Origin of the sequence: Microbacterium sp. LBN7 (assembly GCF_045690345.1) — a bacterium.
Classification (GTDB): Bacteria; Actinomycetota; Actinomycetes; order Actinomycetales; family Microbacteriaceae; genus Microbacterium.
In genome coordinates, this window is sequence record NZ_CP147856.1 from 3,944,613 (window position 1) to 3,999,735 (window position 55,123).

At 68.4% G+C, this 55,123-nt stretch carries 60 protein-coding genes, 4 tRNA genes and 1 pseudogene (1 of these 65 running past the window's edge); 50 read left to right on the plus strand and 15 right to left on the minus strand.

The annotated features are described in order from the left end of the window. Window positions 1-527, plus strand: the 3' portion of a protein-coding gene (locus LBN7_RS19120; RefSeq protein ID WP_407360521.1) for a PQQ-dependent sugar dehydrogenase. Its footprint begins 556 nt before the window's first position; 527 of the gene's 1,083 nt are visible here — the last part of the coding sequence; its start codon lies off the left edge, out of view; its stop codon occupies window positions 525-527. Between the two features lie 336 nt (window positions 528-863). On the opposite strand, the gene LBN7_RS19125 is transcribed toward LBN7_RS19120, so the two are convergent. Continuing rightward, window positions 864-936: transfer RNA gene (locus tag LBN7_RS19125), tRNA-Val, on the minus strand. 151 nt (window positions 937-1,087) lie between these two features. Between LBN7_RS19125 and LBN7_RS19130 the strand changes: the two genes are divergently transcribed. The 5 genes from LBN7_RS19130 to LBN7_RS19150 all read left to right on the plus strand — a co-directional run bounded on the left by LBN7_RS19130 (window position 1,088) and on the right by LBN7_RS19150 (window position 4,018). Beyond that, a tRNA-Gly gene (locus LBN7_RS19130) sits at window positions 1,088-1,160 on the plus strand. 54 nt (window positions 1,161-1,214) lie between these two features. Then, window positions 1,215-1,285 (plus strand) — tRNA-Cys (locus LBN7_RS19135). Between the two features lie 29 nt (window positions 1,286-1,314). Continuing rightward, window positions 1,315-1,386, plus strand: a tRNA-Val gene (locus LBN7_RS19140). Between the two features lie 214 nt (window positions 1,387-1,600). Further along, the gene (locus LBN7_RS19145; protein ID WP_407360522.1) at window positions 1,601-2,938 is read left to right on the plus strand and encodes a HEPN domain-containing protein; all 1,338 of its coding nucleotides are present in this window, start codon (window positions 1,601-1,603) and stop codon (window positions 2,936-2,938) included. Window positions 2,939-3,223: 285 nt separating this feature from the next. Then, window positions 3,224-4,018 (plus strand): hypothetical protein, encoded by a 795-nt coding sequence (locus LBN7_RS19150; protein ID WP_407360523.1) that lies wholly within the window; start codon window positions 3,224-3,226, stop codon window positions 4,016-4,018. On the opposite strand, the gene LBN7_RS19155 is transcribed toward LBN7_RS19150, so the two are convergent. From LBN7_RS19155 to LBN7_RS19165, 3 genes are read right to left on the minus strand one after another with little or no spacing between them, the layout of a single operon-like run. Beyond that, the gene (locus tag LBN7_RS19155) at window positions 3,930-4,277 is read right to left on the minus strand and encodes a hypothetical protein (RefSeq protein ID WP_407360524.1); all 348 of its coding nucleotides are present in this window, start codon (window positions 4,275-4,277) and stop codon (window positions 3,930-3,932) included. The genes LBN7_RS19150 and LBN7_RS19155 overlap by 89 nt on opposite strands. Next, entirely contained in the window at window positions 4,277-4,723 is a 447-nt protein-coding gene (locus tag LBN7_RS19160) for a hypothetical protein (protein ID WP_407360525.1), read from the minus strand. Before LBN7_RS19160 ends, LBN7_RS19155 begins: the two co-directional genes overlap by 1 nt. Before the next feature lie 16 nt (window positions 4,724-4,739). Continuing rightward, entirely contained in the window at window positions 4,740-5,135 is a 396-nt protein-coding gene (locus tag LBN7_RS19165; RefSeq protein ID WP_407360526.1) for a hypothetical protein, read from the minus strand. Between the two features lie 32 nt (window positions 5,136-5,167). On the opposite strand from LBN7_RS19165, the gene LBN7_RS19170 reads away from it, so the two are divergent. Further along, window positions 5,168-5,854, plus strand: coding sequence for a hypothetical protein (locus LBN7_RS19170; protein ID WP_407360527.1), 687 nt, complete (start codon window positions 5,168-5,170; stop codon window positions 5,852-5,854). 23 nt (window positions 5,855-5,877) lie between these two features. Here LBN7_RS19170 and LBN7_RS19175 read toward each other — a convergent pair whose 3' ends face one another. Then, window positions 5,878-6,207 (minus strand): HNH endonuclease signature motif containing protein, encoded by a 330-nt coding sequence (locus tag LBN7_RS19175; RefSeq protein ID WP_407360528.1) that lies wholly within the window; start codon window positions 6,205-6,207, stop codon window positions 5,878-5,880. 93 nt (window positions 6,208-6,300) lie between these two features. Between LBN7_RS19175 and LBN7_RS19180 the strand changes: the two genes are divergently transcribed. From LBN7_RS19180 to LBN7_RS19230, 11 genes and pseudogenes are all read left to right on the plus strand, one after another. Beyond that, window positions 6,301-7,116 (plus strand): hypothetical protein, encoded by an 816-nt coding sequence (locus LBN7_RS19180; RefSeq protein WP_407360529.1) that lies wholly within the window; start codon window positions 6,301-6,303, stop codon window positions 7,114-7,116. 11 nt (window positions 7,117-7,127) lie between these two features. Continuing rightward, entirely contained in the window at window positions 7,128-7,313 is a 186-nt protein-coding gene (locus LBN7_RS19185) for a hypothetical protein (RefSeq protein ID WP_407360530.1), read from the plus strand. 218 nt (window positions 7,314-7,531) lie between these two features. Beyond that, window positions 7,532-7,684: a hypothetical protein gene (locus tag LBN7_RS19190; RefSeq protein WP_407360531.1), complete on the plus strand. Its 153-nt coding sequence runs from the start codon at window positions 7,532-7,534 to the stop codon at window positions 7,682-7,684. Window positions 7,685-7,981: 297 nt separating this feature from the next. Next, window positions 7,982-8,251 (plus strand): hypothetical protein, encoded by a 270-nt coding sequence (locus LBN7_RS19195; protein ID WP_407360532.1) that lies wholly within the window; start codon window positions 7,982-7,984, stop codon window positions 8,249-8,251. Between the two features lie 221 nt (window positions 8,252-8,472). After that, window positions 8,473-9,456 carry a DNA adenine methylase gene (locus LBN7_RS19200; RefSeq protein WP_407360533.1) on the plus strand — a complete coding sequence of 328 codons (984 nt, stop codon included), beginning with the start codon at window positions 8,473-8,475 and terminating at the stop codon, window positions 9,454-9,456. 197 nt (window positions 9,457-9,653) lie between these two features. Then, on the plus strand, window positions 9,654-10,304 hold the full coding sequence (locus tag LBN7_RS19205; RefSeq protein WP_407360534.1) for a hypothetical protein: 651 nt from the start codon (window positions 9,654-9,656) through the stop codon (window positions 10,302-10,304). Continuing rightward, a complete protein-coding gene (locus tag LBN7_RS19210; RefSeq protein ID WP_407360535.1) occupies window positions 10,261-11,019 on the plus strand; it encodes a hypothetical protein in 759 nt (252 codons plus the stop codon). Before LBN7_RS19205 ends, LBN7_RS19210 begins: the two co-directional genes overlap by 44 nt. A 149-nt stretch (window positions 11,020-11,168) precedes the next feature. Further along, a pseudogene (locus LBN7_RS19215) lies at window positions 11,169-11,697 on the plus strand (recombinase family protein); the annotation flags it as partial. 406 nt (window positions 11,698-12,103) lie between these two features. Then, window positions 12,104-12,376, plus strand: coding sequence for a hypothetical protein (locus LBN7_RS19220; RefSeq protein ID WP_116634888.1), 273 nt, complete (start codon window positions 12,104-12,106; stop codon window positions 12,374-12,376). A gap of 80 nt (window positions 12,377-12,456) precedes the next feature. Further along, window positions 12,457-12,720, plus strand: coding sequence for a hypothetical protein (locus tag LBN7_RS19225; RefSeq protein WP_116634889.1), 264 nt, complete (start codon window positions 12,457-12,459; stop codon window positions 12,718-12,720). Beyond that, entirely contained in the window at window positions 12,717-13,172 is a 456-nt protein-coding gene (locus LBN7_RS19230) for a BLUF domain-containing protein (RefSeq protein WP_407360536.1), read from the plus strand. Before LBN7_RS19225 ends, LBN7_RS19230 begins: the two co-directional genes overlap by 4 nt. On the opposite strand, the gene LBN7_RS19235 is transcribed toward LBN7_RS19230, so the two are convergent. From LBN7_RS19235 to LBN7_RS19245, 3 genes are read right to left on the minus strand one after another with little or no spacing between them, the layout of a single operon-like run. Further along, window positions 13,154-14,218: an NAD(P)/FAD-dependent oxidoreductase gene (locus tag LBN7_RS19235; RefSeq protein WP_407360537.1), complete on the minus strand. Its 1,065-nt coding sequence runs from the start codon at window positions 14,216-14,218 to the stop codon at window positions 13,154-13,156. The genes LBN7_RS19230 and LBN7_RS19235 overlap by 19 nt on opposite strands. A gap of 5 nt (window positions 14,219-14,223) precedes the next feature. Continuing rightward, window positions 14,224-15,573, minus strand: a complete 1,350-nt coding sequence (locus LBN7_RS19240; RefSeq protein WP_407360538.1) for a cryptochrome/photolyase family protein — start codon at window positions 15,571-15,573, stop codon at window positions 14,224-14,226. Between the two features lie 51 nt (window positions 15,574-15,624). Next, window positions 15,625-16,020: a hypothetical protein gene (locus LBN7_RS19245; protein WP_116634893.1), complete on the minus strand. Its 396-nt coding sequence runs from the start codon at window positions 16,018-16,020 to the stop codon at window positions 15,625-15,627. A 117-nt stretch (window positions 16,021-16,137) separates the two neighbouring features. Between LBN7_RS19245 and LBN7_RS19250 the strand changes: the two genes are divergently transcribed. The 4 genes from LBN7_RS19250 to LBN7_RS19265 all read left to right on the plus strand — a co-directional run bounded on the left by LBN7_RS19250 (window position 16,138) and on the right by LBN7_RS19265 (window position 19,913). Continuing rightward, window positions 16,138-16,911: a GIN domain-containing protein gene (locus LBN7_RS19250; RefSeq protein WP_407360539.1), complete on the plus strand. Its 774-nt coding sequence runs from the start codon at window positions 16,138-16,140 to the stop codon at window positions 16,909-16,911. A gap of 33 nt (window positions 16,912-16,944) precedes the next feature. Then, window positions 16,945-17,304: a YnfA family protein gene (locus LBN7_RS19255; protein WP_341945373.1), complete on the plus strand. Its 360-nt coding sequence runs from the start codon at window positions 16,945-16,947 to the stop codon at window positions 17,302-17,304. A 122-nt stretch (window positions 17,305-17,426) separates the two neighbouring features. Next, entirely contained in the window at window positions 17,427-19,352 is a 1,926-nt protein-coding gene (thrS, locus tag LBN7_RS19260; RefSeq protein WP_407361734.1) for a threonine--tRNA ligase, read from the plus strand. A gap of 27 nt (window positions 19,353-19,379) precedes the next feature. After that, window positions 19,380-19,913: an HIT domain-containing protein gene (locus LBN7_RS19265; protein ID WP_116634897.1), complete on the plus strand. Its 534-nt coding sequence runs from the start codon at window positions 19,380-19,382 to the stop codon at window positions 19,911-19,913. A gap of 134 nt (window positions 19,914-20,047) precedes the next feature. Here LBN7_RS19265 and pdxY read toward each other — a convergent pair whose 3' ends face one another. Together pdxY and LBN7_RS19275 are read right to left on the minus strand one after the other, a co-directional pair. Then, entirely contained in the window at window positions 20,048-20,899 is an 852-nt protein-coding gene (pdxY, locus tag LBN7_RS19270; protein ID WP_341945375.1) for a pyridoxal kinase PdxY, read from the minus strand. Between the two features lie 46 nt (window positions 20,900-20,945). Continuing rightward, the gene (locus LBN7_RS19275) at window positions 20,946-22,250 is read right to left on the minus strand and encodes an aminotransferase class I/II-fold pyridoxal phosphate-dependent enzyme (protein WP_116634899.1); all 1,305 of its coding nucleotides are present in this window, start codon (window positions 22,248-22,250) and stop codon (window positions 20,946-20,948) included. 90 nt (window positions 22,251-22,340) lie between these two features. Between LBN7_RS19275 and pdxS the strand changes: the two genes are divergently transcribed. Then, window positions 22,341-23,234 (plus strand): pyridoxal 5'-phosphate synthase lyase subunit PdxS, encoded by an 894-nt coding sequence (gene pdxS, locus LBN7_RS19280; protein ID WP_341945376.1) that lies wholly within the window; start codon window positions 22,341-22,343, stop codon window positions 23,232-23,234. Then, entirely contained in the window at window positions 23,224-23,832 is a 609-nt protein-coding gene (gene pdxT, locus LBN7_RS19285; RefSeq protein ID WP_407360540.1) for a pyridoxal 5'-phosphate synthase glutaminase subunit PdxT, read from the plus strand. The genes pdxS and pdxT overlap by 11 nt, the downstream gene beginning before the upstream one ends. On the opposite strand, the gene LBN7_RS19290 is transcribed toward pdxT, so the two are convergent. Together LBN7_RS19290 and LBN7_RS19295 are read right to left on the minus strand one after the other, a co-directional pair. After that, a complete protein-coding gene (locus LBN7_RS19290; protein ID WP_407360541.1) occupies window positions 23,829-25,208 on the minus strand; it encodes a pyridoxal phosphate-dependent decarboxylase family protein in 1,380 nt (459 codons plus the stop codon). The two genes, pdxT and LBN7_RS19290, sit on opposite strands and share 4 nt — an antisense overlap. A 44-nt stretch (window positions 25,209-25,252) precedes the next feature. Then, a complete protein-coding gene (locus tag LBN7_RS19295) occupies window positions 25,253-25,939 on the minus strand; it encodes a dienelactone hydrolase family protein (RefSeq protein ID WP_407360542.1) in 687 nt (228 codons plus the stop codon). Between the two features lie 88 nt (window positions 25,940-26,027). Between LBN7_RS19295 and LBN7_RS19300 the strand changes: the two genes are divergently transcribed. From LBN7_RS19300 to LBN7_RS19335, 8 genes are all read left to right on the plus strand, one after another. Further along, window positions 26,028-26,789 carry a YebC/PmpR family DNA-binding transcriptional regulator gene (locus LBN7_RS19300; protein ID WP_116634904.1) on the plus strand — a complete coding sequence of 254 codons (762 nt, stop codon included), beginning with the start codon at window positions 26,028-26,030 and terminating at the stop codon, window positions 26,787-26,789. Between the two features lie 46 nt (window positions 26,790-26,835). Next, on the plus strand, window positions 26,836-27,396 hold the full coding sequence (gene ruvC, locus LBN7_RS19305; protein ID WP_341945379.1) for a crossover junction endodeoxyribonuclease RuvC: 561 nt from the start codon (window positions 26,836-26,838) through the stop codon (window positions 27,394-27,396). A 27-nt stretch (window positions 27,397-27,423) separates the two neighbouring features. Further along, entirely contained in the window at window positions 27,424-28,044 is a 621-nt protein-coding gene (gene ruvA / locus LBN7_RS19310; RefSeq protein ID WP_116634906.1) for a Holliday junction branch migration protein RuvA, read from the plus strand. Beyond that, window positions 28,037-29,062 carry a Holliday junction branch migration DNA helicase RuvB gene (gene ruvB / locus LBN7_RS19315; protein ID WP_341945380.1) on the plus strand — a complete coding sequence of 342 codons (1,026 nt, stop codon included), beginning with the start codon at window positions 28,037-28,039 and terminating at the stop codon, window positions 29,060-29,062. The genes ruvA and ruvB overlap by 8 nt, the downstream gene beginning before the upstream one ends. Window positions 29,063-29,137: 75 nt before the next feature. Next, on the plus strand, window positions 29,138-29,536 hold the full coding sequence (gene yajC, locus LBN7_RS19320) for a preprotein translocase subunit YajC (protein WP_341945381.1): 399 nt from the start codon (window positions 29,138-29,140) through the stop codon (window positions 29,534-29,536). Between the two features lie 55 nt (window positions 29,537-29,591). After that, window positions 29,592-31,358: a protein translocase subunit SecD gene (secD, locus tag LBN7_RS19325; protein ID WP_116634909.1), complete on the plus strand. Its 1,767-nt coding sequence runs from the start codon at window positions 29,592-29,594 to the stop codon at window positions 31,356-31,358. Continuing rightward, a complete protein-coding gene (secF, locus tag LBN7_RS19330; RefSeq protein WP_116634910.1) occupies window positions 31,358-32,347 on the plus strand; it encodes a protein translocase subunit SecF in 990 nt (329 codons plus the stop codon). Before secD ends, secF begins: the two co-directional genes overlap by 1 nt. A gap of 69 nt (window positions 32,348-32,416) precedes the next feature. After that, the gene (locus tag LBN7_RS19335) at window positions 32,417-34,669 is read left to right on the plus strand and encodes a bifunctional (p)ppGpp synthetase/guanosine-3',5'-bis(diphosphate) 3'-pyrophosphohydrolase (protein ID WP_116634911.1); all 2,253 of its coding nucleotides are present in this window, start codon (window positions 32,417-32,419) and stop codon (window positions 34,667-34,669) included. On the opposite strand, the gene LBN7_RS19340 is transcribed toward LBN7_RS19335, so the two are convergent. Then, window positions 34,656-35,207 (minus strand): type IV toxin-antitoxin system AbiEi family antitoxin, encoded by a 552-nt coding sequence (locus tag LBN7_RS19340; RefSeq protein ID WP_165808038.1) that lies wholly within the window; start codon window positions 35,205-35,207, stop codon window positions 34,656-34,658. The two genes, LBN7_RS19335 and LBN7_RS19340, sit on opposite strands and share 14 nt — an antisense overlap. 64 nt (window positions 35,208-35,271) lie before the next feature. Continuing rightward, a complete protein-coding gene (locus LBN7_RS19345) occupies window positions 35,272-36,624 on the minus strand; it encodes a DUF349 domain-containing protein (RefSeq protein ID WP_207769938.1) in 1,353 nt (450 codons plus the stop codon). A 216-nt stretch (window positions 36,625-36,840) separates the two neighbouring features. On the opposite strand from LBN7_RS19345, the gene nirB reads away from it, so the two are divergent. The 4 genes from nirB to LBN7_RS19365 are packed head-to-tail and all read left to right on the plus strand — an operon-like array spanning window position 36,841 to window position 41,733. Beyond that, window positions 36,841-39,420 (plus strand): nitrite reductase large subunit NirB, encoded by a 2,580-nt coding sequence (nirB, locus tag LBN7_RS19350; protein ID WP_207769939.1) that lies wholly within the window; start codon window positions 36,841-36,843, stop codon window positions 39,418-39,420. Then, window positions 39,417-39,797 (plus strand): nitrite reductase small subunit NirD, encoded by a 381-nt coding sequence (gene nirD / locus LBN7_RS19355; protein WP_116634913.1) that lies wholly within the window; start codon window positions 39,417-39,419, stop codon window positions 39,795-39,797. The genes nirB and nirD overlap by 4 nt, the downstream gene beginning before the upstream one ends. Then, window positions 39,794-40,609: a uroporphyrinogen-III C-methyltransferase gene (cobA, locus tag LBN7_RS19360; protein WP_116634914.1), complete on the plus strand. Its 816-nt coding sequence runs from the start codon at window positions 39,794-39,796 to the stop codon at window positions 40,607-40,609. Before nirD ends, cobA begins: the two co-directional genes overlap by 4 nt. After that, on the plus strand, window positions 40,606-41,733 hold the full coding sequence (locus tag LBN7_RS19365; protein WP_116634915.1) for a uroporphyrinogen-III synthase: 1,128 nt from the start codon (window positions 40,606-40,608) through the stop codon (window positions 41,731-41,733). The genes cobA and LBN7_RS19365 overlap by 4 nt, the downstream gene beginning before the upstream one ends. 22 nt (window positions 41,734-41,755) lie before the next feature. On the opposite strand, the gene LBN7_RS19370 is transcribed toward LBN7_RS19365, so the two are convergent. Then, entirely contained in the window at window positions 41,756-42,058 is a 303-nt protein-coding gene (locus tag LBN7_RS19370; RefSeq protein WP_243408872.1) for a hypothetical protein, read from the minus strand. 113 nt (window positions 42,059-42,171) lie between these two features. On the opposite strand from LBN7_RS19370, the gene LBN7_RS19375 reads away from it, so the two are divergent. The 14 genes from LBN7_RS19375 to nusB all read left to right on the plus strand — a co-directional run bounded on the left by LBN7_RS19375 (window position 42,172) and on the right by nusB (window position 55,081). Continuing rightward, window positions 42,172-43,542, plus strand: coding sequence for a replication-associated recombination protein A (locus LBN7_RS19375; protein ID WP_407360543.1), 1,371 nt, complete (start codon window positions 42,172-42,174; stop codon window positions 43,540-43,542). A 180-nt stretch (window positions 43,543-43,722) separates the two neighbouring features. After that, window positions 43,723-44,352, plus strand: a complete 630-nt coding sequence (gene rpsD / locus LBN7_RS19380; protein ID WP_116634918.1) for a 30S ribosomal protein S4 — start codon at window positions 43,723-43,725, stop codon at window positions 44,350-44,352. 110 nt (window positions 44,353-44,462) lie between these two features. Continuing rightward, window positions 44,463-44,651, plus strand: a complete 189-nt coding sequence (locus tag LBN7_RS19385) for a hypothetical protein (protein WP_116634919.1) — start codon at window positions 44,463-44,465, stop codon at window positions 44,649-44,651. A gap of 51 nt (window positions 44,652-44,702) precedes the next feature. Next, window positions 44,703-47,363 (plus strand): alanine--tRNA ligase, encoded by a 2,661-nt coding sequence (gene alaS, locus LBN7_RS19390; protein WP_116634920.1) that lies wholly within the window; start codon window positions 44,703-44,705, stop codon window positions 47,361-47,363. Continuing rightward, window positions 47,360-47,833, plus strand: a complete 474-nt coding sequence (gene ruvX / locus LBN7_RS19395; protein ID WP_407360544.1) for a Holliday junction resolvase RuvX — start codon at window positions 47,360-47,362, stop codon at window positions 47,831-47,833. The genes alaS and ruvX overlap by 4 nt, the downstream gene beginning before the upstream one ends. A gap of 2 nt (window positions 47,834-47,835) precedes the next feature. Beyond that, on the plus strand, window positions 47,836-49,314 hold the full coding sequence (gene mltG, locus LBN7_RS19400; protein WP_407360545.1) for an endolytic transglycosylase MltG: 1,479 nt from the start codon (window positions 47,836-47,838) through the stop codon (window positions 49,312-49,314). A gap of 4 nt (window positions 49,315-49,318) precedes the next feature. After that, window positions 49,319-50,131 carry a shikimate dehydrogenase gene (locus LBN7_RS19405; protein ID WP_407360546.1) on the plus strand — a complete coding sequence of 271 codons (813 nt, stop codon included), beginning with the start codon at window positions 49,319-49,321 and terminating at the stop codon, window positions 50,129-50,131. Window positions 50,132-50,193: 62 nt separating this feature from the next. Next, complete coding sequence (gene aroC / locus LBN7_RS19410) at window positions 50,194-51,423, plus strand: chorismate synthase (RefSeq protein WP_116634924.1); 1,230 nt, start codon at window positions 50,194-50,196, stop codon at window positions 51,421-51,423. After that, entirely contained in the window at window positions 51,407-51,925 is a 519-nt protein-coding gene (locus tag LBN7_RS19415) for a shikimate kinase (RefSeq protein ID WP_407360547.1), read from the plus strand. Before aroC ends, LBN7_RS19415 begins: the two co-directional genes overlap by 17 nt. Then, the gene (aroB, locus tag LBN7_RS19420) at window positions 51,922-53,010 is read left to right on the plus strand and encodes a 3-dehydroquinate synthase (protein WP_116634926.1); all 1,089 of its coding nucleotides are present in this window, start codon (window positions 51,922-51,924) and stop codon (window positions 53,008-53,010) included. Before LBN7_RS19415 ends, aroB begins: the two co-directional genes overlap by 4 nt. 2 nt (window positions 53,011-53,012) lie before the next feature. Then, window positions 53,013-53,558: a GNAT family N-acetyltransferase gene (locus LBN7_RS19425; RefSeq protein WP_407361735.1), complete on the plus strand. Its 546-nt coding sequence runs from the start codon at window positions 53,013-53,015 to the stop codon at window positions 53,556-53,558. Beyond that, window positions 53,555-53,995, plus strand: a complete 441-nt coding sequence (gene aroQ, locus LBN7_RS19430) for a type II 3-dehydroquinate dehydratase (RefSeq protein ID WP_116634928.1) — start codon at window positions 53,555-53,557, stop codon at window positions 53,993-53,995. Before LBN7_RS19425 ends, aroQ begins: the two co-directional genes overlap by 4 nt. A 111-nt stretch (window positions 53,996-54,106) precedes the next feature. After that, window positions 54,107-54,667, plus strand: coding sequence for an elongation factor P (efp, locus tag LBN7_RS19435; RefSeq protein ID WP_116634929.1), 561 nt, complete (start codon window positions 54,107-54,109; stop codon window positions 54,665-54,667). A 3-nt stretch (window positions 54,668-54,670) separates the two neighbouring features. Continuing rightward, on the plus strand, window positions 54,671-55,081 hold the full coding sequence (nusB, locus tag LBN7_RS19440) for a transcription antitermination factor NusB (RefSeq protein WP_116634930.1): 411 nt from the start codon (window positions 54,671-54,673) through the stop codon (window positions 55,079-55,081). Window positions 55,082-55,123: the final 42 nt, after the last annotated feature.

Sequence of the window (55,123 nt, forward strand, 5' to 3'; positions counted from 1 at the left end):
ACTCCCTCTCGGGAAAGATCCTGCGCCTCACGCCGGAGGGGGAGATACCCGCGGACAACCCCTTCGACGGCTCACCTGTCTACAGCTACGGGCATCGGAATCCGCAGGGTCTCGCGTGGGACGACGACGGCGTGCTGTACGCGAGCGAGTTCGGTCAGGACACCTGGGACGAGCTGAACGTCATCGAGGCGGGCGGCAACTACGGCTGGCCCGAGGTCGAGGGCTTCGCCGACCGCGGGGGGTTCATCGACCCGGTGCAGCAGTGGAGCCCCGATGTCGCCAGCCCTAGTGGGATCGCCGTCGCGAACGGTGCCGTCGTGGTCGCGAACCTGCGCGGCGAGAGGCTCCGCGAGATTCCCTTGGAGGCTCTCGGAACCGCGAGCGAGCACTTCGTCGGCGAGTACGGGCGTCTGCGCGACGTCGTGCTCGCGCCGGACGGCACGCTGTGGGTGCTGACGAACAACACCGACGGGCGCGGGCAGCCGGCTGCGGGAGACGACCGCGTGATCAGCGTTCCGATCGGCTGACGGCTACCCCGCCTTCCCGAATCCGCGGCCGGTGGGTTCCGGCGCTGTCAGAGCGCGGCCTTCTCTGCACGATGCCGCAGATTGCCCAACCAGCGCACCAGGACGGCGAGCACGAAGAACGCGATCACGAGCACCACGCACCACAGCGCGACGCCGCCAAAGCCGCCCGACGTTGCCGGGGCGAGGAACGGACACGGATGGAACCCGTCGATCGCGCCGCGCTCTCCGAGGTCGGTGACGCGCGAATTCCTGACACCAAGCTGTTGGTGGACCGCCGCCGTCTCGGGCCGGACACGAAGAAACCTCGGGAGATCTGGGATCTGCCGAGGTTTTCTGTGGGCGATACCGGACTCGAACCGATGACCTCTTCCGTGTGAAGGAAGCGCGCTACCAACTGCGCCAATCGCCCATACCTGTGGGGTACGTCAACAGATACTACCCGACGCTCGGAGGCCGCGAGGACCAGTCGGGGAGACACGCGCGAGATTCGTTTCCGGTTTGGACACTTGCCGATCATCGGCTAATGTTTCATGAGTGCCCGGGACAACCGGGAACGAAATGCGGATGTAGCGCAGTTGGTAGCGCACAACCTTGCCAAGGTTGGGGTCGCGAGTTCGAGTCTCGTCATCCGCTCGAGTGCAGAGGGTCTTCTCCGGAAGGCTCACGGCACGTGGGGTCAATCCACACGGTGGCGTGGCCGAGCGGCTAGGCACCGGCCTGCAAAGCCGTTTACACGGGTTCGAATCCCGTCGCCACCTCGTCGCATACAACTGAACAGCCTGTATAGGCGCGATTGGCGCAGCGGTAGCGCGCTTCCCTGACACGGAAGAGGTCACTGGTTCGATCCCAGTATCGCGCACAGACAAACCCCCGGTTCTCCGGGGGTTTTTCGTTCTCTGGCCATGCGTTGAATCTCTCGTTGAAGATCACCCGCGCCCGCCTGCGCCGCACGTGTCGATGGGCACAGGCCCGCGCGCGTAGCCCAGGCGGGTCCCCCGCGTCGATAGCGAGATAGATCGCCTGCGCCGAACATCCTGCTAGGTTGAGCACCACATCTGGGGCAGGGGGCGTTCGTGGCGAACGAGCTAGAGGTCGGGACGAGACGCGTAGGGGACTTCTACGACTTCGACGACGACACACCACGGGTCCAGGTCATCCTCGAGCGCATCGAGCGCGGAATCTGCATCACACTTCCGTGGTCTGAGCCCGCTAGCCCATACGCCGCCTGGTTCATGGGCGACGAGATACGGCAGTTCTCCATTGATGGCGAGCCGGTTGGGGAGCCGAAACCAGTGCCCAGGCGCGTCGTGTTCAATGATTCGCACGGACCGGTGCTGCTCACGCGCTGCTGGGCGAAAGGATTCCACGCCGGAATGTGGGGTCCTGGCAGCGGCGTCCTCTGGTCGCGCGCTGCCATCCTCGGAGTTGACGAGGACATCGAGTACGACCGTCCGCACGGGCTCAAGACTGAGATTTCAGGACTCCGCGAATGGCTCGGGATCAGCTCTTGGAAAGAGAGCTACATCTGGGAGCCAAAGCCGCTGACCGCTTCGCTGGTGTCGCAGGACGTCGACCCAATCGACCTCGGGGAGTTCAACGGTCTGTCGATGACGCTGGTTCCCTCTTGGAAGGTGACCCCCGGCGTCGGCCGTGACAATCGCGTCCTGCTTGACATGCTGCGTTGCACCACGAGAAGCAACGACGCTCGCGACTGGTCGGAGCATCGCGCTCACCACTTCGCGCTTCGCGACCTCCTCGTAGTCTCCCGGTGGTGGAACGAGACGTGCGTCGAGGTTTTTGCGACGCGCGACGATGACCCGTTTCGCGCCTTGGACGGCAAGGTCCACGGCGAGCTGTGGCGAGATGTAGTCGTGCCGAACGACGAACGGCAAGCTCCTCCCACGGGCCAGCGCGCCCATCTCATTCGCTTTGGGGAGCTGGGCGTTGCCGGAATCCAGAGCTGGTTCGTGCTGCGCGAAAAATTCGCTAGGGCGCTAGATCCCGTGATCACAAGTCGAGGCCTAAAAGACGCGGGCGGACACACCCTGCTCGCGCACACCGGTCCGGGTCTTGAAGCTCTCGGATACCTCTTGCTAGTGCAGGACGGGAAGACCGAATCAGCTGCCAATTCGGCCAACTTGAAGACTCGATTCACGCGAATTCTCGCCGACCTCGGAGATTGCTTGCCCTTCGACGGTCCGACATGGGTCGAAGAGACGGCCGACGCTTACAACGGGATCAAGCACGCCAATCGTGCGGAACCCGACGAGCTCGATGTGCTCAATGCATGGGCTCGATGCGTTCTAGTCGTGCGCGCATGGGTCGCTGCTGAGCTCGGCGTTCCCATGGAGGAGCTCAAGAAGCGGCTAGCAGAAGATCCACAGTCACACGGCTACGTGAAGGTCGGCTAGCTCGAGCACCATCAATGTCGGCGGCGGATGTTTACCTGTCCGCAGCAGGGCGCGAGCCGCCCGTGGCCAACGAGGAGGAACCCCGCGAGGGGGTGAACTCGGAGGAGCCGCCAGTGATCGACCTGCGAGCAGTGCAGCCAGCCTCCCGACCGGGAGTGCTGCGGAGGAGGGCATAGCCCCAACGCGGCACACCGTCCGGTTCGGTTCGAGGACCGTTGCATGCGATCCGCACGTCTGGCGCGACCTTCGCGCCCGTGCTCATTACGCATGGAAGGACACACTCTCATGGACCCCAGGAAAGAACTGGCAACGCTCAAGTCCGTTATGGCGCAGATCGTCGCCAACGCGAAGACCGCGAACCGCGCCCCGTCGGTGCAGGAGATCACCGAGCTCGAGCGAATGGCGGCGAAGGACGCGCACCTGCAAGAAATGATCGACCGCACAGAGAAGGGCGTCGCGATCCTCGACCGATTCCGGCAGGGGAGCGACGACGACGCGGTAGACACCGGCGCGAAGGCGTCGTTCCTCAACGTCAAGGCCACCGCCCGTTCGGTCGCTCAGAAGGCCATCGGCACGTCCGCCGATCTGGTGGGCGTCGAGTTCATTCGCGGCCTCGTGCCCCTCGACCGGCCCCGCACTTCGCTGCTGCAGGCGATCCCTGCGATCACCCGCAGCAGCCCCGTCTACGAGTACCTGCGGCAGACGGTCCGCACGATGAACGCGGGCCCGGTCGCGGAGGGGGCGCTCAAGCCCACCTCGATCGTGAGCATGGAGTCCGTCGAGGCGAAGCTCAAGGTGTTCGCTCACATCAGCGAGCCCATCCCGCCGTACATGCTCTCGGTTCCCGCCGGCAGGACGATGCCGAGGGTGACGAACCAGCTGACGAGTGCGCCGACTCCGAGGGGGACGGAGGTGCGGATGAGGCCGACGATGTTGTCGGAGAGGTTCATGCTGCCCGCGGCGATGTCCTGCGCCTTGCGGTGCAGCAGCTCTAGCGTGGAGCCTTCCCGGCCTGGTACATCGTGGAGATGTACAGCGCCCATGGCTGAGCCTGCTTGCGCGTGGTCAGATTGTTCTTGACGCGGGTCACCATGCGTCGGTGCTCGGCGGTGATGTACAGGTGAGGCTCGTCCAGGACGACGATGGTTTCCAGGCCGCCGTACTTCGAGTCGGCGCCGGAGGACATCGGGATGATGCGGCCGCCGTCGGCGAGTCGAGCGAACTTGTCGAATCCGACGATGTCGCCGGAGCGGGTCAGCTCGTTGCCGTGGTCGGGGTCGAAGTTGTACTCGAGGGTGGCGCGGTAGGAGCTGGCGACCTGGTCTTCGGAGACGGCCATCATGCGGCCCTCAGGGCCTGGGATACGGCGGCCATCGGCTCGCCGGGCACGTACTCGTGCTCGAAGGTTCCTTGTCGGCAGACTTCGCCACCTTCCACCCACCCGTAGAAGCGGGACGGACCGGCGACGTCGAATGCGACGACGAAGCTGGCGACGTCGGTCTTCGCGCTGCCCTTCGGGAGGACGGCAGCGCACTCGCTGTACAGCCGACGGCCGCTCTGGTCGAGCGCGTACATGTCCACGATGAGGTCGTAGACGACGTCATCCAGTCGGACAGGCTCGCCCTGCTTGTCGCCGCGGCCGTGTCGCATGAAGTGTTCGATCCAGGCCGCGCCCAGGTGACCCAGGCTTCGATCCCGGTCGTGGTTGGGCATCCGGATGGTGAGCCGCTCGAACGCGGGGAGCTCATGCTCATCGACTATCTCGTGTTCGGGGGCGTCGGTCATGGCGCCTCTTCGGACGTTAGGCCCGGGCAGCGCTCCGGGCTCGGCGGTCACTCCGTTTGGAGGGCAGGATTCGCAGCTTCCGGCGAGCCTCAGCAGTGAGCCCCAGTGCGTCGGAGCCTCGGCGCCATTCGGCGTGATCGTCGGCCTGCCCGGTGGAATAGACGGTGTCGGCGATGTAGGCGAGGCCGACGAGGGCGTGCCATTCGTCGGTGCCCCGCTCCGTGGTGTGCGGAAGAGCTCTCATGGTGTCCCACCACTTGCGGGTGAGGGGATGCCAGGCGATGCTGCTGCCCTCATCGTCGAAGCCGCGGGCGGCGGGGAGATCGACGAGCGGTTTGCGGCGGTAGGGCGTGTCGAGGATGTACTCCCAGTCGTTGGTGTCCTCGGCGGGCTGTGGTCCGCGTCGCGCCATTGAACGATCTCCCTGGGCTGTAGCTTTTCGCTATGACTACTGTGATGACGCAAGAGGGGCAGCGGCTCCTCGTTGCCCGCGCGGACCTGCCTTCAGACCTCACGCTGACAGAGCTCTTGACCGTCAGTAACGCCGTCCAGGCCATCTACGGCGGCAGTCGAGGGCTGGTGCGGAGGAACGAGGCCGACCTTCTCTTCAACGAGGTTCCTCGATCTCCCAGAGTTGAACGGCTTCACTTCGGTAGCCCCATGGAGATCCTGGTCGCCGTTCCTCCTGCAATCGCTGGCACGTTGTTCATCATCACGAAGGCCGTAAAGGCGCTTGTAGAGGCGGTACGAATCAACGTAGAGGTCGACAAGGTTGGGGCGGAAGCGGACAAGTTACGGGCCGAGGCGGACAAGCTGAGGGCTGAAGCCGACTACATCCGTTCCCAGGATGAGTATCTCCGTAACGAAATCGAAGCGAGGCGAGAGTTTCTGAGGTCTGCGCAAGGCAGGCAACTCGTGGCTCATGAGTTGACAAGTGGGCTGCGAGATGCCGGCTCTCCGAGAGCGGCAGAGGCGGTCGAGCAGGAGATCGACCTCAAAGCGCGTTGGGTAGACGAGGGGGAGCCGAAGCCGATTCCGCGAACCAGCGCACAGGTTCAAGCCCGTGCCTTGGTGGAGGCGGCCGAGGCGGTGGCGACGTACGGCGTCGACTTGAGTACGTTGCGCAGATGAGCCGCGAGGTGTGACGTCGCGGCTCAACGATACGAATAGTGGTTCCGCTCCCCGGGGTGGCGGCCGAAGGACCGTCGATACTCTCGCGCGGCTTTGGCTTCGGCCTGCGTCTTCTCGCGATGGTGCTCCTTGCAGAGCCACTGCAGGTTCCAGCGACCATGCACGGCGTCGCCCATCGCCTGGCCTTCGGCGGAGCGAGTGTTGATGATGTGGTCGCAGTCCATTCCTGCTTCGGGGCATCGCGCACCCATATCGAGTGGGGCTTCGCAGCGCCAGCCGGCGCGGGTTGCAGTCTGGCGGCGACGGGCGTTGCAGTCAGAGGGCAGCGGATCGTGGCGCTGAGTCCATGCCATGGTTCCTCCTGGAATTAGGGGCGCGCAGAGTCGATAGCCTGCGAAGTATGAGCCGAGTGTTGGGTTCCCACGACCGGGTCGAGACCGTCGAGGATGGAGGTCGCGACGGGGTTGTTGTTGCGAGCTCGCGCACGGTTCGAAGCACTTGAGGAGCCGGACGAACCGTTAGAAGGGTCGATGCTCGCGGCGGAGAATGCGGCCACCGCTTTCGACCCGGTCGGCTACCAGGTGGCGCGACATCGGGTCCGAGCAGTGGATGCGCTCGAGATGCTGATGGGCTCGATGCACGATCCGGTGAGCGGACGAATGGAAGCTCGCCCGATGGCGATGTACGCGCTGGTCAGAATGAGCGTTGAGGCGTCGGCGGTGGCGCTGTGGACGATTCAGTCCGCGAAGAAGCACGACCGCATCTATCGCGCGTTGCAGGTCGCTTACCCACACCTCACGGAGTACGCGGACTTCGCCTCTGTCGTCGCGAAGGAGGAAGATGCCGCGCCGTATATCGAGTTCCGTGATGACAAGGCGAGGCGACTCATCGGCCTGAAGAACGACGTCGGAACGCTGAGGCAGAGAGAGTTGACGAAGCCGCCCAAACTGTGGCGGATCCTCACTGCTGTCTCGCCGACGGTGCCGCCTGGGCGACCGCACGGCGTCGACAGCCCCTACGTGATCTGGAAGATGACGTCGGCGTTCCTACATGGAAGTGACCACCTCACCCGTGACCTCGGCGACCTTGAGCAAGTGACGGAGAGCGACGGTGTCGGGGCGACGTTTGTCGTGAAGCCATCGTGGAGTTTGCTGTGTTCGTGCGTAGCGGCGTGCGTCGTGGAAGTCGAGAAGCTCGACGCGCGTGTCCGCTTTCTCGCCACGACGGCCTATGGTGAGCGCAGTCTTCTGCCCGCCAGCTAGGAGTAGAAATCATGGCAAAAGCAGCATCAGCAGCAGTCCTCGATACCGTCGAGCTCCGCTTCTCCCTCGCACCGGACGAATGTTCCGACGACGAGAACACGTCTCAGTGGGGTTACCCCGGGGCCGGCGAGGTCGAGTCGAGCGAGGTAGTCGGTGTCGAGCTCGTCGCCTCGACCGAGACAACCGCGACCATCTGAGTGACGCTCGCATCTGCGGACGCGGATTTCATGCTTGGGTATGGGCGGTACGCGCACAGGGAGGGGGATGACTTCAGCGACGCCCTGGACGTATGGATGCGTGCCGGAGCTCGCATCGAGCCCACCGTGGAGGACCTTGTCGCCGCTATGCGCGAGCTGGCCTCTGACATCCCGCTCCAGCGGGCATCAGCTGACCTCGACACCATGGAGGTGGCAGCATGACCACTCACACCTATCTCAACGGAGCCATCGATCTCCGACCTCTCGTCATCAGAGACCGCGGTCCCAGACACGCCGTCGCCTGGCTCGCAGCCGAGTACGACGTCCCCGAGCATCAAGTCATCGCGACACACGCCGCCATCGAGCTGTAGACGCTCGCAGAGCTCGGCGGCGATGTGCAGTATGACGAGGACTTCGCTGACTGGGCTTCACAGCAGCGGGACCTGCGAGTGGTGCTGGCGGCGGCCCCGGAGCGACTCGGGATCTCTATGGACGATGCCGTACAACTGCTGATGCTCATCATCGAGTATCGGCAGGGCGTATGCCGTCGCGCTGAGGGGTTTCAGTGGCACCACGAGCATGACCCGGCCCGACGCCGCCCCGTGCGACGAGGTCGGGTTCGTCCTCGCTGACTGCGGCGGCCTCAGGTCACCGCGCATGACAGTCCAATGACTTCCGGGCCGCTCACCTCCACCTCGACCATCGCGGTCTGGTGCGAGGTGTGCGGGCGCGAAGAGGGGCTATCCGCGGGAGAGGCATTCGACGCCGGCTGGGACTTCGCGGGTCTGATGCCCCGGGGTATCGTCTCGCCGCGGACCTGCCCTGACCACGGCATCGAGGACACGGTCTGGGCGAAGATCGCTGTCGCCAAGATCGACCCCGCGGACTTCACTGAGCACGACCGTCAAGTCATCGCTCGTGTCGTCGCAGAACGCTGACCGCACCGCGTATGCGGATGGCAAGCTCACCTTAAACCTCGCTAGACGCGACCTGCCCGCGCGCCACTCGCCACGATGTGGGTGGGCGCTGGCAGACTGCTCATGTGATTGCTCGAACCACTCCGCGCCCTATCGCCGCGCCACTCAAGGGACAGCCGAAGCGTACCGCCACAAGCGTGGACGTCCTTGCGCGAGCGCAGTCGTATCCTCGCATGCGATACATGGGTTCGAAGTACGCTCTCCTTCCGCACCTAGAGCGAGCTTTCGCGCAGGTTGGCGGAGCCACGGCGGTGGACGCATTCTCAGGCTCGGGCGTGGTCTCCTACCTGTTGAAGGCTCAGGGTTTCAACGTCACCAGTAACGACTTCATGGCCTTTAGCTCCACTGTCGCGCGCGCGACAGTGGAGAACTCGCACACGCGCCTGAGTCTCGAGCTCGTCGAGAAGATCTGCGGCCCGTCCGCCGATGGCCGCGACTTTATCCAGAAGACCTTCACCGGGATCTTCTTCAACGCCGAAGACCTCGCGTTCCTCGACTCCGCTTGGTCGCACATCGACCAGCTCATCGGGTATGAGCGCGACATCGCACTCTCCGCGCTCATCCTGTCTGCAGCCCGCAAGCAGCCCCGTGGAGTCTTTTCCTTCGTCGGCACCCGCTACGTGGACGGTCGCCGGGACCTGCAACTGTCGATGGAGGAGCACTTCCGAGAGCGGGTCGCGGAGTACAACGCCACAGTGTTCGATATGGGCACAACGAACGTCGCGGTCACCGGAGACGTCTTCGACCTCAACGTCACCGCGCCGGACATCGCCTACCTGGACCCGCCGTACGCTCCGCCGAGTGACGACACGGACTACATGAAGAGGTACCACTTCCTCGAAGGGCTGAGTGTCTACTGGCGAGGCGTTGAGATCATGACTCAGACGAAGACACAGAAGATCGCGAAGCGGTTCACGCCCTTCGCTTACAAGCGAACCATCGAGGACGCGCTCACCCGAACGTTCGAGCAGTTCGCTGGCGCCGGGGCCATCGTCATGAGCTACGGGTCGAACGCACTGCCCGGACCGGAGCGCGTCGGCGAGCTCCTCCGAGCCGTCAAACCGAACGTCGAAGTTCAGGCAATCGACCACCGCTACTCGTTCGGCACTCACGCAGCAGCAACGCGGCGCGCGGCGTCCGAGTACATCTTCATCGGGCGCGACTGATGCCGACGCCAGTCCCAACGTTCCGGGCGTACATGGCGTCACTCGGGCAGTTGACGCCTCATGCGGACCCGACTGCTGAGACCCCGGAGTCTCGCACGATCAAACAGGCGTTTTGCTCGCTAGGCACAATCGCGACCGATGACCTCAGCATCGAGACGCTAACGACTTGGGTGGAAGCGAACCCGGGGTCTGTCCCTGTGCTGGGGCTGACGGTTGGCCTCAGCCGGGAGCGACTGAAGAACGTCCTTCGCAACCACTTCGGCACGAGCGGTTGGACTACCCTCGCCCGCACCCGCGGGCGCGATCTCATCGAATGGTTCGATGAAGAGTTCAACCTCGTGACGGTTCTCGCGCTGCAGCAGCTCCAGACGTACGACTTCGGTGACATCCTGGTTGCGCGGGCTGGCACCCGGGCGACGGCAGCCCGTGCCGGTGTGTCCGGCCGGAAGGTAGAGGACGAGATCGAGGCCATCGCCAGCGGGCTCGGCCTTCCCTACACGACGCGCACGCGGTTCACGGGGCGCAACGGTCGCACCGCACCGTGCGACCTCGTCGTTCCGGACACCGGGGACGCGCACATCGTCGTGGCCGCGAAGGGCTTCGATAGCACCGGCTCCAAGTTGACCGACGCCGTGCGCGAGATTCAAGAGATGGCCGAGATTCGCCGACCGACCCAGTTCGTGATGGCTGTCATCGACGGCATCGGCTGGAAGTCACGCGTGGCAGATCTGCGCCGTATCCATCAGCTCTGGGTTGATGGCGGGATTGACGGCATGTACACGGTCGCGACGTTGGACATGTTCCATGATGACCTCGAAGAGGCAGCTCGCCTCCGACACCTCATCTGACGTGAGCAACTTTGCCCAGGCCGCAGCTACCGAGGCCGGTGGAATCGACTCCGCAACCGTTGCCATAGTTGTCGCGGTCATCGCTCTGGTCGGGGTGATCGCCGCGCAGATCGTGAACGTCATCAGCGAAAGCCGACGCCGGAGAGACGAGCAGGCGAAGCTCGTTCGCGAGCAGGTGCAGGCAGTCATGATGATCTTCTACGACTACTCGGAGTTCGCCCGAACGGTTACGCCGGGGAAGCCGTACCAGCACCGCTGTGACCCATACGAGGAGCAGTGGGATCGGGTCTCTGGTCCACTCGCGGCGGGACTCGCGCACATGGCTGGCCACGGCAAACACCGCGATGTCGCTCTGACCCTCGTGGATGGCATCGGCCTCCAGCACATCGGTTTTCGAGAGGGTGAGAACGTCGGGGACGATCCGCGCGCCGGGTACATCCAGATGGCGTGGCACGGATTTGAGACAGTCGCTGCATGGCTGCGCCACGACCGCGTCCCTCGCCAGGCACGTCGCCTAGCTCGACAGGCTGCGAAGATGCGCGCCACCCTCGACGCGGAGTTCAGGTGGCGCGACCGTCAGGAGAGCGGAAGCAGTCGTAAGAGCGGTGTCATCCGTTCCGCGGCTCGCACGTCGAAGTTCTGGCTTCGCCGTCACTGGCGGGACTGGATCAAGGAACCCGCGAAGAAGCTCTGGGCGTTCCTCTTCGCGGAGTAGGTCAGCGCACATAAGCCGATCCCTCAACGTGCAGCAGCGGCGCAAGTGGGCGTCCGTGTCGAATCGGCCCGGGGGAGTGCACGCAAGACCCGCACACAGAAGTGCACGCTGATGGTCCCCTAAGCGTGTACACCGCGCATGTATCGACTATGAAGCGCCTTATCGGGTACGCCCGCGTCTCGACCGCCGACCAGGACCTCACCGCGCAGCGGGTCTCGCTCGCATCGCTAGGCGTCCAGCCCGATGACATCTACGTCGACCACGGCCTAACCGGCACCAACCGAGATCGCCCGGGGCTCGCACAGGCCCTCGGCGCAGTGCGCACCGGAGACCAGTTCGTCGTGGCGAAGCTCGACCGGCTTGCCCGCTCGATCCCCGACGCTCGCGACATCGTCGACGAGCTCACGGCGAAGGGGGTCGTCTTGAACATCGGTGGTAGTTACTACGACCCGACCGATCCCATCGGCAGGGTCATGTTCAATGTGCTCAGCATGGTCGGCCGAGTTCGAGGCCGATCTGATTCTCGCCCGCACACGAGAGGGTATGGTCATCGCCAAGGCAAAGGGGCGGCTGAAGGGGAAGGCGCCCAAGCTCAGCGCGGCTCAGCGGAAGCAGTTACTCCGTCTCGCGGAGGAGGGCGAGTACACTCAGGCCGAGCTCGCCGCGGTCGGTACGGTGCTCATCCTCACGGGTTGCACTGCCACCCACGCCTCAACTCTTCGGATAAATTCCGATGGTTCTGTGGACTACGTCACTTGCGTCTCCGACGCGAACGATTGGTACGCCGTCTCGTACGAGTCAGAAGACCGGCAACAGGGTGTCGAACTGCACCCCGCCGAAGCTCTGTCCGCCTCGTCTGAGGGCTCCGTGGTTCACTTCTCGCCGCCCGACGACGAGTGGTATTCGATCACCGTCGGTGCGTCCGTCTACTCCTCGGTGAGTGTCCGCTCGGCGAGCTTCACACCGGACGAGTGGCGTTGGAACAACGGCGGATGGTTCGACACGAGCGATTGCTGCTCGATCGAGGAGTGAGCAGGCGCTGAGTACGCGCCGAGCGCTTCGACGCCTCGCCTAGGCTGGGTGGATGCTCGCTGCCCTGATCCGCCCCGCTGAGAAGAAGACCGCGACCGTCGAGGGTACGGACATCCCGGAGCTCCGGGCGCAGCTTCTCGCCCAGGCTCCGGCGGGCTGGGACATGGCGACTGCTCACGTGGAGATGAAGCCCGGCGGCATCCGCATCGTCGAAGGGCGCTTCCAGCGGCGCGACGAGCCTCAGGAGATCGAGGCGGACGACATGGCGGCCCTCGAGGCCAAGGTCCCCGAGGGCTGGCAGATGCTGTCGGTGCGCCGCGTCTGAGCGCGTCGGCGCTTGCCACAGCGGACGTCGGCTGCGCAAGGGGGAAGCGGAATATCGCTCCCTCCTCATAGTGTTCACGGGTGAACGATCCTCACTCTGCTTCCTCCGACGTCCTCTGGGCGTGCGTCGAGGAAGGATTCCATGTCGGCAGCCGCAGCGGAGACTTCCTGGGCTACGTCGATCGGCAGCCTGATGGCGCCTACGCCGCCTTCGACGCGCGCTCGCGGGCGCTCGGCAGCTTCGCGACCCTCGACGGCGCCACTGCCGCGGTGTCCTCGTCGCGCGCCGTGGTCTCGCCGGACGACGGCACCGACGAGCAGCTGAGGGGAGTGGTGCAGCTGTGAGCACGGACGACACCACGCTTCTCTCGCTCGTCTATACGAGCAAGGCCGCTGCGCCCTTCCGGGAGACGGCTCTCACGCACCTGCTCGAGCAGGCCAGGAGCCTCAACGGTGCACGCGACATCACCGGGATGCTGCTGTACCGAGGCGAGCGATTCATCCAGGTGCTCGAGGGTCCTGCCCATGTCGTGCGCCGACTGGCTCGCACGATCGGCCAGGATGTGCGTCATCGCGATATGCGGATCCTGATGGAGGAGCCGATCGAGGAACGGCAGTTCGAGGACTGGACGATGGGCTACCGCACCCTCCAGGGTGATCGCGATCATGCCCCGGCGGGGTTCCGCGATTCCTTCGCCGACCTCGAGGATGCCGATGAGCGATCGACCACGCTTCGCGCGCTGGCGGAGCTCAGCCTGTGGTTCCGGGTGCGTGCGGGTCAGACCGTCGACGCCTGAGGCGCCCGCAGCCGTCCGTCGAACCGCGTCGGACGGAAGCGCGCCAACTCGGGCGCAGCAACGGAGGTCGTGAGTTCGTCTGCGACGAGCCTTCCGATCGTGGCCGCGAGGCAGACACCGGGGTGTGCGACGGCGACGTGAAGCCCCGGGATGCGGGTGGCGCCGACGGCGGGCTCTCCGTCGCTCGTCATCGGGCGCCAGCCGACCTCTGCACTGAGCAGACGGACGTCGTCTGCGCCCTCGAACGAATCGATCAGCAGTCGTCGGGCCGTCTCGCCCGTGGCCAGCAGCGATTCGGCCGAGTCCTCGCCGGCGTAGCCGTGCGGCATCAGGATCGTGCCGTCCGGGCTCTGCCTGGCCTCGAACTCGTCGTTCGCGACGATGTGCCCGATGAGTCCCGGCTCTGCCCAGAGGCGAACCATGACCGCGGGAGCCGCCGGCAGGGGAAGGCTGACGCCGACCGAGCTGCAGAGCGCGGCAGATCCGGTCCCGGCAGCCACGATGACGTTCGTCGCTCCCAGCACGACGTGGCCGAGGTCGACGCCGATCACGCCCGCGACCTCGCCACGGATCAGTCGCAGCACGGGCGCTCCGAGCCGGATCTGCGCCCCGCGATGTCGGGCGGCCTCGATCAGCTGCTCCGTGACGCGAACGGGATCGATCCACCCCTCCTCGGGGCTGAACCGAGCGGACGAGGGAAGATCAGCGAGCCGTGGTTCGACGTCGATCGGCGGCTCGATCGCCTCTGCGCGGCCGAACTCCTCACCCCAGGTGAGCGCTCCGGACCAGACCAGCCCGAGTCCCGGGATCTCCTCGCCGAGGCGTCTCCAGTCCTGCACCGAGAGATCCCTGAGCCCGAAGGCCGGCCCGTCGGGGCCGCCGTTGCCGCTGATCCAGGCGAACGAGTGCCGGGTCGCGCCGGACGCGGGAAGACCCGCATCGACAACGGTCACCGCCGCTCCGCGTGCAGCGAGGTGGTAGCCGATCGAAGCCCCGATCACGCCGGCACCGATCACGATGGTGCCGTGCATCTCCCAAGGTCGCACGGCCGTCACCTCTCGCTTCGCGACCCGCGCTTGACCTCGTCGTAGGCGGCGAGCGCTGCCTTCCGCGTCTCGCCGAGGTCGACGATCGGCTCCGTCGGGGCATCCGATGCCCACTGTGCGACGTAGAGGCCCTGGGGGTCGAACTTCCTCGCCTGCAGCTCGGGGTTGAACACGCGGAAGTACGGCGCAGCATCTGCCCCGGACCCTGCGACCCACTGCCAGTTGAACGGGTTGCTCGCGTCGTCGGCGTCGACGAGCGTGTCCCAGAACCATTCCTCGCCGAGCCGCCAGTCGATCAGCAGGTTCTTCACGAGGAACGACGCGGTCACCATTCGGACCCGGTTGTGCATGTAGCCCGTGTGCCAGAGCTCGCGCATCCCGGCATCCACCAGTGGGATCCCCGTCTCGCCGTGCTGCCAGGCGTCGAGCTGCGACGGATCGAGCGGCGGCCAGGGGAACGCGTCGAATTCGCGCCGCAGATTCTTCGTCGCGAGATCCGGCGAGTGGTACAGCGTGTGCCAGGCGAACTCCCGCCAGCCGAGCTCCGAGAGGAAGCGGCCAGCTCTGTCGACGCCGACCGCCTCATGCCAGACCGTGAAAGGGCTCAGCTCGCCCCAGCGCAGACGCGGCGACAGAAGCGACGTGGCGCCGGCCGACGGCTGGTCGCGGGCGCTGTCGTAATCGGGAAGGTCGCTCTCGAGGAACTCCCTCAATCGCCGGCGCGCGGCCGGTTCACCCGGCTCCCACGTCTCGCGAAGGCCCGCCGCCCAGTCCGGCGCCGTGGGGAGGAGCTCCCAGTCATCGAGAGCGTCGGATGCCGGGACCGGCGTCGCGCCGGGAACCTCCCGCGGTTCCGGAAGCGGGGCACGGGGCGCGGGGAGCGCGAGGCACGCACGCCAGAACGGCGTGAACACCGAGTAGTGCGTGCCACCGCCCGTCGTGACGGTCCATGGCTCATGCAGCAGCGACGCGGCGAAGGAGGCGACCGTCACGCCCTCTTCGCGCAGGGCCGACTTGATGCCGGCATCGACATCCCGTTCCGGACCGCCGTACCTGCGGTTCCAGAACACGGCACCCGCCCCGGAATCCGCGACCAGGTCGCGGACGATGCGGTCGGCCGCGCCCCGCCGCAGGATCAGTTCTGCTCCACGCTCCTGCAGACGCTCCGCGAGCGAGGCGAGCGAATGATGCAGCCACCAGCGCGAGGCGCCGCCGAGGGCACGGATGCCGTCGGACTCCTCGTCGAGGACGAACAGCGCGATGATCGGCTCACCGAGATCGAGCGCGGCGCGCAGGGCAGGATTGTCTGCCAGTCGAAGGTCGTCGCGGAACCAGACGATCGAGGGAGAGGACATGGCCCCATTGTCTCTGACCCCGGCGACGATGCGTGCCCGCCGCGGTGGCTTTCAGCGACGGCGAGCCGGTTCGTCGTTCGTCGCCCAGAGGGCCCAGAGCACGAGCACCGGCTGCAGGAAGAGCCGCCCGAGCCGTCGAGCATCCGTGTCGAGCCCCGGCGTCGAGCGGCGCGTCTGCCACTGATGGATGTTGCCGGGGAGGACGGCGACGAAGAACGCGGCGGTCGCCCAGCCGATCCGGCGTCGTTCGCGGGGGAGCGCGATCAGGCCGGCGGACAGAGCGATCTCGGCGGCACCGGAGGCGAGGACGATGTCGTTCTTGTCGAGCTTCGTCAGCTCCACGGCCCAGTCCGGGACGACGACGCGGAACCCGCGGGTCGACGTGAAGTGCATGACGCCGATCGCGCCGAGCGCGATCGCGAGGATCCATCGGGCGACTGCTCTCATTCCCTCACGGTACGTGATCGGGCGGCATCCTGCCGTCGCCCGCCCCTACCGAGGTGTGAGGCGACATCGATACTCCCGTAGCTGTCGGCGGCGCGCGCCGGAATCTACGCTGAGGCCATGCGCTCACGTCTCGTCCGCCCTTCCGCCATCGCCCTGCTCGTCGTCTCCGCTTCCGCGCTGACGGGGTGCGCGGCGTTCGATCCGGGCCCGGTCGTCACTCAGAACCGAGAGATGACCGACGTCGCCGCGGTGGAACTCGACACCTCCGGCGATCTCACCGTCACTCTGGGCACGACGCCCTCGTTGACCGTGACCGCCGGCGAACGCGTGATCGACAGCCTCACAGCCGATGTCGTCGACGGAGTGCTGCAGCTCGGGATGGAGGGTGAGCCGATGCTGCGGAACGGACAGATCCGGTACGAGCTCACGGTGTCATCGCTCGAGTCCCTCATCGTGCTCGGGTCGGGCGACGCCTCGATCGATCTCTCTGCAGCGACCGCTCCCGCGGTCACCGTGCGGGGCTCGGGTGACGTCGACGTCACGGGCATCGACGCCGCGACGGCTGTGTTCCGGATCGACGGCGCCGGCGAGATCGTCGTCCACGACGTCACGATCGACGAGCTCACCGTACGTATCGACGGTTCCGGCGGGGTCGAGATCGATGGCACGGCGCACAGGCAGGACATCGCGATCAACGGCGCCGGCTCCTACGCGGCCGAGGCTCTGCGCAGCGTGGACGCACTCGTCTCGATCCGCGGCTCGGGGAGCGCGGACGTGAGCGCCGACGGGGATCTCGCGATCATCATCGACGGCAGCGGCGACGTCACGTACGCGGGGGATGCCCGCGTCGCCCAGGACATCTCCGGCTCCGGAGACATCACACGACGCTGACGATCCGACGCGTGAGGCTGACACACTGGCGTGATGACCGTCTTCCGCATCGTCGTTCTGTTCGTCCTCGCGGCCCTCGCCGAGATCGGCGGCGCCTGGCTGATCTGGCAGGCGGTGAAGGAGGATCGCGGCTGGATCTTCGCGGTCCTCGGCGTGATGGCGCTCGGCGCCTACGGATTCATCGCGGCCCTGCAGCCGGACGCGAACTTCGGTCGAGTGCTCGCCTCGTACGGCGGGATCTTCATCGCGGGTTCGCTTGCCTGGGGGATCATCGTCGACGGCTTCCGGCCGACCGTGTGGGACTGGGTCGGCTCATCAGTCGCCCTCGTCGGTGCGGCGATCGTCATCCTCGCCCCGACCGCCTCGAACAGCGCATCCGATGCCGTCGTCTGACGGTCCGCAGCGCCTGGGCGTACCGGTAACCTGGGTAGTGACCCAGATGGAGAGTTTCTGTGCCTGAAAACGCCCGGCCGCACGATGGCTTCGCCCTGTTCACCGATCGAAACGTCGTCGCCATGCGCGTCAACGGCGACCTCAAGGATCTCGCCACGACCGTGACGGATGCCGACGAGGTCGAGCCGGTCACGATCGACAGCGCCGACGGGCTGAACATCCTCCGCCACTCGGCCGCGCACGTGCTCGCGCAGGCCGTGCAGCGGATCAACCCGCAGGCGAACCTCGGCATCGGCCCGCCCATCACCGACGGCTTCTACTACGACTTCGGTGTGGAGACCCCGTTCACCCCCGAGGACATCAAGGCCATCACGAAGGAGATGCAGCGCATCGTCCGCGAGGGACAGCGTTTCGTCCGCCGCGTCGTGACGGACGACGAGGCTCGCGCCGAGTTGGCCGATGAGCCGTTCAAGCTCGAGCTGATCGGACTCAAGGGCGGGAAGGAAGCTGCCGAGGGCGCCTCCGTCGAGGTCGGCGAGGGCGAGCTCACGATCTACGACAACACCACGCGCGACGGCGAGGTCGTCTGGAAGGACCTCTGCCGCGGACCGCACCTGCCGAACACCCGCATGATCGGCAACGGCTGGGACCTCACCCGCATCGCCGCCGCCTACTGGCGCGGCAGCGAGAAGAACCCGCAGCTGCAGCGCATCTACGGCACGGCGTGGCCCACCAAGGACGAGCTGCGCGCGTACCAGCATCGCCTCGAGGAGGCGGCCAAGCGCGACCACCGCCGCCTCGGCAAGGAACTCGATCTGTTCTCGTTCCCGGAGGAGATCGGCTCCGGCCTCTCGGTCTGGCACCCCCGCGGCGGCATGATCCGCGGCGAGATGGAGCAGCACGCCCGCAAGCGCCACATCGAGGGCGGCTACACCTACGTGTACACGCCGCACATCTCGAAGGAAGACCTCTTCCTCACCTCGAACCACCTCGTCACGTACAAGGAGGGCATGTTCCCGCCGATCGTGATGGACGAGGAGCGCGACGACGAGGGCAACATCACCAAGCAGGGCCAGGACTACTACCTGAAGCCCATGAACTGCCCGATGCACATCCTCATCTACAAGGAGCGCGCGCGCAGCTACCGCGACCTGCCCCTGCGGTTCGCCGAGAACGGCACGGTCTACCGCAACGAGCTCTCCGGCGCGCTGCACGGCCTGACCCGCGTGCGCGGCTTCACCCAGGACGACTCCCACCTGTTCGTCACCCCCGATCAGCTCGAGGACGAGGTCGCGAAGGTCCTCGATTTCATCCTGTCGATGCTGCGCGATTTCGGTCTGACCGACTTCGAGCTGGAGCTGTCGATGAAGGACGACGAGAAGTCCAAGTGGATCGGCTCGGACGAGTTCTGGGAGTCGTCGACCGACGCGCTGCGCCGTGTCGCGGTGGCATCCGGTCTCAAGCTCACCGAGGTCCCCGGCGAGGCGGCCTTCTACGGCCCCAAGATCGACCTCAAGACGCGAGACGCGATCGGCCGTACCTGGCAGCTCTCGACCGTCCAGGTCGACCCGAACCTGCCCGAGCGCTTCGACCTGGAGTTCATGGACAAGGACGGCCAGAAGAAGCGTCCGATCATGATCCACCGAGCGCTGTTCGGCTCGATCGAGCGGTTCTTCGCGATCCTGCTCGAGCACTACGCCGGAGACTTCCCGGTGTGGCTCTCGCCCGTGCAGGTCGTGGGCATCCCGGTCGCCGAAGAGTACGCCGACTACCTCGGCGAGGTCATCACCACGCTCCGGAACTCGGGTGTGCGCGCCGAGCTCGACACCTCGGACGACCGGATGCAGAAGAAGATCCGCAACCACACCACCGGCAAGGTGCCCCTGTTGCTGATCGCGGGGGAGCAGGACCGCGCCGCCGGCACCGTCTCGTTCCGCTACCGCGACGGCACGCAGGAGAACGGCGTCCCGATCGCGGATGCCGTCGACCGCATCCGCGCGGCGATCGACTCGCACGCACTCGTGCAGACAGCAGGGGACCTGGCGTGACCCTTCGACAGGTGCAGGGATCCAGCGGTGGCTGAGCTGGAGGATGCCGGGCGCCTCGTCGGCGTGCCGGACGAGTTCCAACGGCTGTGGACCCCGCACCGGATGGCGTACATCCAGGCGGGGCCGGAGCCGCTGCGCGACGAGTGCCCGTTCTGCGAGGCGCCGAAGCATGCGGATGCCGATCGATTGATCGTCGCGCGCGGGGAGACGGCCTACGTGCTGCTGAACCTGTTCCCGTACAACTCCGGTCACCTGCTGGTGTGTCCGTATCGCCACATAGCGACGTACGACCAGGCCACGCCCGAAGAGGTCGCCGAGATCGGTGCGCTCACGCAGACCGCGATGCGCGTGCTGCGGGACGTGTCGCGCTGCGACGGGTTCAACCTCGGCATGAATCAGGGCGCCGTGGCGGGCGCCGGCGTCGACGGCCACCTGCACCAGCACGTCGTGCCGCGGTGGACGTCGGACGCCAACTTCTTCCCGATCATCGCCAAGACCAAGGCGCTGCCGCAGCTGCTCGGCGAGGTGCGCGAGGCCGTCGCGGACGCCTGGCCGCGCTGACCGCGTTTCGTCTCGTCGCTTCGCCCCTCGCTCGACGACCGGCGGATGCGGGGTCGCTGAGCCTGTCGAAGCGTCTGCCCTTCGACAGGCTCAGGGACCCGAGGTCCTCAGGGACCCGACGTCGGGTCTGACGCTCAGCGCACCTGGCGCGCGGTGAACTGCATCCGAGGGTTCGCGTAGAACTCCTGGGCCTCGACGAGCTGCAGCTCGCGCTCTCCGGAGTCGAGCGTCGCCTTGAGCAGGTCGTAGACGCTGGATGCCGTGCGCTCGAGCGCGACCTGCGCGCTGCCTGTCTCGACATAGTGCGCGGTGAACAGCGCAGCCGTGACGTCGCCGGAGCCGTTCGCCTTCATCGGCAGATGCGGCGTCTGCACGATCCAGGCGCCCTGGTCGTCGACGGCGAGCATCTCGATGGTTCCCTCTTCGCGGTCGGGCCGCTCGACGCTCGTGACGAGCACCGTCCGGGGGCCCATCGCGCGGGCGAGGTCGACCGAGGCGAGAGTCGACTCGAGCGTGTCCGGCTCGGTGTCGGTGAGGAACCCGAGCTCGAACTGGTTCGGCGTGATGATGTCGGCCACCGGCACCACGCGCTCGCGCAGCAGCACCGGGATCGCCGGCGCGACGAAGCACCCGGACTTCGCGTTGCCCATGACGGGGTCGCACGCGTAGACGGCGTTCGGGTTGGCGGCCTTCACGCGCGCGACGGCGTCGATGATCACGTCGCCGATGCCCTCTCCGCCCTGGTAGCCGCTGAGCACCGCATCGACCTGCCCGAAGACGCCGCGCTCCTCGATGCCGGTGATGACCTCGCGCACGTCGTCGGGCGCGATCAGCGGTCCTCGCCACGCGCCGTATCCGGTGTGGTTGGAGAAATTCACCGTGTAGACGGGCAGCACCTCCACGCCGATGCGCTGCAGCGGGAACACTGCTGCGGAGTTTCCGACGTGACCGTAGGCGACGGCCGACTGGATGGAGAGGATCTTCATTCTCCGATCCTTTCATTCAAGGCGGCCCGGTGTCCGCGGCGGGTGGTCAACGCACGGCGGCGACGAGGTCGGCGACGAGCGTCGCGGCATCCTGGTCGTCGAGGTCGTGCACGGTGAGGCGCAGGTGGTGGGAGGGCTCGGCGCGATCATCGAGGGCGAACTCGTCGCCGGTGCGGGCGAGCCAGCCGCGCCGCATCAGGCGCTCGGCGACGATCCTCGCGGGCTGCGGCAACTCGACCCAGAGGCTCAGCCCATCGGATGCCGGCGCCTCGATGCCCTGTTCCCGCAGACGCGCGGAGAACGCGGCGTTCCGCTCCGCGTAGTGGGCGGCTGCGGCGGCGACCTCGGCGGTCACCGCCTCGTCCGTGAGCTGCGTCAGCGCGAGGCGCTGCAGCAGATGGCTGACCCAGGTGGTGCCGGGGCTCAGACGCATCGCCAGCCGCTCGGCGGTCTCGGCGTCGGTCGCGGCGATCGCGAGGCACATGTCGGGCCCCAGGAACTTCGACACCGAGCGCACGAGGGCGAACCGGCGGTGCTCCGGACCGATGAGCGACTCGTAAGGCCGCTGCGAGAGCATCGAGAAGTGATCGTCCTCGATGATCAGCACGTAGGGGTGATCGGCCAGCACGGTCCGGAGCTCGGCTGCGCGCGCGGCGGAGAGACTCGCGCCGGTCGGATTCTGCGCGCGCGGTGTGCAGATGACGGCACGGACACCCGCGTCCAGCGCCGCGCGCAGCCCGTCGACCGTCATGCCCTGCTCGTCCACCGGCACAGCGACGGCACGGTAGCCGCCGAGCCGCACGGTATGGATGCTGGCGAGGAAGCACGGATCCTCGAGGGCGACGGCGTCGTCGCGCATCAGCGCCTGCGCCAGAAGTCGCTCGACCGCATCGACGGCGCCGCTCGTGATCGTCACGCGGAATGCGGCGTCGAGATCGGCTGCCACCCACTTCCGCGCCCAGTCGTCGAGATCGCGGTCGATGACGGGCTCGCCGTAGAGCACGGGGCGGCTGGCGATGTTCATCAGTGCGGGGGAGGGATCGGGGATCAGCCGCGGATCCGGATTGCCGGTGCCGACGTCGCGCAGCACGGTGTCGGCGGCGTAGCCCTCCTGCGGGACGGATTCATGGCCGGTGACGACGGTTCCTGCACGACCGCGCGAGATCACCAGGCCCGCCTGGGCCAGCTGCCGGTAGGCGGCGACCGCGGTGTTCCTGTTGACGCCGAGTCGTGCGGCGAGCTCGCGCACGGGAGGCAGCGGGCTGCCGGGACGCAGGATGCCACGGTCGCGGAGTCCGCGCACGCTGTCGGCGATGTCGGCCGCCGTGGTTCCTGTGATCTCGTCGCTCATGTGCCCTCCGGACCGATTCTAGGTCGTTTCGGACAGTGCTATGTTTGGCCTAGATCAATCCAGACTTTGGTGCACCCGACAGGAGTCCTCATGACCGACCAGACCACCACCGGATCCTCGCGCGTCAAGCGCGGCCTCGCAGAGATGCTCAAGGGCGGCGTCATCATGGACGTCGTCACCGCGGACCAGGCGAAGATCGCCGAGGATGCCGGCGCCGTCGCCGTCATGGCGCTCGAGCGCGTTCCGGCCGACATCCGTGCGCAGGGCGGCGTCTCGCGGATGAGCGATCCCGACATGATCGACAGCATCATCGACGCCGTCTCCATCCCGGTGATGGCGAAGGCGCGCATCGGGCACTTCGTCGAGGCGCAGGTCCTGCAGGAGCTCGGTGTCGACTACATCGACGAGTCGGAGGTGCTCTCGCCGGCCGACTACGTAAACCACATCGACAAGTTCGGCTTCACGGTCCCCTTCGTCTGCGGCGCCACCAACCTCGGTGAGGCTCTCCGCCGCATCAACGAGGGTGCCGCGATGATCCGCTCGAAGGGCGAGGCCGGAACCGGCGACGTCTCCGAGGCGATGAAGCACATCCGCAAGATCCGAGGCGAGATCGCCGCTCTGACGGCCCTCCCGAAGGACGAGCTGTTCGTGGCGGCGAAGGAGCTGCAGGCGCCGTACGACCTCGTCGCCGAGATCGCCGAGACCGGCAAGCTCCCCGTGGTGCTCTTCGTCGCGGGTGGCGTCGCGACGCCGGCGGATGCCGCGATGATGATGCAGCTCGGGGCCGACGGCGTGTTCGTGGGCTCGGGCATCTTCAAGTCCGGAAACCCTGCCGAGCGCGCGAAGGCGATCGTGAAGGCCACCACGTTCTTCGACGACGCGAAGGTCATCGCGGAGGTCTCGCGCGGCCTCGGCGAGGCGATGGTGGGCATCAACGTGACCGATCTGCCCGCTCCGCACCGCCTCGCCGAGCGTGGCTGGTAGTCCCAGGGTCGGCGTCCTCGCGCTGCAGGGCGACGTGCGCGAGCACGCCGCCCTGCTCGCGGAGCTGGGCGCCGACGTCACGCTCGTCCGCCGCCCCGAGGAGCTGGCGGCCGTCGACGGCCTCGTGATCCCGGGTGGCGAATCCAGCGTGATCGACAAGCTGTCCCGGATCTTCGGGATGCAGGAGCCGATCCGAGCCGCGATCGCCGCGGGGATGCCGATGCTCGGCACCTGTGCCGGACTCATCATGCTCGCCGACACGGTCGTCGACGCGATCGACGGGCAGGAGTCGTTCGGCGGCATCGACGCCGTGGTGCGGCGCAACGCCTTCGGCAGGCAGGTCGAGTCCTTCGAGGCCGAGCTCGCCGTCGCGGAGCTCGGACCGGATCCGGTCAAGGCCGCCTTCATCCGCGGTCCCGTCGTCGAATCCGTCGGACCCGCCGCGGAGATCCTCGCGGCGCTGCCGGACGGACGCGTCGTCGCCGTCGAGCAGGGCGGCCTGCTCGGGCTGAGCTTCCACCCGGAGATCACGGGGGAGACCCGCTTCCATCGGCGGTTCCTCGACCGGGTACGCGCCGTCACCGCGGCAGCCGCCTAGATCGCGACCAGTCTGCGGATCGCCGCGACCGTGAGCTCGATGTCGCCGGGGGTCGTCGCCCACGACGACATCGAGCAGCGCAGCGACGCCCTCCCGCGCCACTCCGCGCCCGTGACGGCTGCCGTCCCGTCGTGCAGGATCGCCTCGCCCAGCGCCCGGGTCGCGGCATCCGATCCGGCCCGGAACATGACCTGCGTGTAGTCGACCTCGTTGAGGACCTCGATCTCCTCGATCGAGGCGAGACCCGCCGCCATCGCGACCGCGTTCTCGTGCAGGCGGTCGATGAGGCCCGCGACCCCGGAGCGTCCGAGGCTCCGCAGTGCCGCCCAGGCCGGCACACCGCGGGCGCGACGCGAGAGCTCGGGCGTGACATCCCAGGGATCGAGGCCGGAGTAGATGAGGTAGTCGCCGCCGGTCCGGAACGCCGCGATCGAGTCGGCAGGGTCGCGCACGATCGCCATTCCGCAGTCGTAGGGCACGTTCAGCGTCTTGTGCGCATCGGTCGCCCACGAATCCGCCTGCTCCATCCCGGTGGTGAGCCGACGCAGGTCTTCGGATGCCGCGGCCCAGAGCCCGAATGCGCCGTCGACGTGCACCCAGGCTCCGTGCTGCTTCGCGAGGGGGATCAGCGCCTGGAAGTCGTCGAACGCCCCCGTGTGCACCTCACCGGCCTGCAGGCAGACGATCAGCGGTCGCTCGCCGTCACCGAGCGCGCGCTCGAGGGCATCCGGCCGCATCCTGCCCTGATCGTCGGAGTCCACGACCGTCAGCTCCGCGCGCCCGATGCCGAGGAAGCGCGCGGCGCGGTCGATCGAGCCGTGCCGATCCGCGCCGACGACGAAACGCAGCGGGGGAGCGTCTCGCACGCCCCTCTCTGCGATGTCCCATCCCGCGCGCGCCATGACCGCGTGACGCGCGGTGGCGAGGCAGGTGAAGTTCGCCAGCTGACCTCCCGTGACGAAGCCGACACTCGCGGATGAGGGGAGCCCGAACAGTTCCAGCATCCATCCACCGGCCACACGTTCCATCGCGACGGTCGCGGGTGTGAGCGTGGACGAGCCGGAGTTCTGGTCCCACGCGGAGACGAGCCAGTCCGCGGCCAGGGCGGCCGGATGCGTGGCACCGATCACGAAGCCGAAGAAGCGGCCGCCGGGGATGGCAACGAGACCGGGCTCCGCGTGCTCCGCCATCTCGTCGATCACCTGTGCCGGGTCGGTGCCGGCCGCCGGCAACGGTCCGCCGAAGGCAGTCAGCATCTCGTCGAGGGCCGCCCGCGGCCAGACCGGTCGGTCGTCGAGCGTCCCCAGGAATTCCGTCGCACGGCGGTGTGCGGCGTTGAGCGCACGGGTTCTGTCGTCGAGGCCACTCTGGTCCATGGGGTCAGGACTACACCCGCGAGCCGTCGCGCACCAGACGATGATCAGTCGACGCGTCGGTGGGAGAGCAGCCACTCGTAGAACCGGGGATCCTCGTACGTCTCCGTCCAGGAATCGTGGCCGACGCCCGCGTAGCTCGTGAACCGCACGTCGGCGCCGAGTGACCGGAGTTCGCCCACGATCTGCTCCGTGGCGGAGATCGGCACGACATCGTCGGCGTCGCCGTGGAACGCCCAGACCGGCAGGTTTCGGATCGGCGCAGCACTCTGCAGCCACAGCCCGCCGCAGATGGGGGCGATGGCGGCGAACCGATCGGGGTAGCGCACCGCCAGGCTCCAGGTTCCGTAACCGCCCATGCTGAGTCCGGTGACCGCGATGCGCGCCGGATCCACGCGGTGCGCCGCCACGGCCTCGTCGAGCAGCCCGGCCAGCGTCGAGAGCTCTGCGACCCACTGACTCGACTCGGGGCACTGGGGGGTGACGAGGATGAAGGGGAAGTCTCGGCCGGCATCCGCCAGCTTCGCCGGGCCGTGCAGCGCGGCGAGGTCGAGGTCGGAACCCCGTTCGCCCGAGCCATGCAGGAACAGCACGAGCGGCCAGCGCCTGTCCGGGTCGGCGTCGTAGTCGTCCGGCAGATGGACCAGATATCGCAAGGTGTCGGCTGGTGTCGGTTCGTCGTCGCGCACCTCGGATGAGCGGAGGACCGGGGTGATGTGTCGGGATCTGCGCATATCTCCATCCTGTGCCACTCGCGCGGTTCGTTAGACTTGACGATGCCCTGGGTGCGAACTCCGGGGCGGATACGACGAGCGGAGACTAATGTCCGGGCATTCCAAGTGGGCGACCACGAAGCACAAGAAGGCCATCATCGACTCCCGCCGGGCGAAGTCGTGGGCCAAGCTCATCAAGAACATCGAGGTCGCGGCCAAGCTCGGCGGCGCTGACCTGGCCGGAAACCCGACACTGTTCGACGCGGTGCAGAAGGCGAAGAAGACCTCTGTCCCCAAGGACAACATCGACCGCGCGGTGAAGCGCGGTGCGGGCATCGGCGGCGAAGCCGTCGAGTACCTGTCGATCATGTACGAGGGGTACGGCCCCAACGGCGTCGCCCTGATGATCGAGTGTCTGACCGACAACAAGAACCGCGCGGCCGCTGAGGTGCGCACGGCTCTGAGCCGCAACGGCGGCACCCTCGCCGACCCCGGCAGCGTCGCGTACAACTTCAGTCGCAAGGGCGTCATCGTCGTCGGCTCCGAGGGCACGACCGAGGACGACGTGATGATGGCGGCGCTCGAGGCGGGTGCGGAGGAGATCGAGCCGCACGCCGAGGGGTTCGAGGTCATCACCGAGGCACATGATCTGGTCGCGGTCCGCAGCGCGCTGCAGGAGGCCGGGATCGACTACGAGTCCGCCGACGTCGAGTTCGTCCCGAACCTCAAGGTCGAGATCGACGCCGACACCGCTCGCAAGATCTTCCGTCTCATCGATGCGCTGGAGGACAGTGAGGACGTGCAGAACGTGTTCACGAACTTCGACCTCTCGTCCGAGGTGCAGGCGGAGCTGGAGAACGACGACGCCTGAGGCGAGCCTGACGCTCCTCGTCCGGCGTCCGGCTTAGCCTGGGGGAGTGACCTCCTCCCTGCGCGTCCTCGGCATCGATCCCGGCCTCACCCGGTGCGGGATCGGGGTCGTCGACGTCGACCGCTCCCGCCGCGGGACGCTTGTGCACGTGGGGGTCATCCGCTCGTCTCCGGATGCCGAGATCGGCGACCGTCTCGCGATCGTCGCAGCCGGCATCCGCGAGGTGATCGCCGAGCATCGACCGGATGCCGTGGCTGTCGAGCGCGTGTTCGCGCAGCAGAACACCCACACCGTGATGGGCACGGCGCAGGCGAGCGGCGTCGCGCTGCTGATCGCGGCGGAATCCGGGCTTCCCGCCGCCACGCACACGCCGAGCGAGGTCAAGGCGGCGGTCACGGGGTACGGCTCCGCCGACAAGCGCCAGGTGCAGGCCATGATCGCCCGCATCCTCCGCCTGGACGCCCCGCCGCAGCCGGCGGATGCGGCGGATGCTCTCGCGATCGCGCTGTGCCACGCCTGGCGCCGGGGAGGTGCGGTCGCCACGCAGGGGGCGCTCACACCGGCGCAGCGCGCCTGGGCTGCCGCAGAGCGTGTCGCTCGAACATAGCTACGAGTGACGCCGTAGGCTGAGGGGATGATCTCCTCTCTGCACGGCGTCGTCCTGCACACGACGCCCGACCAGGTCGTCGTCGAGGTCGGCGGCGTCGGCTTCTCCGTGGCCGTCCCGACCGATGTGGCTCACACGGCGACGGTGGGAGAGCGGCTCCAGCTGCACACCAGCCTCATCGTCCGCGAGGACTCGCTCGCGCTGTACGGGTTCGCCGAGCGCGACGAGCTGGAGATCTTCGGGTTGCTGATCAGCGTCACGGGCGTCGGTCCGAAGTCGGCGCTGGGCGTCCTGTCGCATCTGACGGTCGATCAGATCGCCGAGGCCGTGACGTCCGAAGACGATGCACCTTTCCGGCGCGTGTCCGGCATCGGACCCAAGACGGCCAAGCTCATCGTGCTGCAGCTGGCCGGCAAGGTCCATCCGACGTCGACGCCGAAGCGGACCGCGGCATCGGCCGGCACCGATGTCGTGTCCCAGGTCGCTGCCGCGCTCGTGGGCCTCGGCTGGTCCGAGCGCGTCGCCACCGAGGCGGCGACGCAGACCGCTGCCGATGCGACGGATGCCGAGCGCGGCTCTGTCGCGTCGCTCCTGCGGCGCACGCTCGCCGTGCTGGGACCGGCTCAGGGAGGCCAGGCGCGTGTCTGACGCCCGCGATGCCACCGAGCCCGTCGACGACACCGAGCTCGCGATCGAGGGCGCACTGCGCCCCGCGAGCCTCGACGAGTTCGTCGGTCAGCAGAAGGTCCGCGGGCAGCTTCAGCTGCTCCTGGAGGCGGCCCGCATCCAGAGCCGACCCGCCGATCACATCCTCCTCGCCGGCCCTCCGGGTCTCGGCAAGACTACGCTCGCGATGATCGTCGCGCACGAGAGCGACCGACCGCTGCGACTGTCCAGCGGGCCCGCGATCCAGCACGCCGGCGATCTCGCCGCGCTCCTGTCGAGCCTCGTCCCCGGCGAGGTGCTGTTCATCGACGAGATCCACCGGATGGCCCGCTCCGCGGAGGAGATGCTGTACCTCGCGATGGAGGACTATCGCATCGACATCATGGTCGGCAAGGGCGCCGGCGCGACCAGCATCCCGCTCGAGCTCGCGCCGTTCACGCTGGTCGGTGCGACGACCAGGTCGGGTCTGCTGCCCAATCCGCTCCGCGACCGCTTCGGGTTCACCGGACACCTCGAGTTCTACGACGAGCGAGAGCTCGAGCAGGTCATCGAACGGTCGGCGATCGTGCTGGGCGTGGAGATCCCCCGGGACTCGCTCGCCGAGATCGCCCGACGCTCCCGGGGCACACCCCGCATCGCGAACCGCCTGCTCCGGCGGGTGCGCGACTATGCCCTGGTGCACGGCGACGGCTCGGCGACGATCCACGACGTCCGCGCCGCGCTCGAGCTCTACGACGTCGACGCGATCGGTCTCGACCGGCTGGATCGTGCCGTGCTGGAAGCACTCGTCCGGAGGTTCCGCGGCGGCCCTGTGGGACTCAGCACGCTCGCCGTCGCGGTCGGAGAAGAGGGCGAGACCGTCGAGAGCGTCGTGGAGCCCTACCTCGTCCGCATCGGCTTCCTCGGACGGACACCGCGGGGCAGGGTCGCCATGCCGGAGGCGTATGCGCACCTCGGAGTGGCCCACCCCGACGGGGCGCTTCGCCTTGATGACCTATAATCGCTGAAGACTTCCCCCCGGATACCTCTGTGCGCCCAAAGGCTGGTGCGTGCACCTGAGAAAGGCGCTTCCCCCATGCCCATGGAATTCATCCTCTTCGGCCTTCTGGCCGTTCTCCTCGTCTTCATGATCTTCAACACGCGCAAGCGCACGAAGCAGATGAAGGCTGAGCAGGAGGAGAAGGCGACCAAGACCGTCCCCGGCGTCAAGGTGCTGCTGCAGGGCGGGATCTACGGGACGATCGTCGCGTACGACCCCGAGGACCTCGATTCCCCGGCGCTCGTCGAGATCGCTCCCGGCACCATCATCGAGGTGCACAGCCAGGCCATCCTCCGCATCGTGGAGCCCAAGGACGTCGTCGAGGAGCCCGCGGTCGTCGAGGACGACGTGGTGGCCACCGAGACCGATGCTCCCGCGATCGAGACCACCGAGGAGACGCGTGCGCGTCTCGAGCGGGACGCAGACGACAAGTAAGACCGCCGCCAGCGCTGCCTCTCGCATCTCCGGCATCTCAGAAAGCTGAACACACGTGGCTTCATCCTCTCCGGTCCGTCACGCCTGGCGGGTCCTCCTCGGCCTGCTCCTCGTGACGGGCGTGCTCTTCGGCATCAACTCGCTGGGCGTCTACCTCATCAAGGACGGCAACGGGGAGGCGGCGAGCTCGTGGACGCCGGAACTCGCCCTCGACCTGCAGGGCGGCACGCAGATCGTCCTGAGCGCCGAGACCGAAGACGGCGCTGCCCCCTCGTCTGAGCAGCTCGACCAGGCCGCGGCGATCATCCGTCAGCGTGTCGACGCATCGGGTGTCGCCGAGGCCGACATCACGACCGAGGGCGGACAGAACATCGTCGTCCAGATCCCCGGTGTCGCCGACGAGCAGACCCGCGAGCGGATCCAGTCGAGTGCTCAGCTCGAGTTCCGCCCGGTGCTGGCCACCAACGCGGCCACCACGGACTTCGTCGGCGAGGACGGCAACTCCACGCCGTTCCCGTCGCCCGATCCGTCGCTCAACGCGACGCCGACCACCGAGCCCACCGACCCCAGCGACCTGGCCTGGGTGACCGAGAAGCTCGCCGCGGAGTTCCAGGCGTACGACTGCGCCAACCCGGACAACGACCCGGCGCGCGCGCCGAAGGACGAGCCGCTCATCGCGTGCTCGCCCGACGGAGCCCAGAAGTACCTGCTCGGCCCGGCCGAGCTCGACGGCACGGCCATCACCGACGCGGCCGCCGGTCGCGACCCCAAGTCGGGAGCCTGGCTCGTCCAGCTCACGATGAGCGGCTCCGGCGGAGACGCCTTCGGCGTCGTCAGCACGCGCCTGAACCAGAACCGCATCGACGGACTGTCGCCGCGGGACCAGTTCGCGTTCGTGCTCGACGGCAGCGTCCTCAGCGCCCCGCGGATGAACGGCGTGATCCTCGACGGTCGCCCGAGCATCTCGGGCAGCTTCACGCAGGAGAGTGCGACGACCCTCGCGGACCAGCTGAAGTTCGGCGCTCTGCCGCTCAGCTTCACCGTGCAGAGCTCGGACACCATCTCCGCGACCCTCGGAACGCAACAGCTGCAGATCGGCCTGATCGCCGGCCTCATCGGACTCGCGCTCGTGGCCATCTACTCGCTCATCGTCTATCGAGCGCTCGGCTCGGTGATCATCGCCTCGATCGCCGTGATGGCCGTGCTGACCTACATCATCATCTGCATCCTGGCCTGGCGACTGGGCTTCCGCCTGTCGCTCGCCGGCGTCGCGGGTCTCATCGTGTCGATCGGATTCACCGCCGACTCGTTCATCGTCTACTTCGAGCGAATACGAGACGAGCTCCGCGACGGCAAGTCGATCACCTCGGCCGTGGAAGACGGCTGGGGTCGCGCCAAGCGCACGATCTACATCTCGAAGTCGATCAACATCCTCGCGGCGGTCGTCCTGTACATCCTCGCGGACTCGACCGTGAAGGGCTTCGCGTTCACGCTCGGCCTCACGACCCTGATCGACGTCTTCATCTTCGTGATCTTCACGCACCCCGTGATGCAGCTCCTCGCGCGAACGAGATTCTTCGGCGGGGGACACAGGCTGTCCGGTCTCGACCCCGAGGCGCTCGGCGCGGTCTACCGCAGTCGGTCGCAGTTCCGTGAGGTGTCGACCGTCACCACCGGCCGCGGGGCGAAGAACGCCCGCGCGAGAGGTGAGGCCGACCGTCGTCAGACGATCGCCGAGCGGAAGCGCGCAGAAGCCCTGGCGGGGGAGAGACCTGCCAACGCCGACAGTTCGACCAAGGGAACCGGGGAGGGAGACGCCTGATGCCTTCCATGAATGAGTTCGGCAACAACCTGTACTCGGGAAAGACCTCCTTCCCGTTCGTCGGCAAGCGCCGGCTCTGGTTCATCATCGCGATCGTGCTCGTCGTCGGCTCGGCGCTCGTGCCGCTGATCCGCCCGATCCAGTTCTCGATCGAGTTCACCGGCGGGTCGCAGTTCACGGTGCAGGCACCGGACAGCCTCGACCAGGAGGCGGCGACTGCCGCCGTGCAGTCGGTCGTGCCTGGCGCGGCCACCAAGGTCGTGGTCGTGAGCGACCGCGACATCCGGGTGCAGACCGATCAGATGAGTGCCGACGAGACGCAGCAGGTCGCTGCGGCCCTCGCTGACGCGTACGAGGTCGATGCCGCCGACGTGACGTCGTCGTTCATCGGTCCGGCCTGGGGTGAGAACGTCACCAAGCAGTCGCTGTGGGGCCTGGCGATCTTCCTGGCGCTGACCTTCCTCATCCTCGCGATCTACTTCCGCACGTGGAAGATGTCCGCCGCGGCGATCATCGGTCTCCTGGACGTGCTCGTGATCACGGTCGGCGTCTACGCGCTGGCCGGCTTCGAGATCTCGCCCGCGGCCGTGATCGGCTTCCTGACGATCCTCGCGTACTCGCTGTACGACACCACGGTCGTGTTCGACAAGATCCGCGAGAACACCACCGAGGACGGGGAGAAGTCCGCCCGGCTGTTCGGAGAATCCGTCAACCTCGCCGTGAACCAGACGCTCGTGCGATCGATCAACACCTCGGTCGTCGCGGCTCTGCCCGTCGGCGCGGTGCTCTTCATCGGCGCCTTCTGGCTCGGCGCCGAGTCGCTCACCGACATCTCGCTCTCGATCTTCGTCGGCATCCTCGTCGCGACGTACTCGACGCTGTTCGTCGCCGCTCCGCTCTACTCGCTGTTCCGCGAGAACGAACCGCAGCTGAAGGAGCGGGACGCCCGCATCCGCGAAGCCCGCAGCAAGGCGTCCGTCGACGCCTGATCGTTCCCTCTCGCGGGAGCTCGTCCCGCACAGCACGCGTAAGATGAGAAGATTCGGGAAGGTGAGTGGATGGCGGAGCCGCAGACGTCGTCGCAGGGATCCAGTCTGCGACGACTGGTGCCCCGCATCTTCTCGCGCGCGTCCAGGATCAACGACCTCGACAACCTGATCCGCACCGTCCGTGCCAACCACCCCCGAGGTGACTTCCCGGTCATCGAGCGCGCCTACGCGGTCGCCAAGGAGAAGCACGAGGGCCAGAAGCGTCAGAGCGGCGAGCCGTACATCACGCATCCGCTCGCGGTCGCGCAGATCCTCGCCGAACTGGGGCTGGGCCCGCGGGCGATCGCCGCAGCCCTGCTGCACGACACGGTCGAGGACACGGGCTACGCGCTGACCGATCTCACGGCCGAGTTCGGCGACGAGGTCGCGATGCTGGTCGACGGCGTCACCAAGCTCGACAAGGTCAAGTACGGCGAGAGCGCTCAGGCCGAGACCGTCCGCAAGATGATCGTCGCGATGTCGAAGGACATCCGCGTGCTCCTGATCAAGCTCGCCGACCGCCTGCACAACGCGCGCACCTGGGGTTTCGTCCCGCCGGAGAAGGCGGCGAAGAAGGCCAAGGAGACGCTCGAGATCTACGCGCCGCTGGCCAACCGACTCGGCATCCAGGCCATCAAGTCCGAGCTCGAGGACCTCTCGTTCGCGGTGCTGCACCCGAAGATCTACAACGAGATCCACAGTCTCATCGCGCAGCGGACGCCGCAGCGGGAGAAGTATCTCGGCCAGGTCGTCGAGGAGATCGACGAGGATCTGCGCGATCTCCGCATCCGCGGCAAGGTCGTCGGACGCCCGAAGCAGCTGTACTCCGTCTACCAGAAGATGGTGATCCGGGGTCGCGAGTTCGACGACATCTACGACCTGATCGGGATCCGGGTGCTCGTCGCCTCGGTCCGTGACTGCTACGCGGTGCTCGGTGCGATCCACGCCCGGTGGACGCCGCTGCCCGGCCGGTTCAAGGACTACATCGCGACGCCGAAGTTCAACCTGTATCAGTCGCTCCACACCACGGTGATCGGGCCAGCGGGTCGCACGGTCGAGATCCAGATCCGCACGCACGAGATGCACCAGCAGGCGGAGTACGGTGTCGCCGCGCACTGGATGTACAAGGAGCGGATGAACGGCGGCGGCAAGACCGAGGTCCGCGCCTCCGACACCGACATGGCCTGGCTCGCCCACATCTCCGACTGGCAGGCCGAGACGGCCGACCCGGGTGAGTTCCTCGACTCTCTGCGCTTCGAGATCGGCGCCAAGGAGGTCTACGTCTTCACGCCGAAGGGGCGTGTGATCGGTCTGCCGTCCGGTGCGACACCCGTGGACTTCGCGTACGCCGTGCACACCGAGATCGGCCATCGCACGATGGGCGCGAAGGTCAACGGACGCCTCGTGCCGCTGGAGTCTGAGCTGAAGAGCGGCGACGTGGTCGAGGTGTTCACCTCGAAGAACCCGGATGCCGGCCCCAGTCAGGACTGGCTCGGATTCGTGGCGAGCACCCGCGCACGGAACAAGATCCGCGGCTGGTTCACGAAGGAGCGTCGCGAAGAGGCGATCGAACAGGGCAAGGAGGCGATCGCTCGGGCGATGCGCCGGCAGAACCTGCCGCTGCAGAAGCTGATGAGCCAGGATTCCTTCGCGGAGGTCGCCCACCAGCTGCACTACGAAGACGTCTCTGCCCTGTACGCCGCCGTCGGTGAGGGACACGTCTCGACGCAGTCCGTCCTGGAGAAGGTCACCGCGCTCGTCGCGGCGAGCGACCCGGCGACCGGCACCATCGACCTTCCCGGGAGCGTCCCCACCCGCGAACCGCGTTCGGGCGACTCGGGCGTCCTGGTCCGCGGAGCCGCCGACATCCTGGTCAAGCTCGCGAAGTGCTGCACCCCGGTTCCGGGCGATGCGATCGTCGGCTTCGTGACGCGCGGCAGCGGCGTCTCGGTGCACCGTGCGGACTGCGTCAACGTCAAGGCGCTGAGCGCCGAGCAGGACCGCTTCGTCGACGTCTCCTGGGCGCCGACGACGAAGAGCGTGTTCCGCGTGCAGATCCAGGTCGAGGCGCTGGATCGCTCCGGTCTGCTCTCCGACGTGACGAGGGTGCTCAGCGAGCACCACGTCAACATCCTGTCGGCGACGGTCACGACCAACGACGAGCGCCTCGCGCTGAGCCGGTTCGTGTTCGAGATGGGCGATGCCGTGCACCTCGATCGCGTGCTGAACGCGGTGCGGAGGATCGACGCGGTCTACGACGTGTACCGCGTCACCTCGTCCTGAGGTCCAGACGCTCCAGCGCCGCGAGACCCACGCGGCTCCCCGGCACGCGTCGGAGGGAGCGGAGCACGGGTGCCGTCTCCGCGGGGAGTCCGGGGCGGAGCAGCGCCAGGCGCTCCATCCACGCCTGCATCCGGGGATCCCTGTGCAGGGCGGTGGCGAGATCGAGCATCGTGCGCGCGGGCGTCGAGACGGCGATCCCGCCGATCAGCTGCATGTCGGGTGCGGGCAGCACCGTGTCGTGGAAGACGAGGCGCGCGCTCGTGCGCGGACGAAGGCGTCGGTCCACCGCGCGCTTGACGTGGTGGACCGACGGGGCCGCATCGCCGGCGCCGTGGATCCACGCCGCCGTCGGTCCCGACGCCGCTGTTCCCGGATGCACGAAGACGGCGACGGATGCCGCGCGGAGATCGGCTGTCTCGACCAGGTCGGCCGGCGCATAGGCCTCGCCGATCTCGAACACGTGCCCGTCGATGCGGGCGGCACTCAGCTCCGCCTGGCTCAGGCGGGCGCCGGGCACATACAGGAACGCGGGGTGCATCACGCCAGTGTGGCGTGATGCACCCCGCGTGCGAGCGATCGCGGTCGACCTGTGGAGAACCGGGTCAGCCGCCCAGTGCGCTGAGCCAGGTGCGTCGAGCCTCGAGCGCATCGGCGGCAGCCTTCGCCGCCTTCTTGTCGCCGGCCTTCTCCGCCGCCGCGAGCTCGGCCTCGAGCTTCTCGATCGCCTCGAGCAGCTGCGAGCTCATGTCATTGGCGCGGGCCTTGGTCTCGGGGTTGTTCTTCTTCCAGTCGACCTCTTCGCGCGCCTTCAGAGCCTGCTCGATGACGCGGAGGCGGTCGTCCAGAGCGCGCTCCTTCTCCCGGGGGAAGACGCGTCCGATCTCGTCCCACTGCTGCTGGATGCGGGTGAGCAGCGCGCGGGCGCGCTTGATGTTCGACTCGTCGGCGACGGCCTTGGCCTCTTCGAGCAGGGCCTGACGGGCCTCGATCTTCGGGCCGGACTCGGCCTCCTCGGCGGCGGCCTGCTCGGCGCGGGCGGCGTAGAGAGCGTCTCCTGCCGCCTTGAACTTCGCCCAGAGCGCGTCATCGGCCTTGCGCCCGGCACGGCCGGCGGCCTTCCACTCGTCGAGCAGGTTGCGGTAGGCGGGGATGCCGTCGGTGCCGCGCGGGGCGAGAGCCTCTGCGCGCTCCACCAGACGGGACTTCGCGTCTCGAGCGACCTTGTGGGTGTCGTCGAGCTCGGAGTAGAAGGCGCGTCGCTGCTTGTCGACGACGGCGCGAGCATCGCGGAATCGCTTCCAGAGCTGCTGCGAGATGCCCTTCGACAGGCGAGGGCCGGTCTGCTGCTGCGCCTGCCAGGCGTCGAACAGCTCGCCGAGCTCGGCCGTGACCTGCTTCCACTGGACCTTGCTGAGGTCGCGCCCGGCGATCGCCTCGGCGCGCTCGACGAGGACGGTCCGCTCGGCGATCGCCTTGTCGACGAGCTCCTTCGCCTGCTGCGCCTCCTGCTCCGTGGCCTCGGAGAGCGATGCGGTGAGGGCGTTCAGACGGTCGCGCAGACCGGCGAGGTCTCCGACGGCGGCGGCATCCGTCGCCTCGTCGATGAGGTGACCGGCCTGCTTGGCGAGATCGCTCGCGGACGCCCCGCCCGACTGCTGACGCTGCTCGAGCGCGTGCACCTTGAAGGCGATGTCGTCGAACTTGCGCACGAAGTAGGCGAGCGCTTCGTCGGGGGTCCCGTCGGGGTACTGGCCCACCACGCGCCAGGCGTCGCCCTCGCGCACCTCGACGGTGCCGTCTTCGGACACGCGGCCCCATTCGGCGGACGACGACGAGGATGCCGGGGCCGGGGCGACCGGCGGCACGACGGCCGGTGTCGGCGCCTTCCGGGGCATCGGCACGGCGGGGGGTGCGGGAACGGGGGGAGTCGGCTTCGACGGCTCGGTGGCAGACACGGTGATTCTCCTTGCGCGGTAAGGCCGCGGGAGGCGGAAAGGACGAGGCTCAGCCTAGTACGCCCGCGGGTTGCCGGTGAGGCCCGCCGTTCTCACATCATCGTTACCGATCTGTGAGGAGATCGTTCGACGGGTGAAACATGCAGCGTCCTCTCCGAGAAACACGGCGCTCCTATCGTCGCCAGCACGACAGTTCCCCCGGTCGACAGGAGCCCCATGAACGACACCGCATCCACGCCGCACGAGATCCTGGTCGTCGGAGCGGGCATGGTGGCGCATCGATTCGTGGAGAGCCTGCTCAGCCGCGCCGACGCGGATGTGCGCGTCACCGTCATCGGCGACGAGGGGCGCGGGCCATACGACCGCGTGGGGCTGACGAGCTTCTTCTCGGGCGCCACCCCGGACGACCTCGAACTCGACCGCTCGGTCTTCCGCGACGCGCGGGTGCGTCTGATCCAGAACGATCGCGTCCTGCGCATCGATCGCTCCGCCCGCTCGGTGCGCACGCGCTCGCGTCGCAACTACGACTACGACACGCTCGTGCTCGCCACCGGCTCCTACGCCGCCAGGGTGGCCGTGGACGGCGCCGATCTCCCCGGCTGCTTCGTCTACCGCACGCTCGACGACGTGCAGGCGCTCCGGGACTTCGTCTCCCGGCGGGCGAGCGCGCTCGGCCGCCCTCTGCGCGGCGCGGTCATCGGCGGCGGCCTGCTGGGCCTGGAGGCGGCGGGTGCGCTCCAGGGGCTGGACGTCGACACCACGGTCGTGCAGTACTCGGACCGCCTGATGTCGGCGCAGCTCGATCAGGCCGGTGGCGGCATGCTGAAGCGTCTGCTCGAGGCCCGCGGCATCACGGTGCGCACGCAGGCACGGACGACGAGGCTCGACCCGGACGAGTCCGGGGCGGTCACGGCACTGGAGTTCCAGGACGGCTCGTTCCAGCGGGCCGATGTCGTCGTGTTCACGGTCGGCGTGCGCCCGCGGGACGAGTTGGCGCGAAACGCCGAGCTGGAGGTGCACCCGCGGGGCGGTGTGCTGATCGACGAGCGGTGCTCGACGTCCGACCCGAACATCCTCGCGATCGGCGAGGTCGCGAACTTCGACGACCGATGCGTCGGCCTCGTGGCTCCGGGATACGCGATGGCGGAGGTCGCGGCCACCCGGTTGCTCGGAGGAGACGCCGGCTTCCCCGGCTACGACGAATCCGCCAAGCTCAAGCTCTCGGGTGTCGACGTGGCGAGCTTCGGCGATGCGCTCGCCCGTACCCCCGACGCGCTCGACGTCGTCTACGCCGATCCCGTGGCGGGCGTCTACAAGAAGCTCGTGCTCTCGGACGACGCGCAGACGCTGCTCGGCGGCATCCTCGTCGGCGACGCGAGCGCCTACGGCTCGCTGCGGCCGCTCGTGGGTGCCAGGCTCGGTGCCGATCCGTCGGCCTACCTGCTGCCGGAAGGGGGCAACGCCGCACCGATGGGGGAGCTCCCGGACGAAGCCGTCGTGTGCTCGTGCTCCAACGTCTCGGCGGGGCGGATCCGCCAGGCCGTGCACGAGGAGGGCTGCCGGGATGCGGCGGCCGTCAAGGGGTGCACGAAGGCGGGCGCGACCTGCGGCTCGTGCGTGCTGATGGTCAAGAAGGTGGTCGGGCAGGAGCTCACCAAGCTCGGCCAGACGGTGTCGAACGCGCTGTGCGAGCACTTCGACATGTCGCGCCGTCAGCTGTTCGACGCCGTGCGGATCGCCGAGCTGTCGACGTTCAGCTCGATCGTCGAGCGCTTCGGACGCGGTCGCGGCTGCGACATCTGCAAGCCCGCGATCGCCAGCATCCTGTCGGGACTCGTCGGCCAGCACGTGCTCGAGGGCGAGAACGCCACGCTCCAGGACACCAACGATCACGTGATGGCGAACATGCAGAAGGACGGCACCTACTCCGTCGTCCCGCGGATGCCGGGCGGCGAGGTGACGCCGGACGGCCTGCTGGCGATCGGGCAGATCGCGAAGGACTTCGCCCTGTACACGAAGATCACGGGCGGTCAGCGCATCGATATGTTCGGCGCGCGTCTGGAGCAGCTGCCGCTGATCTGGGAGCGGCTGGTGGATGCCGGCTTCGAATCCGGTCACGCCTACGGCAAGTCGCTGCGCACGGTGAAGTCGTGCGTGGGGTCGACCTGGTGCCGCTACGGCGTGCTGGACGCGGTGGGCATGGCCGTGAAGCTGGAGCTGCGGTACCGCGGGCTGCGCGCACCGCACAAGCTGAAGCTCGGTGTCTCGGGATGCGCGCGGGAGTGCGCGGAGGCCCGCTCGAAGGACGTCGGGATCATCGCGACGGAGAACGGGTGGAACATGTACGTCGGCGGCAACGGCGGCTTCACGCCGCGGCACGCGCAGCTGCTCGCGTCGGAGCTCGACGACGAGGGTCTGATCCGCGCGATCGACCGGTTCTTCATGTACTACATCCGCACGGCCGATCGGCTGCAGCGCACGGCTCCCTGGTGCGAGGAGGTCGAGGGAGGACTCGACGGCCTCCGGTCCGTGATCTTCGACGACAGCCTCGGGATCTGCGACGATCTCGACGCCGCGATGGCGCTGCACGTGGAACACTACGAGGACGAGTGGGCCGCGACGCTGAAGGATCCCCAGAAGCTCGAGAGGTTCCGCTCCTTCGTCAACGCGGCGGACACCCCTGACCCGTCCCTCGGGTACGTGGCCGAGCGCGGGCAGATCAGGCCGGCGACGGCCGAGGAGCGTCGTTCGGGCGCGGTCCTGATCGCCGGGACGGCACTGGAGGTACGACGATGACCGGTCTGATCGCGGAGGAGACCCTGGTGCGCATCTGCGCGATCTCCGACCTCGAGGTCGAGCGCGGGCGCGCGGCGCTGCTCGGCAGCGAGCAGCTGGCGCTGTTCCTGCTCGCCGACGGCACGGTGCACGCCGTGTCGAACCTCGATCCGTACAGCGGCGCTAACGTGATCTCGCGCGGCATCGTGGGGACCAGGGGAGAGGCGCCGACGGTCGCGTCGCCGTTGCACAAGCAGGTGTTCGACCTGCGCACCGGGGCGTGCCTGGAGACGCAGGGGAAGCCGGATGCGTCGTTGCGGGTGTACCCCGTCCGGGTGACGGCCGACGGGGTGCATGTCGACGTCGCGGGGGCTGCCGCCGGGGAGGACGGCGCATGATGTTCCGGTTCCGTCGGAGGAGGACGGCAGGATCGTGGACGAGCGGCGGATCGACGCGTGTGGGGCGCGTCGATCTCGTCGGCGGCGGACCGGGGCCCGCCGATCTGATGACCCTGAGGGCCCATCGTCTGCTCGCCGAGGCCGACGTGGTGGTCGCCGATCGGCTGGGTCCGGCGGACGAGGTGCGGGCGCAGCTCGGTCCTGAGGTCATCGTCATCGACGTCGGCAAGCGTCCGGGGCATCACCCGGTGCCGCAGGCGCAGATCAACGCACTCCTCGTAGACCATGCGCGGGCGGGAAGGCGCGTCGTGCGTCTGAAGGGGGGCGATCCCTTCGTCCTCGGTCGTGGAGGCGAGGAGGTGCTCGCCTGCGAGGCCGCGGGCATCCCCGTCTCGGTGACACCCGGAGTGAGCAGTGCGATCTCCGTGCCCCAGGCGGCCGGCATCCCGGTGACGCATCGCGGCGTGGCATCCGCCCTGCACGTGGTGAACGGCCAGGGGCCGTTCACCGACAGCACCCTGTCGTCGCTCGCCGACCCGTCCGTGACCACGGTCGTGCTGATGGGCGTGGCCGCGCTCCCTCGGCTGGTCGATGCGGCGCTCCGACACGGCATCCCCGTCGATCGTCCGGTCGCGGTCGTCGAGAACGGGCACACGCCGCGACAGCGCACGGTGCGCAGCACCCTGGGCGCTATCGTGGCCGACGCAGAGGAGGCCGCCGTGGTCAATCCCGCGGTGATCGTGATCGGCGACGTCGCACGCGCCGGACTGCTGCTGCCCACGACGTCGCAGTTCGCGGAGAGCTCGGCGTGACGAACACACCCACACTCGACTCCGCGCTGGCCGGCTGCACGATCATCGTCGCCGCCGACCGCCGCTCGGTCGACCTCGCGACGGCGCTCGAGCGGAGGGGAGCACAGGTGCATCGTGCTCCCGCGCTCAGCATCGTCGCGAACGCGGATGACGCGGAGCTGATGCTCCGGACCGAGCAGCTCATCTCCGCGCCGCCGGACATCGTCGTCGTCACGACCGGCGTCGGGTTCCGCGGGTGGATGGATGCCGCGCACGAGCACGGTCTCGATGAGCGCATCGGCGCGGCGCTGCGCGGTGCGCACTTCGTCGCCCGCGGACCCAAGGCGCACGGCGCGATCCAGCAGGCAGGGTTCACCGCCGACTGGGTCGCGGAGTCGGAGACCTCCGCGGAGGTCGGCGAGTATCTGCTCGCCTCGGGGATCTCGGGCAAGCGGATCGTGGTCCAGCACCACGGCGCCGGATCCGACGGGCTCGACGAGCTGCTGACGGAGGCCGGTGCCGAGGTCGTCAGCGTGACGGTGTATCGCTGGGGACCGCCGCCCGACCCCGAGGTGGTGCGCCGGTCGGCCCGCCAGGCGGGCGCGGGCGAAGCGGATGCCGTGCTCTTCACCTCCGCTCCCGGAGCCGCCTCCTGGCTCGCCGTCGCCGAGGAGGCGGGAGTGCTCGACGACATCCGTCGCCGTGCCGCGACCGGCAGACTGCTCCTCGCCGCGGTCGGCCCCATCACAGCGGGACCGCTGCTGTCGGCCGACCTGGAGACGACGATCGCGGACCGGGGGCGCCTCGGATCACTCGCCCGCTGTGTGATCGCGCATTTCGGCGGCGGCCGTGCGCCGTCGCTGGAGACGGATGCCGGGCGCCTCGAGGTGCGCAGCGGCGGAGTCCTGATCGACGAGCGCTTCGTGCCGCTGTCGCACACGGCCGCGCGCCTCATCGAGGCGCTGTTCGTCGCGGGCGGCCGCGTGCTCTCGCGTGCGGAGATCGGACGCGTCCTCCCCGGCAGCGACCGCAACGGCCACGCGGTCGAGGTCGCGGTGGCCCGGCTGCGCGAGTCGCTGTGCGGCGCCGAGCTCGTGCAGACCGTCGTGAAGCGCGGTTATCGGCTCGCCGTCATCGAGTACTGACCGGACGCGGGGTCGTGGCCGGCTACTCCGCCGGGGTGTCCGAGGGGATCGGAACCGGGGTCTCGACCGGCGCCTCGGTCGGCGCGGTCGTCGGCTCGACGGTCGGCGTCGGCGTGGGCTCAGGAGCGGTGACCTGCGCATGCACGACCTGGCTCGCGATGGCGGCGAGGACGATGACGGACCCGGCGATCGCCGCGATGGCGTTGTCGCGCGTGCGGCGACGGATCTGCCCCTGATGCCAGATCGTGCGCGCGGTGTGCAGACGGGTGCGGCGCTCGGCCTGAACGCGCTCCTGCCGGGTGCTCCTCGAACCGCGTGCGGCCATGCCTCGATCTCCCATCCGTGCGACGGTGCGTCACGTCGCCTCAGAGCCTACCGTCGGCGGCGGGGTGCGTTGAGCGTCACCCGAGTGTCGTGACCCGCCAGTAGCCTGGTGGGATGACGTCCCCTGCCGCGCTGCTCTCCGGGCAGACGCCTCTCGCCGTGCGCATGCGCCCGGTCTCCCTCTCCGAGGTCGCCGGGCAGCGTCATCTTCTGCGATCGGGCTCGCCGATCGTGGCACTCGCCGACCCGGAGGCGACATCGCCGGGTGCGGTGTCGATCATCCTCTGGGGTCCTCCCGGCACGGGCAAGACCACTCTCGCTCAGGCGATCGCCCGTTCCTCGGGGCGCCGCTTTGTCGAGCTCTCGGCGGTCACCGCCGGCGTGAAGGACGTGCGCGAGGTGATGCAGGAGGCGATCACCCAGCGCGACCTCTACGGTCAGACGACGATCCTCTTCCTCGACGAGATCCATCGGTTCACCAAGGCCCAGCAGGATGCGCTGCTCCCCGGGGTCGAGAACGGCTGGGTCATCCTGATCGCGGCCACGACGGAGAATCCGTCCTTCTCGGTGATCTCCCCGCTGCTGTCGCGGTCGCTTCTGCTCACGCTGCAGCCGCTCACCGACGACGACATCGGCCTGCTGGTCGACCGGGCGGTCGGCGACGCGCGCGGTCTGAACGGTGCCGTCGCGCTGAGCGATGAGGCGAGGTCCGCGCTCATCCGACTCGCGTCCGGCGATGCCCGTCGTGCGCTCACCGGTCTCGAAGCCGCCGCCGCGGTGGCGCTCTCGCATGCGGCCGACGCCCCGGCGAAGGGCAGGAAGAAGAAGGACGCCGAGGCGAGTGGCGCGCCGGCGGTCTCCGCCGACGACGTCTCGCAGGCCGTCGACAAGGCGCTGCTGCGCTACGACCGTCAGGGCGACGAGCACTACGACGTCATCAGCGCGTTCATCAAGTCGATCAGGGGTTCCGACCCGGATGCCGCGCTGCACTACCTCGCCCGCATGATCGAGGCGGGGGAGGACCCGCGGTTCATCGCGCGGCGCCTCGTGATCTCGGCATCCGAGGACGTCGGTCTCGCCGATCCGCAGGGCCTCGTCATCGCGGTCGCCGCCGCCGATGCCGTCGCGTTCATCGGAATGCCGGAGGGGCGCATCCCGCTGGCCGAGGCGACGGTGTACCTGGCGACGACGGCGAAGTCGAACGCCGCGTACGTCGGCATCGACGCCGCGATCGCCGACATCCGCAAGGGCGGCTTCGGCCGGGTGCCCGTGCATCTGCGCGACGCGCACTACCCCGGCGCGAAGCGGCTCGGCCACGGCAAGGGCTACGTCTACTCGCACGACAGCGAGTACGGCATCGTGCCGCAGCAGTATCTGCCAGACGAGCTCGACGGCCGGCGGTACTACGAGCCGAAGACCCTCGGAGCCGAGCGCGACGTCGCCGCCCGCCTGGAGCGGATCCGCCGCATCCTCGGCGATCGCTGAGCTGCCCCATCGAGCCGACCGGCGATCTGTTAGACTTGACCGGCTCGAAACCGAGTTTTCGGGCATCTCCTCGTTCACACCCCACCTGGCCGGTGCCCCGGCGTGCGCTCCCAGGCAGAACGCGGACGATACGTCCGTGAGTCGCGAAAGACGCGACCACGTCATCGGAAGGACAGCTTCGTGACCACGAAGTCCCAGGACCGCCGCAAGGTGCGTCTCAGCCGCGCCCTCGGCGTCGCTCTCACCCCGAAGGCCGCCCGCTACCTCGAGAAGCGTCCGTACGCTCCGGGTGAGCACGGCCGCACCAAGCGCAAGGCCGACAGCGACTACGCCGTCCGTCTGCGTGAGAAGCAGCGTCTGCGCGAGCAGTACGGCATCCGCGAGAAGCAGATGCGCAACACGTTCAACGAGGCTCGTCGTCACGACGGCCTGACCGGTGAGAACCTGGTCGAGCTCCTCGAGATGCGTCTCGACGCGCTCGTCGTGCGTTCGGGCTTCGCCCGCACCACCGCGCAGGCTCGCCAGCTCGTCGTGCACCGTCACATCCTCGTCGACGGCCAGCTCGTCGACCGCCCGTCGTTCCGCGTGAAGCCGGGTCAGCTCATCCACGTCAAGCCCAAGAGCGAGGGCACCGAGCCCTTCCAGGTGGCGGCAGCCGGCGGTCACGCCGAGGTGCTTCCCCCCGTTCCCGGCTACCTCGAGGTCGAGCTCGACAAGCTCCAGGCTCGTCTGCTCCGTCGTCCGAAGCGCGCCGAGGTCCCCGTGACCTGTGAAGTGCAGCTCGTCGTCGAGTACTACGCAGCTCGCTGATCCAGCGATCGAGTAATTCGCAGAAGGCGTCGGGGCAACCCGACGCCTTCTGTCGTTTCCGCCTACGATGGAGAAACCGCGCCTTCGCGGATAGAGGCAAGGATGGTGACATGAAGAGCTTGCGATGGTTCGTGTTCGGTCTGATCGGCGGCTTCGTCGTCGCTCATTTCATGGACAAGGACCCGCGGGGTCACGACATCCTCGCCGAGGTCGATGCCCGGATCAACGGATTCACGGCTGCCCTCGGCGATGCCTATCGCGAGCAGGAGGCACGGCTCACGGAGCCGGGCAAGAACTGACCCTCGCTGCGCCTCGGCGCGGCATTCTCACGCAAGGACACCCGGCACTCTATGAAAACTGCGGAGATCGCGCAGCGCTACCTCGATTTCTTCGAGAAGAACGACCACGTCATCGTCCCGTCGGCCTCTCTGGTCAGCGACGATCCCTCCCTGCTGTTCACGGTGGCCGGCATGGTGCCGATGATCCCGTACCTGACCGGCGTGGTGCCTGCACCCCACCCCCGGATCGCGGACGTGCAGAAGTGCATCCGCACCAACGACATCGAAGAGGTCGGTCGGACCGCTCGGCACGGCACGTTCTTCCAGATGCTCGGCAACTGGTCGTTCGGCGACTACTTCAAGGAAGGCGCCATCCGCTACGCCTGGGAGCTGCTCACGAGCTCCGAGGCCGACGGCGGCTACGGTTTCGACGAGAAGGACCTCTGGGTCACCGTCTACGAGACCGATGACGAGGCCGAGGCGATCTGGCGCGACATCATCGGGCTGAAGCCGGAGCGCATCCAGCGGCTCGGCCGCGCCGACAACTACTGGAACACCGGCCAGCCCGGTCCCGGCGGCCCGGACTCCGAGATCTTCTTCGACCGCGGACCCGCGTACGGCAACGACGGCGGACCAGCCGCGGACGACTCCCGGTTCCTGGAGATCTGGAACCTGGTCTTCATGCAGGACTTCATCGAGAACATCCGCAGCAAGACCGAGTTCGACATCGTCGGCGAGCTGCCGATGAAGAACATCGACACCGGCATGGGTCTCGAGCGCGTCGCGTTCCTCAAGCAGGGCGTCGACAACATGTACGAGACCGATCAGGTGCGCCCCGTGCTCGACCGCGCGGTCGAGCTGTCCGGACGCCGCTACGGCGCGTCCCATGAGGACGACGTGCGCTTCCGCGTGATCGCCGATCACGTGCGCTCGTCGCTCATGCTGCTGTCCGACGGCGTGCGGCCGTCGAACGAGGGCCGCGGATACATCCTTCGCCGCCTCATGCGGCGCACGGTGCGCGCGATGCGTCTGCTCGGCGTCGACGAGCCCGTCTTCCCCGAGCTCTTCGCGACGTCGCGCGACGCGATGAAGTCGGCCTACCCGGTGCTCGAGAAGGACTGGTCGACGCTCTCCGCGTCCGCCTTCGCCGAGGAGGAGACGTTCCGGCGCACGCTCGTGGCGGGATCGACCATCCTCGACCTCGCGCTCGATCAGACGAAGCAGGGCGGGGGCAAGACGCTCAGCGGCCCCGAGGCGTTCCTGCTGCACGACACGTACGGCTTCCCGATCGACCTCACGCTCGAGGTCGCCGAGGAAGCAGGGCTCGACGTCGATCGTGCCGCTTTCGACTCGCTCATGCAGGAGCAGCGTCAGCGGGCCAAGGCCGACGCACGCAACCGCAAGCGCCAGCTCGCCGACGTCTCGGTCTACCGTGATCTCCGTGCGCTCGGCGAGACCGGCTTCGACGGTTACACCGCGCTCGAGGTGGAGTCGCGCATCCTCGGCATCCTGGTCGACGGCGCCGTCGTGCGCAGTGCGTCGGAGGGGCAGATCGCCGAGGTGGTGCTCGCCGAGACGACGCTGTACGCGGAGTCGGGCGGTCAGGTGGCCGACAAGGGCACCATCGTCGGCCCCGGATTCGAGCTCGAGGTTCTCGACGTGCAGCGTCCGGTTCCCGGTCTGATCAGCCACACCGTGGAGGTCACGCGGGGCACCGTCGCCGTGGATGACGCCGCGACGACGGTCGTTGACGCCGCGAACCGGCGTGCCGCGCGTCAGGCCCACTCGGCGACGCACCTCGTCCACGCCGCCCTTCGCGACACCCTCGGACCGACGGCCACGCAGGCCGGCTCCCTGAACCGCGCCGGGTACATGCGTTTCGACTTCTCGTGGTCGCAGGCGCTATCGGGCGAGACGCGCTCCGAGATCGAGGAGATCACCAACCGCGCCGTGCAGGACGCCCTCGAGGTGACCACGCGCATCGTCTCGCTCGACGAGGCGAAGGAGGCCGGCGCGATGGCCCTCTTCGGCGAGAAGTACGGTGACGTGGTCCGCATGGTCGACATCGGCGGCCCGTGGTCCCGTGAGCTGTGCGCGGGCACCCATGTCGGCACCAGTGCGGAGATCGGGCTGGTCAGCGTCGTCGGAGAGTCGTCCGTCGGCGCATCCAACCGTCGGATCGAAGCCCTCGTCGGCGCGGACGCGTTCCGCGAGCTGGCGGCGGAGCGGGCACTCGTGTCGCAGCTCACCGCCTCGCTGAAGACGCCGCGCGAGCAGCTGCCCGAGCGGATCGCCGATCTGGCGGCCAGTCTCAAAGCCGCCGAGAAGCGCATCGCGCAGTACGAGGCGAAGGAGCGCGCCGGCCAGGTGCCGGCCATCGCCGATGCCGCGCAGCGTGTCGGGTCCTTCCTCATCGCCGCGCAGTCGCTCGGCGAGGTCGCCTCGGCCGACGATGTGCGAGAGCTCGTCCTCGGTGTGCGCGACCGTCTCGGGTCCGAGGCCGCGGTCGTCGCTCTCGGTGCCGTCGTGGGCGGACGGCCGGTCGTCGTGGTCGCGACCAACGACGCCGCCCGCACCGCGGGTGCCAAGGCCGGTGTGCTCGCCAAGCGAGCCGCGGGTGTGCTCGGCGGCGGAGGCGGCGGTCGTGACGACGTCGCACAGGGCGGCGGTACGGACGCTTCGGCGCTCCCCGCTGCGCTGGAGTCCGTCTCTCAGGAGCTGCACGCCGCGTGAGCGGGTTCCGCCGCGGGGTGCGCCTCGGCATCGACGTGGGCCGTGCTCGGGTCGGTGTGGCGCGATCCGACCCCGATGGAATGCTCGCCGTGCCCGTGGAGACCGTTCCCCGCGACGACCTCTCGATCGACCGCATCATCGAGATCGCCGGAGACTACGACCTCCTGGAGTTCGTCGTCGGACTTCCGGTGAACATGCAGGGGGCGGACACGCCGTCGACGACGGATGCGCGCGAGTTCGCCGCGGCGCTCGGCCGGCGCAGCGGTGCGCCGGTGCGGCTGGTGGACGAGCGCCTCAGCACCGTCACCGCCCATGCGGCGCTGCGGTCCTCCGGGCGATCACAGAAGAAGTCTCGTAGCATTGTTGATCAGGTCGCCGCCGTGGTGCTGCTGCAGCAGGCGATCGACACGGAGAAGAGCACCGGAAACCCGGCCGGTGCCACGATCCCGGTTGACGAGGAGCCCGCCTGAACATGTCCGAACGCGAGAGTGCTTCCCCCCAGCACGATCCGGGCGCCCGCCTGGGCGACCTGTTCGAGAATCTGCCCGCCCCGACACGTCAGATCCCGACCGTCGACAACAGCGCCCCGACGCCGGGTTCGCGCCGCGCCGCGCGCGAGGCCGCCGGTCGGCCCTCGGAGTCGCACGACTCGCCGGATTCGGAGCCGACGAGCGAGGATTCCGCGAACACGGAGCCTGCGCGCCGCGAGCCCTCTGCCGCGGATGCCCTCTTCGCCTCCGCAGCGTCGCCGCAGCAGGATGCATCCGCCTCAGCGGCGACGTCTCCGAAGTCGGCTTCTCCCGACCCCGCCCCGCCACTGGGCGGAGGGCTGGACGATCTCTTCGCTCCGCCTGACGAGCACCCCGCCGCCCGGCGGCCGAAGAAGAAGCGGCGAACCGGCTGCCTGATCGCCCTGGCCATCGTGCTGGTGATCGTGGGAGGTCTGGCCGCCGGCGGAGTCTGGGCCTGGAACACCTACGGCGACAAGATCAGCGAGGCGCTCGGCTGGGGCGGTGCCGCCGATTGGGAGCCCGGCATGGCGACGGGCGAGGTGATGGTCACGATCCGCGAGGGCGACACCGGAGGACCGGTGTCGACCGCTCTCTACGATGCGGGCGTGACCAGGACCGAGGACGTCTTCTACGACTACCTCATCAACGAGAACCTCGCCGTGACGTTCTACCCCGGCATCTATCGGCTGCAGGAGAAGATGACGGCCGAGGCCGCTCTCGCCGCTCTCAAGGACGAGAAGAACAAGCTCGAGAACACGGTGTCGATCACGGAAGGCGGGACGATCGCCTCGTCGCTGGCGAACATCGCCGAGACGCTCGGAATCCCGCTCGCGGACTTCGAGGCCGCTGTGGCCGATCCCGCGGCCTACGGCGTGTCCGCACCGTCTCTCGAGGGATGGCTCTTCCCTGCGATCTACACCTTCGATCCCGAGGTGACGGCGACGCAGGTCATCCAGCGGATGGTCGATCGCACACGGGAGTCGCTCGCCGCGGCAGGGGTCCCGGACGACGAAGCGGAGCGTGTGCTGACCATCGCCTCGATCATCGAGCGCGAAGGCCGTCTGGACGACTTCGCCAAGGTGTCGCGGGTGATCCAGAACCGCCTCGACATCGACATGCTCCTGCAGATGGACTCGACGGCTCAGTACGGGTACGGCTCGCTGCACGAGGGCGTCGTGTCGAGCTCGGCCGAGGCACTCGCCGACGACAACCCGTGGAACACCTACGTCCACACGGGACTCCCGGTCACGCCGATCGCGAGTCCGAGCGACGCGGCGATCGACGCGGCGATGAACCCGGCCGACGGGCCGTGGCTCTACTTCGTCACGATCAACCTGGCCACGGGCGAGACCCAGTTCTCCGAGACCCTCGCCGAGCACGAGCAGGGTGTGGAGAAGTGGCGCGAGTGGTGCCGGGCCAATCCCGACGGCGGCTGCTGAGCCGGTGACCGCCTCGTATCTCGCTGTCTGGGGAGACCCGATCGCGCACTCGAAGTCGCCTGCGCTGCACGCGGCCGCCTACCGTGTGCTCGGTCTCGACTGGGAGTACGGGCGACGGCAGGTCGATGCGGCGGCGTTCGCCGACGCCCTCGACGGGCTCGACGCCCGGTGGCGCGGCCTGTCGCTCACCATGCCCTTGAAGGAGGAGGCGTTCCGTGCCGCCGCATCGCGTGATGCGCATGCTGAGCTGACGGGCGCCGTGAACACGCTGCTGCTCGGCGACGCCATCGCCGGCTACAACACGGATGTCGGCGGCATCGTCGACGCGCTGGCCGAGGCGGGGATCACCGAGACGCGCTCCGTGCGCATCCTCGGTGCCGGCGCCACGGCGGCATCCGCGCTCGTCGCCGCCGCCGATCTGGGAGCGGAGAGCGTCGAGATCTCGGCGCGCCGCCCGGAGCGCGCTGCCGGTCTCATCGCTCTGGGGGAGCGCATCGGCATCTCCGTCGAGGCACGCCCGCTCGACGATGTCGCGGCCGAGACCGATCTGACCATCGCGACGCTCCCGAGCGGAACCGTTCTTCCCGAGGGTGCCGCGTCGGCCTTGGCCGCGCGAGGGGGCGCGCTGTTCGATGCGGCCTACGCCCCCTGGCCGTCTGCCCTCGCGGCGGCATGGGGCGGTGCCACCGTGGTGTCCGGACTCGGGATGCTGCTGCATCAGGCCGTGCGCCAGATCAGGATCTTCCATCACGGCGACCCGTCGACGGCGCTGCCCGACGAGGCCGCTGTGGTGGCTGCCATGCGCGCCGTGCTCTGATCCGGAGGGTCCCGAACGAAACGCGGCGCAGGACAGGCCTGATCGCATGGGAGACTGGAGCAATGCTCCGCGTGCTCACGGCCGGCGAATCGCACGGCCCAGAACTCATCGCCGTCATGGAGGGTCTGCCCTCCGGCGTGCCGGTGTCGTCCGAGGCCATCCAGGCCGATCTCGCCCGCCGCAAGCTCGGCTACGGCCGCGGCTCGCGGATGAAGTTCGAGCAGGACGAGCTGTCGATCTCGGGCGGCGTCCGCCACGGCAAGACCCTCGGCAGCCCGATCGCGCTGCGCATCGGCAACACCGAGTGGCCGAAGTGGATCGAGGTCATGAACCCCGAGCCGGTGGAGCTCACCGACAAGTCCCGTGGTCGCAGCGCCCCGCTGACGCGTCCGCGTCCCGGGCACGCCGACCTCGTCGGCATGCAGAAGTACGACTTCGACGAGGCGCGTCCGATCCTCGAGCGCGCGAGCGCCAGGGAGACCGCCGCCCGCGTCGCGCTCGGCGCGATCGCCCGCTCCTTCCTCGGCGAGCTGGGCATCCGTCTCGTCAGCCACACTCTCTCGATCGGACCGGTCCGGGTGCCCGAGGGCTCGGCGCTCCCGACCCCCGACGACGTCGACGTGCTGGACGCCGATCCGCTGCGCTGCTTCGACCCCGCGACCTCCGCGCTGATGGTCGCCGAGGTCGACGACGCGAAGAAGGACGGCGACACGCTCGGCGGCATCGTCGAGGTGCTCGCGTACGGCCTCCCGCCGGGCCTCGGCTCGCACGTGCACTGGGACCGCCGCCTGGACGCCCGTCTCGCCCAGGCGCTGATGAGCATCCAGGCCATCAAGGGCGTCGAGGTCGGCGACGGCTTCGAGACGACGCGCCGACGCGGCTCGGCCGCTCACGACGAGCTGTTCGCCACGGCCGACGGGATCTCTCGTGGCTCCGACCGGGCCGGCGGCACAGAGGGCGGCATGTCGACCGGGACCGTGCTGCGCGTCCGCGCGGGCATGAAGCCCATCGCGACGGTCCCGCACGCACTGCGCACGATCGATGTGGCGACGGGGGAGGACGCGACCGCGCACCACCAGCGCTCCGACGTCTGCGCCGTTCCGGCTGCCGGAGTCGTGGCGGAGGCCATGGTCGCTGTCGAGCTCGCCCGCGCCGTGCTGGAGAAGTTCGGCGGCGACAGCGTCCGCGAGACGCGTCGCAACCTCGAGGGGTACCTCGCGGGCATTCCGGCGGAGCTGCGCACGACTCCCGCGTCCGAGGCGGCGCTCATCGCGCATGACGAGCGCGACTGACCCGCTCACGCTGGTGCTGGTGGGCCCGATGGCCGCCGGCAAGACCAGCGTCGGCAGGCGCGTGGCGCGCCGGTTGAGCGTGCCGTTCATCGACACCGACAAGCGGATCGTCGCCGCGCACGGCCCGATCCCGACGATCTTCGCCGAGCACGGGGAGCCGCACTTCCGCGAACTGGAGCGCGCCGCTGTGGCCGCCGCGCTGTCGGAGGGCGGGGTGATCTCGCTCGGCGGCGGCGCGGTGACGGATGCCGGCACGCGCGCGCTCCTGCGACAGCATCCGGTCGTCTTCCTGACGGTGAGCGCGGATGCGGTGGCCGATCGCATCCGCGGCGGGAGCCGTCCGCTGCTGGCGGGGGAGGACCCTGTGGACCGCTGGATCCGGATCTTCGAGGAACGGCGCGGCTGGTACGACGAGGTGGCCTCGACGACGTTCGACACGTCGCGACGCCCGATGCAGAGGATTGCCGACGAGATCGTGGCATGGAGGAGAGAACAGCGATGAGCACGACGACCATCAGTGTCACGGGGAACGACGAGTACGACATCACCATCGGACGGGGTGTGCTCGATCAGGTATCGGCCGCGCTCGCGCCGACCGTGCGCAAGATCCTCGTGGTGCACCCTCCGACGCTCGCCGCTCGCGCCGCCGAGCTGCGCGACCGTCTGCTCGCCGACACCGAGAACGGACAGCGCGAGGTGCTTCTCGCCGAGATCCCGGATGCCGAGCAGGGCAAGCGCGTCGAGGTGGCGGCCTTCTGCTGGCAGGTCATGGGACAGGCGGACTTCACCCGCAGCGATGCCGTGATCGGCTACGGCGGAGGCGCGGTGACCGACCTCGCGGGCTTCGTGGCCGCGACGTGGCTGCGCGGGGTGCAGCTCATCCAGGTTCCCACGACGGTGCTCGGACTCGTGGACGCGGCTGTCGGAGGCAAGACGGGCATCAACACCGCCGAGGGCAAGAACCTCGTCGGCGCGTTCTGGGCGCCGGCCGCGGTCATCGGCGACCTCGACGAGCTCGCCAGCCTCAGCCCGAACGAGGCCACCGCCGGTTTCGCGGAGGTCGTGAAGGCGGGATTCATCTGGGCGCCGGAGATCCTCGACATCGTCGAAGCGGATCCCGCGCGGGCCGTCGACCCGACGACCGAGGAGTTCCGCCGCGCCGTCGAGCTCGCCATCGACATGAAGGCCAAGGTCGTCTCCGACGACTTCCGCGAGGCGGGCCTCCGCGAGATCCTCAACTACGGCCACACCCTCGGTCACGCGATCGAGCACGCGGAGCGCTACCGCTGGCGGCACGGCGCGGCGGTGTCCGTCGGCATGCTCTACGCGGCGGAGCTCTCGCGTCTGGCGGGGCGTCTGTCCGACACCGCGGCCGAGCGGCACCGGACCGTGCTGGAATCCCTCGGCCTGCCGACCACGTATCGCGCCGGTGCGTGGCCGCAGCTGCTCGCGACGATGCAGCGCGACAAGAAGAGCCGCGGCGGGATGCTCCGCTTCATCCTGCTCGACGACATCGCGAAGCCCACCGTGCTGCAGGCCCCCGACGAGTCGCTGCTCTTCGCCGCCTACCAGGAGGTCGGCGCGTGAGCATGGTCATCCGGCGCGTGCGCGCGGATGAGGGGGAGCGGGTCCGCGATCTGCGCCTCGACGCGGTCCGTGACCCGGACGCCTCCATCGCGTTCCTGCACTCCTATGAGACGGAGGCGGCGCACCCGGACGAGTTCTGGCACGATCGTGCCGCGAACGCCGCCGAGGGTGACGGCGTGGCGCAGTTCGTCGCCGAGCGGGATGCCGAGTGGGTCGGCACCGTCACGGTGATCCGGTGGAAGGTCGGAGACACGGACCATCATGGGCGCGTGGTGTCCGTCGCCCGCGGCGACGTCGTCGGCGTCTTCGTCCGTCCCGAGAACCGGGCCGGCGGCACGGTCGACGCGTTGCTCGATGCAGCGGCCGAGTGGGCGCGCTCACTCGGCGACGGTGCGCTCGCCCTCGACGTGCACGTCGACAATCAGCGGGCCCAGGGCGCGTATCGCCGCGCGGGATTCGTCGAGACCGGCCTGCGCTTCACCGGATCCATCGGACCCGAGCTCGAGATGAGCCGTCCGCTCGTGTCCGCGGATAGTGTGTCATCGTGACCGCGAATCCGCGCCTGCTCCTCGTGAACGGCCCCAACCTCAACCTGCTCGGCACGCGTGAGCCCGAGGTGTACGGCACGGCGACTCTCGCCGACGTCGAGCGTCTGACCGCCGAGGCCGCCGGTGCGCTGGGTTACGACGTGCGTGCGATCCAGAGCAATCACGAGGGCGTGCTCATCGACGCCATCCACGCGGCACGCGAGGACTGCGTCGGCATCGTCATCAACCCCGGCGGGCTCACGCACACCTCGGTCGCGCTCCGCGATGCGCTCACGGGTGTGGCGCTCCCGTTCGCCGAGGTGCACATCTCCGACGTGTACGCCCGCGAGGAGTTCCGTCACCACTCCTACCTCCACGATGTCGCCGCCGTGCGTGTGATCGGCCGGGGGATCGACGGCTATGCCGACGCCGTGCGGGAGCTCGTCGGCTCGCTCTGAGACGTCCGTTTCCGGGCCGCGTCCGCGCATCCCGTAGAATCGACTGTCGGCCCTGCCTGTATCGCGCGGGAGAGGCCGGCCCCACAGACTCAGGAACGGAACTCTCAGCGCATGGCATCTACCGCAGACATCAAGAACGGCGTCGTTCTCAGCATCGACGGACAGCTCTGGAACGTCATCGAGTTCCAGCACGTCAAGCCCGGCAAGGGCGGCGCGTTCGTGCGGACCAAGCTGAAGAACGTCGTGTCCGGCAAGGTCGTCGACCGCACGTACAACGCGGGCGCGAAGATCGACATCGAGAACGTCGACCGCCGCGATTTCACCTACCTGTACGCCGACGGCGACAGCTTCGTCTTCATGGACACCTCCGACTACGACCAGATCACCGTCGGTGCGGCGACCGTGGGCGACGCGAAGAACTTCCTGCTCGAGAACCAGCAGGTCACGATCGCGCTGAACAACGGCAACCCGCTGTACATCGATCTGCCCGCCTCCGTCATCCTCGAGGTGACGTACACGGAGCCCGGCCTGCAGGGCGACCGCTCGTCGGCCGGCACGAAGCCCGCCACCGTCGAGACCGGCTACGAGATGCAGGTCCCGCTGTTCGTCGAGACCGGCACCCGGATCAAGGTCGACACCCGCACGGGTGACTACCTCGGCCGCGAGAAGTAAGGCGTGAGCGCCCGCACGAAGGCGCGTAAGCGCGCTCTCGACATCCTCTTCTCCGCCGACGTCCGCGGCGACGACCTCTCGGTCACCCTCGCCGCCGAGGCGAAGCGCGCCGCGAGCGAGCCCGCGCGCGAAGCCTCCTGGCTGTACGCCCGCGAGATCGTGGACGGCATCATCGACCAGCGCGACGAGATCGACGAGCAGATCACCACGCACAGCCGTGACTGGAAGCTCGAGCGGATGCCCGCGGTCGATCGCGCCCTGCTCCGCATCGGCGTGTGGGAGATCCTGCACAACGACGCGGTGCCCACGGCCGTGGCCATCGACGAGGCGGTGGAGCTCGCCAAGGAGTTCTCGACCGACGATTCCGGTGCTTTCGTGCACGGCGTCCTCGCCCGGGTCGCCCGCGCCTCCTGATCGGTTCGTCCGAGTCGCGGCCTCCATGTCGGATGCCGCGGG

Bases quoted from the DNA above. Each gene is read 5' to 3' on its own strand.
- LBN7_RS19375 (WP_407360543.1), top strand. From the start codon at position 42,172: ATGACGTCCCCTGCCGCGCTGCTCTCCGGGCAGACGCCTCTCGCCGTG.
- LBN7_RS19190 (WP_407360531.1), top strand. From the start codon at position 7,532: ATGACCACTCACACCTATCTCAACGGAGCCATCGATCTCCGACCTCTC.
- LBN7_RS19250 (WP_407360539.1), top strand. From the start codon at position 16,138: ATGCGCTCACGTCTCGTCCGCCCTTCCGCCATCGCCCTGCTCGTCGTC.
- LBN7_RS19200 (WP_407360533.1), top strand. From the start codon at position 8,473: ATGGGTTCGAAGTACGCTCTCCTTCCGCACCTAGAGCGAGCTTTCGCG.
- thrS (WP_407361734.1), top strand. From the start codon at position 17,427: ATGCGCGTCAACGGCGACCTCAAGGATCTCGCCACGACCGTGACGGAT.
- alaS (WP_116634920.1), top strand. From the start codon at position 44,703: ATGAAAACTGCGGAGATCGCGCAGCGCTACCTCGATTTCTTCGAGAAG.
- LBN7_RS19275 (WP_116634899.1), bottom strand. From the start codon at position 22,250: ATGAGCGACGAGATCACAGGAACCACGGCGGCCGACATCGCCGACAGC.
- LBN7_RS19185 (WP_407360530.1), top strand. From the start codon at position 7,128: ATGGCAAAAGCAGCATCAGCAGCAGTCCTCGATACCGTCGAGCTCCGC.
- LBN7_RS19175 (WP_407360528.1), bottom strand. From the start codon at position 6,207: ATGGCATGGACTCAGCGCCACGATCCGCTGCCCTCTGACTGCAACGCC.
- cobA (WP_116634914.1), top strand. From the start codon at position 39,794: ATGATGTTCCGGTTCCGTCGGAGGAGGACGGCAGGATCGTGGACGAGC.
- LBN7_RS19180 (WP_407360529.1), top strand. From the start codon at position 6,301: ATGGAGGTCGCGACGGGGTTGTTGTTGCGAGCTCGCGCACGGTTCGAA.
- LBN7_RS19300 (WP_116634904.1), top strand. From the start codon at position 26,028: ATGTCCGGGCATTCCAAGTGGGCGACCACGAAGCACAAGAAGGCCATC.
- LBN7_RS19160 (WP_407360525.1), bottom strand. From the start codon at position 4,723: ATGACCGACGCCCCCGAACACGAGATAGTCGATGAGCATGAGCTCCCC.
- LBN7_RS19150 (WP_407360523.1), top strand. From the start codon at position 3,224: ATGGACCCCAGGAAAGAACTGGCAACGCTCAAGTCCGTTATGGCGCAG.
- LBN7_RS19290 (WP_407360541.1), bottom strand. From the start codon at position 25,208: ATGGACCAGAGTGGCCTCGACGACAGAACCCGTGCGCTCAACGCCGCA.
- LBN7_RS19220 (WP_116634888.1), top strand. From the start codon at position 12,104: ATGCTCGCTGCCCTGATCCGCCCCGCTGAGAAGAAGACCGCGACCGTC.
- LBN7_RS19165 (WP_407360526.1), bottom strand. From the start codon at position 5,135: ATGGCGCGACGCGGACCACAGCCCGCCGAGGACACCAACGACTGGGAG.
- yajC (WP_341945381.1), top strand. From the start codon at position 29,138: ATGCCCATGGAATTCATCCTCTTCGGCCTTCTGGCCGTTCTCCTCGTC.
- LBN7_RS19155 (WP_407360524.1), bottom strand. From the start codon at position 4,277: ATGGCCGTCTCCGAAGACCAGGTCGCCAGCTCCTACCGCGCCACCCTC.
- pdxY (WP_341945375.1), bottom strand. From the start codon at position 20,899: ATGAAGATCCTCTCCATCCAGTCGGCCGTCGCCTACGGTCACGTCGGA.
- LBN7_RS19195 (WP_407360532.1), top strand. From the start codon at position 7,982: ATGACTTCCGGGCCGCTCACCTCCACCTCGACCATCGCGGTCTGGTGC.
- LBN7_RS19170 (WP_407360527.1), top strand. From the start codon at position 5,168: ATGACTACTGTGATGACGCAAGAGGGGCAGCGGCTCCTCGTTGCCCGC.
- LBN7_RS19385 (WP_116634919.1), top strand. From the start codon at position 44,463: ATGAAGAGCTTGCGATGGTTCGTGTTCGGTCTGATCGGCGGCTTCGTC.
- nirB (WP_207769939.1), top strand. From the start codon at position 36,841: ATGAACGACACCGCATCCACGCCGCACGAGATCCTGGTCGTCGGAGCG.
- efp (WP_116634929.1), top strand. From the start codon at position 54,107: ATGGCATCTACCGCAGACATCAAGAACGGCGTCGTTCTCAGCATCGAC.
- LBN7_RS19245 (WP_116634893.1), bottom strand. From the start codon at position 16,020: ATGAGAGCAGTCGCCCGATGGATCCTCGCGATCGCGCTCGGCGCGATC.
- LBN7_RS19210 (WP_407360535.1), top strand. From the start codon at position 10,261: ATGATGACCTCGAAGAGGCAGCTCGCCTCCGACACCTCATCTGACGTG.
- mltG (WP_407360545.1), top strand. From the start codon at position 47,836: ATGTCCGAACGCGAGAGTGCTTCCCCCCAGCACGATCCGGGCGCCCGC.
- secF (WP_116634910.1), top strand. From the start codon at position 31,358: ATGCCTTCCATGAATGAGTTCGGCAACAACCTGTACTCGGGAAAGACC.
- nirD (WP_116634913.1), top strand. From the start codon at position 39,417: ATGACCGGTCTGATCGCGGAGGAGACCCTGGTGCGCATCTGCGCGATC.
- LBN7_RS19415 (WP_407360547.1), top strand. From the start codon at position 51,407: ATGACGAGCGCGACTGACCCGCTCACGCTGGTGCTGGTGGGCCCGATG.
- aroB (WP_116634926.1), top strand. From the start codon at position 51,922: ATGAGCACGACGACCATCAGTGTCACGGGGAACGACGAGTACGACATC.
- LBN7_RS19255 (WP_341945373.1), top strand. From the start codon at position 16,945: ATGACCGTCTTCCGCATCGTCGTTCTGTTCGTCCTCGCGGCCCTCGCC.
- LBN7_RS19425 (WP_407361735.1), top strand. From the start codon at position 53,013: ATGGTCATCCGGCGCGTGCGCGCGGATGAGGGGGAGCGGGTCCGCGAT.
- LBN7_RS19340 (WP_165808038.1), bottom strand. From the start codon at position 35,207: ATGCACCCCGCGTTCCTGTATGTGCCCGGCGCCCGCCTGAGCCAGGCG.
- LBN7_RS19335 (WP_116634911.1), top strand. From the start codon at position 32,417: ATGGCGGAGCCGCAGACGTCGTCGCAGGGATCCAGTCTGCGACGACTG.
- LBN7_RS19240 (WP_407360538.1), bottom strand. From the start codon at position 15,573: ATGTCCTCTCCCTCGATCGTCTGGTTCCGCGACGACCTTCGACTGGCA.
- LBN7_RS19295 (WP_407360542.1), bottom strand. From the start codon at position 25,939: ATGCGCAGATCCCGACACATCACCCCGGTCCTCCGCTCATCCGAGGTG.
- aroC (WP_116634924.1), top strand. From the start codon at position 50,194: ATGCTCCGCGTGCTCACGGCCGGCGAATCGCACGGCCCAGAACTCATC.
- ruvA (WP_116634906.1), top strand. From the start codon at position 27,424: ATGATCTCCTCTCTGCACGGCGTCGTCCTGCACACGACGCCCGACCAG.
- LBN7_RS19370 (WP_243408872.1), bottom strand. From the start codon at position 42,058: ATGGCCGCACGCGGTTCGAGGAGCACCCGGCAGGAGCGCGTTCAGGCC.
- pdxS (WP_341945376.1), top strand. From the start codon at position 22,341: ATGACCGACCAGACCACCACCGGATCCTCGCGCGTCAAGCGCGGCCTC.